At 69.3% G+C, this 56,530-nt stretch carries 53 protein-coding genes (1 of these 53 cut by a window edge); 33 read left to right on the forward strand and 20 right to left on the reverse strand.

The genetic code is table 11. The annotated features are described in order from the left end of the window. Positions 1-743: 743 nt before the first annotated feature. Positions 744-1,412, reverse strand: coding sequence for a response regulator (locus ACTWQA_RS43520; protein ID WP_443164742.1), 669 nt, complete (start codon positions 1,410-1,412; stop codon positions 744-746). Further along, complete coding sequence (locus ACTWQA_RS43525) at positions 1,409-2,581, reverse strand: sensor histidine kinase (RefSeq protein WP_443164743.1); 1,173 nt, start codon at positions 2,579-2,581, stop codon at positions 1,409-1,411. The genes ACTWQA_RS43520 and ACTWQA_RS43525 overlap by 4 nt, the downstream gene beginning before the upstream one ends. 111 nt (positions 2,582-2,692) lie before the next feature. Between ACTWQA_RS43525 and ACTWQA_RS43530 the strand changes: the two genes are divergently transcribed. Continuing rightward, positions 2,693-3,202 (forward strand): DUF3995 domain-containing protein, encoded by a 510-nt coding sequence (locus tag ACTWQA_RS43530; RefSeq protein ID WP_443164744.1) that lies wholly within the window; start codon positions 2,693-2,695, stop codon positions 3,200-3,202. Here ACTWQA_RS43530 and ACTWQA_RS43535 read toward each other — a convergent pair. After that, complete coding sequence (locus ACTWQA_RS43535) at positions 3,166-3,312, reverse strand: hypothetical protein (RefSeq protein WP_443164745.1); 147 nt, start codon at positions 3,310-3,312, stop codon at positions 3,166-3,168. The two genes, ACTWQA_RS43530 and ACTWQA_RS43535, sit on opposite strands and share 37 nt — an antisense overlap. A gap of 377 nt (positions 3,313-3,689) precedes the next feature. Between ACTWQA_RS43535 and ACTWQA_RS43540 the strand changes: the two genes are divergently transcribed. The 9 genes from ACTWQA_RS43540 to ACTWQA_RS43580 all read left to right on the forward strand — a co-directional run bounded on the left by ACTWQA_RS43540 (position 3,690) and on the right by ACTWQA_RS43580 (position 10,713). After that, entirely contained in the window at positions 3,690-4,031 is a 342-nt protein-coding gene (locus ACTWQA_RS43540; RefSeq protein WP_443164746.1) for an RNA polymerase sigma factor, read from the forward strand. Beyond that, entirely contained in the window at positions 3,965-4,657 is a 693-nt protein-coding gene (locus tag ACTWQA_RS43545; RefSeq protein WP_443164747.1) for an RNA polymerase sigma factor, read from the forward strand. The genes ACTWQA_RS43540 and ACTWQA_RS43545 overlap by 67 nt, the downstream gene beginning before the upstream one ends. 282 nt (positions 4,658-4,939) lie before the next feature. Continuing rightward, positions 4,940-5,533 carry a hypothetical protein gene (locus tag ACTWQA_RS43550; protein WP_443164748.1) on the forward strand — a complete coding sequence of 198 codons (594 nt, stop codon included), beginning with the start codon at positions 4,940-4,942 and terminating at the stop codon, positions 5,531-5,533. A gap of 184 nt (positions 5,534-5,717) precedes the next feature. Then, positions 5,718-6,812 carry an ABC transporter substrate-binding protein gene (locus ACTWQA_RS43555; RefSeq protein ID WP_443164749.1) on the forward strand — a complete coding sequence of 365 codons (1,095 nt, stop codon included), beginning with the start codon at positions 5,718-5,720 and terminating at the stop codon, positions 6,810-6,812. Beyond that, complete coding sequence (locus ACTWQA_RS43560; protein WP_443164750.1) at positions 6,805-7,890, forward strand: FecCD family ABC transporter permease; 1,086 nt, start codon at positions 6,805-6,807, stop codon at positions 7,888-7,890. Before ACTWQA_RS43555 ends, ACTWQA_RS43560 begins: the two co-directional genes overlap by 8 nt. Then, on the forward strand, positions 7,880-8,665 hold the full coding sequence (locus ACTWQA_RS43565; protein WP_443164751.1) for an ABC transporter ATP-binding protein: 786 nt from the start codon (positions 7,880-7,882) through the stop codon (positions 8,663-8,665). Before ACTWQA_RS43560 ends, ACTWQA_RS43565 begins: the two co-directional genes overlap by 11 nt. Before the next feature lie 4 nt (positions 8,666-8,669). Continuing rightward, positions 8,670-9,179, forward strand: coding sequence for a DoxX family protein (locus ACTWQA_RS43570; protein ID WP_443164752.1), 510 nt, complete (start codon positions 8,670-8,672; stop codon positions 9,177-9,179). Further along, entirely contained in the window at positions 9,179-9,937 is a 759-nt protein-coding gene (locus ACTWQA_RS43575; protein ID WP_443164753.1) for a DsbA family protein, read from the forward strand. The genes ACTWQA_RS43570 and ACTWQA_RS43575 overlap by 1 nt, the downstream gene beginning before the upstream one ends. A gap of 395 nt (positions 9,938-10,332) precedes the next feature. Further along, the gene (locus tag ACTWQA_RS43580) at positions 10,333-10,713 is read left to right on the forward strand and encodes a hypothetical protein (RefSeq protein WP_443164754.1); all 381 of its coding nucleotides are present in this window, start codon (positions 10,333-10,335) and stop codon (positions 10,711-10,713) included. A 485-nt stretch (positions 10,714-11,198) separates the two neighbouring features. Here ACTWQA_RS43580 and ACTWQA_RS43585 read toward each other — a convergent pair whose 3' ends face one another. Then, positions 11,199-11,846 carry a GntR family transcriptional regulator gene (locus tag ACTWQA_RS43585; RefSeq protein ID WP_443164755.1) on the reverse strand — a complete coding sequence of 216 codons (648 nt, stop codon included), beginning with the start codon at positions 11,844-11,846 and terminating at the stop codon, positions 11,199-11,201. Positions 11,847-11,951: 105 nt separating this feature from the next. On the opposite strand from ACTWQA_RS43585, the gene ACTWQA_RS43590 reads away from it, so the two are divergent. From ACTWQA_RS43590 to ACTWQA_RS43630, 9 genes are read left to right on the forward strand one after another with little or no spacing between them, the layout of a single operon-like run. Then, positions 11,952-13,922: a beta-galactosidase gene (locus ACTWQA_RS43590; protein WP_443164756.1), complete on the forward strand. Its 1,971-nt coding sequence runs from the start codon at positions 11,952-11,954 to the stop codon at positions 13,920-13,922. Continuing rightward, a complete protein-coding gene (gene gcvPA, locus ACTWQA_RS43595; RefSeq protein ID WP_443164757.1) occupies positions 13,919-15,244 on the forward strand; it encodes an aminomethyl-transferring glycine dehydrogenase subunit GcvPA in 1,326 nt (441 codons plus the stop codon). Before ACTWQA_RS43590 ends, gcvPA begins: the two co-directional genes overlap by 4 nt. After that, on the forward strand, positions 15,241-16,782 hold the full coding sequence (gene gcvPB, locus ACTWQA_RS43600; RefSeq protein ID WP_443164758.1) for an aminomethyl-transferring glycine dehydrogenase subunit GcvPB: 1,542 nt from the start codon (positions 15,241-15,243) through the stop codon (positions 16,780-16,782). The genes gcvPA and gcvPB overlap by 4 nt, the downstream gene beginning before the upstream one ends. After that, the gene (locus tag ACTWQA_RS43605) at positions 16,779-17,999 is read left to right on the forward strand and encodes an ATP-NAD kinase family protein (protein ID WP_443164759.1); all 1,221 of its coding nucleotides are present in this window, start codon (positions 16,779-16,781) and stop codon (positions 17,997-17,999) included. The genes gcvPB and ACTWQA_RS43605 overlap by 4 nt, the downstream gene beginning before the upstream one ends. Then, entirely contained in the window at positions 17,996-18,757 is a 762-nt protein-coding gene (locus ACTWQA_RS43610; RefSeq protein WP_443164760.1) for an SDR family NAD(P)-dependent oxidoreductase, read from the forward strand. The genes ACTWQA_RS43605 and ACTWQA_RS43610 overlap by 4 nt, the downstream gene beginning before the upstream one ends. A gap of 57 nt (positions 18,758-18,814) precedes the next feature. Beyond that, positions 18,815-20,095, forward strand: coding sequence for an ABC transporter substrate-binding protein (locus ACTWQA_RS43615; protein WP_443164761.1), 1,281 nt, complete (start codon positions 18,815-18,817; stop codon positions 20,093-20,095). Positions 20,096-20,097: 2 nt separating this feature from the next. Beyond that, on the forward strand, positions 20,098-21,024 hold the full coding sequence (locus ACTWQA_RS43620) for a carbohydrate ABC transporter permease (RefSeq protein ID WP_443164762.1): 927 nt from the start codon (positions 20,098-20,100) through the stop codon (positions 21,022-21,024). Positions 21,025-21,034: 10 nt separating this feature from the next. Beyond that, on the forward strand, positions 21,035-21,856 hold the full coding sequence (locus tag ACTWQA_RS43625; protein WP_443164763.1) for a carbohydrate ABC transporter permease: 822 nt from the start codon (positions 21,035-21,037) through the stop codon (positions 21,854-21,856). Beyond that, on the forward strand, positions 21,856-23,391 hold the full coding sequence (locus ACTWQA_RS43630) for an amylo-alpha-1,6-glucosidase (protein WP_443164764.1): 1,536 nt from the start codon (positions 21,856-21,858) through the stop codon (positions 23,389-23,391). The genes ACTWQA_RS43625 and ACTWQA_RS43630 overlap by 1 nt, the downstream gene beginning before the upstream one ends. A 466-nt stretch (positions 23,392-23,857) precedes the next feature. On the opposite strand, the gene serS is transcribed toward ACTWQA_RS43630, so the two are convergent. The 3 genes from serS to ACTWQA_RS43645 form a co-directional block, all read right to left on the reverse strand. Continuing rightward, the gene (serS, locus tag ACTWQA_RS43635) at positions 23,858-25,156 is read right to left on the reverse strand and encodes a serine--tRNA ligase (protein WP_443164765.1); all 1,299 of its coding nucleotides are present in this window, start codon (positions 25,154-25,156) and stop codon (positions 23,858-23,860) included. A 438-nt stretch (positions 25,157-25,594) separates the two neighbouring features. Next, positions 25,595-26,029 carry a GNAT family N-acetyltransferase gene (locus ACTWQA_RS43640; RefSeq protein WP_443164766.1) on the reverse strand — a complete coding sequence of 145 codons (435 nt, stop codon included), beginning with the start codon at positions 26,027-26,029 and terminating at the stop codon, positions 25,595-25,597. A 70-nt stretch (positions 26,030-26,099) separates the two neighbouring features. Continuing rightward, entirely contained in the window at positions 26,100-27,494 is a 1,395-nt protein-coding gene (locus ACTWQA_RS43645; protein WP_443164767.1) for an MFS transporter, read from the reverse strand. A gap of 88 nt (positions 27,495-27,582) precedes the next feature. Between ACTWQA_RS43645 and ACTWQA_RS43650 the strand changes: the two genes are divergently transcribed. Beyond that, positions 27,583-28,197 (forward strand): TetR/AcrR family transcriptional regulator, encoded by a 615-nt coding sequence (locus ACTWQA_RS43650; protein WP_443164768.1) that lies wholly within the window; start codon positions 27,583-27,585, stop codon positions 28,195-28,197. 161 nt (positions 28,198-28,358) lie between these two features. Continuing rightward, positions 28,359-29,576, forward strand: coding sequence for an MFS transporter (locus ACTWQA_RS43655; RefSeq protein ID WP_443164769.1), 1,218 nt, complete (start codon positions 28,359-28,361; stop codon positions 29,574-29,576). 71 nt (positions 29,577-29,647) lie between these two features. Here the strand turns inward: ACTWQA_RS43655 and ACTWQA_RS43660 are convergent, their stop codons facing one another. The 4 genes from ACTWQA_RS43660 to ACTWQA_RS43675 all read right to left on the reverse strand — a co-directional run bounded on the left by ACTWQA_RS43660 (position 29,648) and on the right by ACTWQA_RS43675 (position 37,244). Then, positions 29,648-31,996, reverse strand: coding sequence for an ExeM/NucH family extracellular endonuclease (locus ACTWQA_RS43660; protein ID WP_443164770.1), 2,349 nt, complete (start codon positions 31,994-31,996; stop codon positions 29,648-29,650). A 126-nt stretch (positions 31,997-32,122) separates the two neighbouring features. Continuing rightward, positions 32,123-32,293, reverse strand: a complete 171-nt coding sequence (locus tag ACTWQA_RS43665; protein WP_443164771.1) for a hypothetical protein — start codon at positions 32,291-32,293, stop codon at positions 32,123-32,125. A gap of 101 nt (positions 32,294-32,394) precedes the next feature. Further along, a complete protein-coding gene (locus ACTWQA_RS43670; protein WP_443164772.1) occupies positions 32,395-36,657 on the reverse strand; it encodes a rhamnogalacturonan lyase family protein in 4,263 nt (1,420 codons plus the stop codon). Between the two features lie 179 nt (positions 36,658-36,836). Beyond that, positions 36,837-37,244, reverse strand: coding sequence for a MerR family transcriptional regulator (locus tag ACTWQA_RS43675; protein ID WP_443164773.1), 408 nt, complete (start codon positions 37,242-37,244; stop codon positions 36,837-36,839). Between the two features lie 50 nt (positions 37,245-37,294). On the opposite strand from ACTWQA_RS43675, the gene ACTWQA_RS43680 reads away from it, so the two are divergent. The 4 genes from ACTWQA_RS43680 (at position 37,295) to ACTWQA_RS43695 (ending at position 39,781) form a co-directional block, all read left to right on the forward strand. Continuing rightward, positions 37,295-38,224 (forward strand): NAD(P)-dependent oxidoreductase, encoded by a 930-nt coding sequence (locus tag ACTWQA_RS43680; RefSeq protein ID WP_443164774.1) that lies wholly within the window; start codon positions 37,295-37,297, stop codon positions 38,222-38,224. After that, entirely contained in the window at positions 38,221-38,523 is a 303-nt protein-coding gene (locus tag ACTWQA_RS43685) for a pyridoxamine 5'-phosphate oxidase family protein (protein ID WP_443164775.1), read from the forward strand. Before ACTWQA_RS43680 ends, ACTWQA_RS43685 begins: the two co-directional genes overlap by 4 nt. 171 nt (positions 38,524-38,694) lie before the next feature. Beyond that, entirely contained in the window at positions 38,695-39,090 is a 396-nt protein-coding gene (locus ACTWQA_RS43690) for a hypothetical protein (RefSeq protein WP_443164776.1), read from the forward strand. A 58-nt stretch (positions 39,091-39,148) separates the two neighbouring features. Then, complete coding sequence (locus ACTWQA_RS43695) at positions 39,149-39,781, forward strand: GNAT family N-acetyltransferase (RefSeq protein ID WP_443164777.1); 633 nt, start codon at positions 39,149-39,151, stop codon at positions 39,779-39,781. A gap of 36 nt (positions 39,782-39,817) precedes the next feature. Here the strand turns inward: ACTWQA_RS43695 and ACTWQA_RS43700 are convergent, their stop codons facing one another. The 5 genes from ACTWQA_RS43700 to ACTWQA_RS43720 form a co-directional block, all read right to left on the reverse strand. Next, positions 39,818-40,291, reverse strand: coding sequence for a GNAT family N-acetyltransferase (locus ACTWQA_RS43700; protein WP_443164778.1), 474 nt, complete (start codon positions 40,289-40,291; stop codon positions 39,818-39,820). A gap of 156 nt (positions 40,292-40,447) precedes the next feature. Continuing rightward, complete coding sequence (locus tag ACTWQA_RS43705; protein WP_443164779.1) at positions 40,448-41,440, reverse strand: MFS transporter; 993 nt, start codon at positions 41,438-41,440, stop codon at positions 40,448-40,450. Continuing rightward, positions 41,395-41,838, reverse strand: coding sequence for an MFS transporter (locus ACTWQA_RS43710; protein WP_443164780.1), 444 nt, complete (start codon positions 41,836-41,838; stop codon positions 41,395-41,397). The genes ACTWQA_RS43705 and ACTWQA_RS43710 overlap by 46 nt, the downstream gene beginning before the upstream one ends. A 4-nt stretch (positions 41,839-41,842) precedes the next feature. Continuing rightward, positions 41,843-43,213 (reverse strand): DNA-3-methyladenine glycosylase 2 family protein, encoded by a 1,371-nt coding sequence (locus ACTWQA_RS43715; protein ID WP_443164781.1) that lies wholly within the window; start codon positions 43,211-43,213, stop codon positions 41,843-41,845. 72 nt (positions 43,214-43,285) lie between these two features. Continuing rightward, entirely contained in the window at positions 43,286-43,903 is a 618-nt protein-coding gene (locus ACTWQA_RS43720; protein WP_443164782.1) for an FMN-binding negative transcriptional regulator, read from the reverse strand. A 34-nt stretch (positions 43,904-43,937) separates the two neighbouring features. On the opposite strand from ACTWQA_RS43720, the gene ACTWQA_RS43725 reads away from it, so the two are divergent. Next, complete coding sequence (locus ACTWQA_RS43725; protein ID WP_443164783.1) at positions 43,938-45,266, forward strand: aminotransferase class I/II-fold pyridoxal phosphate-dependent enzyme; 1,329 nt, start codon at positions 43,938-43,940, stop codon at positions 45,264-45,266. Positions 45,267-45,269: 3 nt separating this feature from the next. Here the strand turns inward: ACTWQA_RS43725 and ACTWQA_RS43730 are convergent, their stop codons facing one another. Further along, the gene (locus ACTWQA_RS43730; protein ID WP_443164784.1) at positions 45,270-46,616 is read right to left on the reverse strand and encodes an MFS transporter; all 1,347 of its coding nucleotides are present in this window, start codon (positions 46,614-46,616) and stop codon (positions 45,270-45,272) included. 178 nt (positions 46,617-46,794) lie between these two features. On the opposite strand from ACTWQA_RS43730, the gene ACTWQA_RS43735 reads away from it, so the two are divergent. From ACTWQA_RS43735 to ACTWQA_RS43755, 5 genes are all read left to right on the forward strand, one after another. Then, on the forward strand, positions 46,795-47,517 hold the full coding sequence (locus ACTWQA_RS43735) for an ABC transporter ATP-binding protein (protein ID WP_443164785.1): 723 nt from the start codon (positions 46,795-46,797) through the stop codon (positions 47,515-47,517). Then, positions 47,514-48,239: an ABC transporter permease gene (locus ACTWQA_RS43740; protein ID WP_443164786.1), complete on the forward strand. Its 726-nt coding sequence runs from the start codon at positions 47,514-47,516 to the stop codon at positions 48,237-48,239. Before ACTWQA_RS43735 ends, ACTWQA_RS43740 begins: the two co-directional genes overlap by 4 nt. A gap of 14 nt (positions 48,240-48,253) precedes the next feature. Next, a complete protein-coding gene (locus tag ACTWQA_RS43745) occupies positions 48,254-49,477 on the forward strand; it encodes a sensor histidine kinase (protein WP_443164787.1) in 1,224 nt (407 codons plus the stop codon). 2 nt (positions 49,478-49,479) lie between these two features. Then, on the forward strand, positions 49,480-50,121 hold the full coding sequence (locus ACTWQA_RS43750; protein ID WP_443164788.1) for a response regulator: 642 nt from the start codon (positions 49,480-49,482) through the stop codon (positions 50,119-50,121). Positions 50,122-50,465: 344 nt separating this feature from the next. Next, positions 50,466-51,344: a hypothetical protein gene (locus ACTWQA_RS43755; RefSeq protein ID WP_443164789.1), complete on the forward strand. Its 879-nt coding sequence runs from the start codon at positions 50,466-50,468 to the stop codon at positions 51,342-51,344. A 292-nt stretch (positions 51,345-51,636) separates the two neighbouring features. Here ACTWQA_RS43755 and ACTWQA_RS43760 read toward each other — a convergent pair whose 3' ends face one another. Next, the gene (locus tag ACTWQA_RS43760) at positions 51,637-52,044 is read right to left on the reverse strand and encodes a hypothetical protein (protein WP_443164790.1); all 408 of its coding nucleotides are present in this window, start codon (positions 52,042-52,044) and stop codon (positions 51,637-51,639) included. A 367-nt stretch (positions 52,045-52,411) separates the two neighbouring features. Between ACTWQA_RS43760 and ACTWQA_RS43765 the strand changes: the two genes are divergently transcribed. Beyond that, entirely contained in the window at positions 52,412-53,473 is a 1,062-nt protein-coding gene (locus tag ACTWQA_RS43765; RefSeq protein WP_443164791.1) for a M23 family metallopeptidase, read from the forward strand. A 201-nt stretch (positions 53,474-53,674) separates the two neighbouring features. Here ACTWQA_RS43765 and ACTWQA_RS43770 read toward each other — a convergent pair whose 3' ends face one another. Next, positions 53,675-54,841, reverse strand: coding sequence for a hypothetical protein (locus ACTWQA_RS43770; protein ID WP_443164792.1), 1,167 nt, complete (start codon positions 54,839-54,841; stop codon positions 53,675-53,677). A gap of 598 nt (positions 54,842-55,439) precedes the next feature. Beyond that, positions 55,440-55,823, reverse strand: a complete 384-nt coding sequence (locus ACTWQA_RS43775) for an HNH endonuclease family protein (protein ID WP_443164793.1) — start codon at positions 55,821-55,823, stop codon at positions 55,440-55,442. A 409-nt stretch (positions 55,824-56,232) separates the two neighbouring features. Here ACTWQA_RS43775 and ACTWQA_RS43780 point away from each other — a divergent pair, with 409 nt between their 5' ends. Next, positions 56,233-56,530, forward strand: the beginning of a protein-coding gene (locus ACTWQA_RS43780; protein ID WP_443164794.1) for a methyltransferase. It continues 761 nt past the right edge of the window; the window shows 298 of its 1,059 coding nt (coding positions 1-298); the start codon lies at positions 56,233-56,235; its stop codon lies beyond the right edge, outside the window.

Below are 56,530 nucleotides of genomic sequence, written 5' to 3' on the forward strand. Positions count from 1 at the left end.
CCGCATCTCGTCGCGCTGGTCCGCGCTGGGGCGACGTTCGTCAACGGCAAACTCGTCGAACGCCCTGAGGGGCAGCCTTCATCGGCAGCCGCTTAAGAACTTGATCCACAGGTCTTGACGATTGCTCTCCTGGTAGCCCCACCCAGTCTGACCAGTAGAAACAGCCACTTTCCGATCTTCGGAGGGTGGCTCTTTTGCTGTCTGAGTGTCTATCTGCGTGCCTGTCGTCCTCGGCGGCGATGCCAACGACTACGTGTGCGGCCTAAACCACCTTGTCTACGAGACAGATATCCACAGGCTCTCTAGCGCTGTGGCGCCCAAGATGCCTGCTGAATGTTATGGGATGGCGGGACGTGTACGCCCAATCGGCCAGAACCCGGTCCGTGCGGGTCTGAGGCCGGTCCCCGGGTGCTGCGGCACCGCGATACCGTCGATCACCGGGTTGAACCGCGGGCTGTCCCGCGATGCCCGGTGGTCAGCATGCAACTGGGCCAAGGCGATCGATGACGGGCACGGGGCCTGTCGGGTCAGAATTCGACGGGTGCGGCAACCGCTGGCACGGCAGCGTCTCCGACCTCGGTGGTGTCGGAAGGTACGCCATCAATGTCACCTCGACGTCGAAATGCTCTGGCATGCTTAGCGTGGTCCACGCCTCCGACATAGTGGCCAACGCGACGGCGGGCCTGACCAACATCGCTGTCACGCCATAGGCGACAGCAAGCACCTGATAGAAGAGACACCGGTCATCTGGCTCGGCCGGTTTCCCAGGCCCAGGTGGCGATGCCCACGCGGTTGCGTACGGCGAGCTTGCGTTGCACGCTCGCGACGTGCGCCTTGGCGGTGCCGAGGGCGATGACGAGCTCGTCGGCGATCTCGGCGTTGGTCAGCCCGCGCGCTACGAGTACGGCGACCTCGGTCTCTCTGTCGGTGAGCGGCTCCACAGGTTCGGCGGGCGCGCGGCCCGCTGTACTGCGGCCGGCGTCAGGGGCCGCCAGATGCTTGAGGAGGCGGACAGTGACCGAGGGGCTGATGAGCGTATCGCCTACCACCGCCGACCGTACCGCTTCGGCCAGCAGTGTGGCGGCGGACTCCTTGAGCAGGAAACCGCTCGCGCCGAGACGCAGCGCGGCGTAGATGTACTCATCCAGGTCGAAGGTGGTGACAAGGACGACGCGGTAGGTCGGGACCAGCAGCCTGGTCACTTCCAGGCCGTCCAGGCGCGGCATCCTGATGTCGGTCACCACGACGTCGGGTTCGACCTTGCGGGCCATCTCCACCGCCTGGGCGCCGTCGGCGGCTTCGCCGACGACCTGCATGTCCGGCTGATCGTTGAGGAACAGGCGGAGTCCAGTACGCACCATTGCCTGGTCGTCGGCGACCACGACGCGGATCGGCCGGGTTCGGTCAGTCACGTCGTCTCCTTCACCGGAAGTCTCGCCTCAACCCGCCATCCTGTGGGCGATCGCGGGCCGCTCGTGAGCGTGCCGCCGGCGGCCGTCACCCGTTCCGTTAGACCGATCAGCCCGAAGCCGCCGCGCTGGCCGCGTACAGGAGGCGCGGGTCGCGGAGGCGCGTCGTCGGTCACGGTCACTGTCAACAGGCCCGCCTCCGCGGCTACACGGACCTCGACAGCTGTAGCACCGCGGGCGTGCTTGCGCACATTGGTCAATGCCTCGAGAACCACGCGGTATGCGGTGGTCGTGGTCTGCGGCGGAATGGAGTCGGGCCGCGTTCCGAGGTTCATGGTGAGCGTCGCGGAAGGAAAGCCGGCCACCAGATCGGGCAGGTCGTCGAGGGTGTGCCGGCGACCATGGCCGGACGTGCCGTCGAGGTCGCGAAGCATGCTCACGGTACGCCGCATCGACACCAGCGCCTGCGTGCCTGCGGCTTCGATCTCGTGCAGCGCCTGGGCCGCGGCCACGGGGTCACGATCGAAGAGCCGCTGGCCGAACTGCGCCTGCACCACGATCCCGCTGATGTGATGGGCCACGAAGTCGTGCAGGTCACGGGCGAGGTCCAGGCGCTCGGCCCGGCGTACCTCGCGCACCGCGCGACGCCTGCTCTGCTCCGACCCGCGAAGCCACAGGCCCAGACCGGACGCGCCAACAACGCCGAGCGCCCACAGCAGGGCGGCGCTGATGACTCCGTCCCCGCCGTCGGCGAGCGGCGTGAACCGCGCCACGACGAGGGCGGCAGCCAAGGCGATGGCTAGCACAGCGGGCACTGCCCAGCGGCTCGGCGCCGTCCATGCGGTGATCGCGGCCAGCGCGAGCAACGCGGCCGTCTCTGTGTACAACCAGGTGCCGTCGGCCGCAGCGTGCGGCAGGCCGCTGGCGATGGCAACGAGGCTTGCTGTCAGCGACACAGCGACGGCGGCGGTGACCGGCCCGGCCGCGCGCTGCCGGAGAGGCCATAGGACGATCACAACAACCACGGCGACCGCAGCCACGGCGGCGGGCGCGCCGTACAGATTGAGAACGCGCGTGGGGCCGACGCCGGAGTGGTCGAACACGCCCAAGATCGCCATGGCGGCGGTGGCCAGGACGGGCGGCCACCACGCGCCCTCGCCGATACCAACCACGGCATGTGAGCTTAAACCACCGCCTCCGGATAGGCCGAAGGACCTATGGAGCCGGATAAGGGAGGTCTTTCGGCAGATGGCAGCGGATCCACAGATCGGCAGTCTGAAGGCATGCGATCATCATTCTTTCCGCGCGCGGCCTGCACCTGGTCACTGATCTTCGCGACGTTCCATGTCTACTGGGCGCTCGGTGGATCATTCGGACTCGGTGACGGGCCCAACGTCGGCACGATGCACGAGAATCCCGCCTTCCTCGCCTACGACCTGGTCGTGGCCGTGATGTGCCTGACCGGTGCCGCGGTGGCGGTCGCGCTCGCTGGTGCCCGATTCACCTGGATCCCCCGTTGGGTGTTGCTCAGCGGGGCGTGGACCGCCACTGTGCTGCTCACCCTGCGCGGCGTGCCCGGTCTGGTGGAAGGCATCATGACGCAGACCGGCGTGTTGCCGAACGGGTTCTTCGGCATGTCGACCACCCAGGTGTACGGCGAACCCAACCCGTCTGCCTACACGATCTGGACCATGCGTGTCATCGACGTCTACTTCGCGCTGGGCGGCTTCCTCTTCGCCGCCGCGCTGCGCGGCTACTACCGGCGTCGCGCCACGCCTGCGGCCCCGGCGTAGCCGACGCGAGTGCTGGCCGCGGTGATGGAGTCGGGAAAGCGCTCGACCGCGACCGCGGTCGTCGCGCCGGTGGCCGGGTCGGCTTGGCCGAGGAAGGCCACGACGGACACGGGTGTCCTCCTGGGCAGGCGATGTGACACATAGTGTTGCCGAGTGGCCAGTGCGGCGGCGGATTGCCGAGTTGGGCGGACACGATCCGCTGCAGCCAGTGTGGCAGTTGATCGGCATGGGCTTCTCCACCCCCGCGGGCAAGGTTCTCGCGGTGAACGCGTGGTGCGCGTTCTGAACAATGCTGGTTTGGACGGCCGCCCCGGCCCCAGGAACACCTGCGCGATTCCGGCACTGGAGGCGTACGGGCATCCGTACGAGATCCTGAAGATCGCGGTGACGGACATGCGGGGAATCAAATTCGGTGGAAAAGGGGTGAAACAAGTCGGCGGGTCCGGACAGGTATGGAGTGTCGGGCCGTCGGACGAGAGAAGGCAGCGTGACCCTGCATGACCGCAAGCAGCGTTTTGAGGTGATCTACGTTGCCAACTATGCCGACATCCTCGCCTATGTCCGGCGGCGTATCGACTCCCACGACGACGCCGCCGACGCCCTTGCCGAGACGTTCACCACGGCCTGGCGCCGCCTCGACGACATCCCCGAGGGCCGGGAGGCGCGCCTGTGGCTGTTCGGCGTGGCCCGCCGCGTGTTAGCCAACGACCGCCGGGCCGAGTCGCGTCGCGTCTGCTGGAACGGCTCGGCCGGGAGCTCGCCGTGTGGGCGGAGTCGGCCCGGCCCGGCGGCGTACTCCCCGGCGTGCGCGAGGCGTTCGCGCAGCTGAGCCCCGACGATCGCGAGATCCCCGCGTTGGTCGGCTGGGAGGGATTGGGCTCCGACGAGATCGCCGCGGTCCTGGGCTGCTCGCGCGGCGCTGCCCGGCTGCGGCTGCACCGGGCCCGCAAACGCCTGGCCAGAGAGTTGGATGCGCGGATATCCCGTCATGCCCACCGATCGGATTTTCGTGTGCTCGTAGAAACTCCTGTGGCCCTGCCGTCGCAGGGCGGCCCCACCGGCCTCGCCGACCACCGCATCTTCGCCGTGCTGCTGGCCCTGGCCGCCGCACTGCGCGTGGTCACGCTGCTCGGCTATCGCCCGGGCACCCTCTACTGGTACGACTCCTTCACCTACCTCGAGACCGCCGTGCACCCCGCCCGTCGGCGACATTCCACCCGATCGGCTACCCGCTGCTGCTGCCGTTCTTGCTGCTCGAGGGTGAGTCTGCCCACGCCGTACACCATCATCGTGCAGGGGACCCAGCACCTGCGCCGCGCTCGGCTGGCCCCCCACCTCCAGCAGGTGCTGCAGGCGGCCGTCCTGTCCGAACCCGCCGCCCCGGTAGCCGTCCTACGACGTGGAATTCGCGCAGGTGTCCTTCTCCTACGACGGGCACACCCCCGTCCTGCATGAGGTGAGCGTGCGCTGCCCCGCCGGAACGCTCACCGCGCTGGTGGGCCCCCTCGGCGACCTCGAGCAGGGTCAGGCCGCGTTCGGCGGCGTATGCGGTGAGGGCCGCGACCCGGTCGAGCGCCTGCTCGGTGAGCCAGCCGTGCCGCCACGACAGCCTGCTGCCGGGCGGTGGCACATTGGTCGGGACGCACAAGTGTCGTGTGTGCGGCGAGAACTCTACAGACCGTAGTACATTCAGCGAGCGCATACCTCAATGGCAGCATTGTGGGAGGATCTGCCGGGATGGATCCATTTTCGGTGGTGCGGTGGTTGCGCGCGGCGAGCTTCGCCGTCGCGTGCGCCGGCCTGGCCACCCTTGGGCACCTGGCCGGCGGCGGTGAGTTCGATCCGGCGGCGGCGCTGGCCGGGCTGCTGCTGCTCCTGCCGCCCGCGCTGGCGCTGACCAAGCGCGAGCGCTCTTTGGGCCACATCCTGCCCGCGACGGCGTTGTCGCAGGTCGTTCTGCATGTCCTGCTCAGCCAGAGTGCCGTTGTCCATCAGGCGATGGGACATCAGGTCGTCGCCCAGAACGTGGGGCACCACGCTTCCTCGCCGGGCCTGGGCATGGTGCCCATGCATGCGCTCGGCGTGTTGCTGACCGCCGTGTGGTTGCGGTGGGTCGAGGAGGGCCTGTGCGCCCTGGTCCGGCAGCTTGCTGGGTGGGCGCTGCAGCCGCTGCTGGTCCTGCTGTTCGTGGTGGCCGACTGGAGTTCGGCCCGGGCGCGCACGATCGCGCCCAGAGGCGAGGACGAGACCTGCCGGGTCGCGCTCGTCCTGCGCTACGCCGTAGCGCGGCGGGGACCGCCTGCCGGGGCCGGGCCCGCAGTGTTCGTGTGATCCGATGATCGTGTGCCGGCTGGTAAAGCCCGCGACGGCAGTCCTGCTGCCGGCCTGCCCACGTACGCGCTGATCACCATCACCTGCGGGACGTCGATGACCTGCCGGACCCGCGCAGGCCACCTCGTGGCCGAGCGCCGTTCCCGGCTACCCCCAGACTCGTTCCGACAGGAAGCACCTACCGATGCGCCTTCGTCGTTCCCGTCGATCTCTGGCCGCCGCGCTGTGCGCGCTCGTGGCCCTGACTGCCGCCGGCTGCGGCGGCTCCACCAGCGGCGCCTCGAGCGAAACCGCCGCGTTCGCTTCGACGACCGCGTCCGCCGGCCGTACCAGCTATCCCCTGACCTTCGACAACTGCGGCATGAAGCTCACCTTCGCCAAGCCCCCCGAGCGGGTGCTGATCCTCAACGGCACCAGCGTGGGAGAGGTGGAGAGCTTCATCCTGCTCGGCCTGGACAAGACCATCCTGGCCAACGCGCAGAGCTACGGCGTCTCCGACGACCCGTCGATGATCGCCAAGATCAAGGCCCTGCCGACCGGCGGGCTGACCATGAACAAGAACTTTGACGTGCCTGCCGAGCAGGTGCTCAAGCTCAAGCCCGACCTGGTGGTGTCGACCTGGTCCGGGGGGTTCGACGCCAAGCAGGGCTTCGCCACCCGCGAGCAGCTCGCCGCGGCCGGCATCACCTCGCTGGTCAACCCAGTCAACTGTGCGATGGGTAAGCCCGAGGCGACCGAAGAGGAGAAGCGCGCCTACCGCAACCAGTCGATCAATTCCTCGCTGGAGTCCATCAGCCTGCTTGGCCGTGTCTTCGACGTGCAGCAACGTGCCTTCGACCTGATCGGCGAGCTGCGCTCGCGTATCGAGAAGGTGCAGACGCGCGTGGCTGAGCTGCCTGCCAAGAAGGTGCTCATCGCCTATCCGGGCATGTCCATGATGAACGCCAACGGGTTGCCCGCCGTGATGACCGGCGGCATCTACGACGACGTCATCAGGGCCTCCGGCGGCGTCAACGCCTTCGCCGGCCAGACCTCGGACGCCACCCGCACCCTCAACAAGGAGCAGCTCGCCACCGCCCAGGTCGACGTCCTGGTGGTCGGCCTGTTCACCCCGCAGGAGAAGGGCGATGAGGAGGCGGCCAAGCTGTTCGCCGCCTACCCGCAGTGGGCCGCGTCGAAGTCCAAGACCTACACGGTGGTCTCCGACGGCGTCTACCTCGGTCCGCTCAACGCCTGGGCGGTGGAGAAGATCTCCAAGGTGGTCCACCCCGGTGGCTGACACCGTGACCTGCGTACCGAGGGCATCCCGGCGCCCGCACCCGATCTCCGGGCCGACGACCGGGCTGCTGCTGGCCGCCCTGATCGTCGCGCTGGTCGCGGCCTTGGTGGTCGGCATCTCCATCGGCTCGGTCAGCCTTCCCCTCGATCAGGTCTGGGGTGTGGTCTGGGCCTACCTGACCGGCCGTGGCGCGCAGGCCGACCCGTTGCTCAGCCAGGTGGTGTGGGAGATCCGCACGCCGCGGGCGTTGCTGGCCGCGCTTGCCGGGGCCGGGCTTTCCGTGGCCGGGGTGGCGTTGCAGGCCCTGGTGCGTAATCCGCTTGCCGACCCGTACGTGCTCGGCGTGTCCTCGGCTGCCTCGCTCGGCGCGGTACTGGTCCCCGCCCTGGGCAGCACCGCCCTGGCGGGCACGTTCGGGGTCACCGGCGCCGCCTTCGCCGCCGCCGTTGGCTCCGCGCTGCTGGTGTACGTGCTGGCGCAGCGTGCCGGGCGGCTGCTGGACTCCTGGCTGGTGCTGACCGGCGTCGCGGTCGGCTATCTGTGCGCCGCGGCCACCACCTTCGTCCAACTCCAGCTCAATCCCACCGAACTGCAGGGCATGATGTTCTGGCTGATGGGCAGCGTCGCCGGCGCGACCTGGGCCGACCTGGGCGTGCCCGCCCTGCTCATCGTCTGCTGCCTGGCCTGGCTCGTGCTGCAGGCCCGGGCCCTGAACGCGCTGATGGCCGGGGAGGACGCCGCGACCGCCATGGGGGTGCCGGTGGCGGCTCTGCGGATCGGGCTGCTGGTGGCTGGATCCCTGCTGACGGCCACCGTGGTCAGCGTCGTGGGCGGCATCGGCTTCATCGGGCTGATGATCCCGCACATGGTGCGATTCGTCGTCGGCGCCGACCATCGCCGGGTTCTGCCCGTCGCGCTGCTGGCTGGGGCGCTGTTCCTGGTGCTGGTGGACCTGGCCGCGCGGACCGCCGACCGGCCCAACGAACTGCCGGTCGGCATCTTCACCACCGGGCTCGGCGTGCCGTTCTTCCTGTGGCTGCTGCGCCGCCGCGCGAAAGGAGGCTCCGATGTGGCTTGACCTCGCCGGTGTCAGCGCGTCCATCGACGCGCGTCCCATCGTCACGGACGTGCACCTGACGGCCGGGCCGGGCGAGTTCGTCGCGCTCATCGGCCCCAACGGCAGCGGCAAGTCGACGCTGCTGCGTACCGTGTACCGCTCGTTGCGGCCCTCGGCGGGGGTGATCCGGCTGGACGGCCTGGACCTGTGGGGGATGCGGCCGCGCCAGGCGGCGCGGCAGCGCGCGGTGCTGCCGCAGCACGGCCAGGGCGGCGAAGGCTTCTCCGTCGCCGAGGTCGTCGCCACCGGCCGCCACGCGCGCAAACGGCCGCTCGAACGTGACGGCGCCGCCGATCGCGCCGCGGTCGCCACGGCGCTGGACCGGGTGGGCATGGGCTGGGCGGCGGACCGGCTGATCACCACGCTGTCCGGCGGTGAGCGGCAACGCGTGCTGCTGGCCCGCGCGCTGGCGCAGGAGGCGCCGCTGCTGGTCCTCGATGAGCCGACGAACCATCTGGACGTGGGATCGCAGCTCCTGCTCCTGGACCTGATCCGGTCCCTCGGCCTGACGCTGCTGGCCGCGCTGCACGATCTCGACCACGCCGCCTCCTACGCCGACCACGTGGTCGTGCTACGCGACGGCCGGGTCGCCGGGCACGGCCCACCTCTGAAGGTGCTGACCCCCGCCTTTATCGAGGAGGTCTTCGGCGTACGCGCGCATGTCGGTCCGCATCCGATCACCGGCCGCCCGCACATCGCCGTGGCCTCACAGAATCCAGCGGAAAGGAACGGGTGAGACCATGCGAGCTCTCAAAGCGCTGCCATGGGTGACAACCGTCGCCCGGCTGGTTCTGGGCGGAGTGCTGATCGCGGCGGGCGCGCTCAAGATCGGCAACCCGGCCGACTCCGTCGTGGCGGTCAAGGCCTATCAGCTGCTGCCCGAGCCGGTCGCCGTCCCGGTGGGCTACGCCCTGCCGATCCTAGAGATCGTGGTCGGCGTACTGCTGGTCGCCGGCCTGCTGACCAGGGTAGCCGCAGTGATCGCCGGGCTGCTCATGTTCGCGTTCGTGTTCGGCATCGCCTGGGCCTGGGCGCACGGCCTGCGCATCGACTGCGGCTGTTTCGGCGGCGGCGGTCAGCTCGGGGTGGGGCAGGAGCCGACGTATGCGCTCGACATCCTGCGGGATTTCGGCCTCGTACTGCTCGGTGCCTGGATCGTCCGGTACTCGCCTGGCCGGTTCTCGCTTGATGGCGCCCTCGGCTTGGCGCGTGACGATGCATCTGACGCTGATGAAGAGGAGAACGAGTGATGACCGAGAACGAGCCGGCCAAGGCCCGATCCCGGCGCGAGAAGATCAAGGAGCAGCAGGCTGCCGCCCGTGCCCGGGACAGGCGCCGGCGCCTGGTGACGTACCTCACCGCAGGCACCGTTGCCGTGGCCGCGGTCGGCGTCGGTGTGTGGTACGCCGCCAGCACGTCCCGTTCGGAGGAGGCGACGGGCGGGCTCGCGCCGATCACCGTGCAGCCGGATGGGAGCGTGGTCATGGCCAGAGCGGGCGTCGCCGCTCCGGTCGTCGATGTCTATGAGGACTTCCAGTGCCCGGCCTGCGCGGAGGCCGAGCGGGTCAGCGGGCAGACCTTCAAGAACCTCGCCGCCGAGGGCAAGGCGAAGGTCGTCTACCACCCGATTACGATTTTTTCTCAGGAGCCGACCAAGTCCAACTCCGTGCGCGCGGGTAATGCCGCCCGCTGCATCGCCGATGGCAAGCAGTGGATGGCCTTCCACGACCTGCTCTTCGCCAACCAGCCCGCCGAAACCGTCGAGGGCTTCACCACCGACCAGCTCCTGCGCTGGGGCAAGGAGGCCGGGGTGAGCGCGGCGAGCTTCGAGCAGTGCGTCACCACGCAGCAGCACGCCCAGGCGCAGCTGACGTACAGCCAGAAGATCGGCGACGAGCAGAAGCTGACGCACACGCCGACCGTGAAGCTGAACGGCGCAGAGCTCGACAACGCGGTGGTGTTCAGCCCCTCACAGCTACGTGATGAGGTGACGCGGGCCACCCGATGAGATCGATCCGACGGTGATCCTCAAGGCGTTGCCTTCCCCTCGTGCATGCGAAGCACACGGTCGGCGTAGGAACGAAGCCGCCGTTCGTCGTGGCTCACCACGAGTACTGCGGCGCCTTCGTCCGCGAGCCGGCGAAGGAGGGCCGCGACGTTGGCCTCGGCCTCCGCATCGAGGCTCGCCGTCGGTTCATCCGCGCATCGCCCCACCGGTGTGCGTACTCGCCGTGACGGCCCGGGCGGGACGGGGCGGGGCCGGACGCGCCTCCGCGGCCACCGCCGCGGGCCGGCTGTTCGGCCAGGACCGGGAGGCGCCCCACGTCCTGGCCGCGGCATCGGATGCCGGGGCAAGCGTGCACGTGCTGGCGTATGGCGTACCGGCGGAGGCGTGCGGCGCCCTTGATCGACCGGACACGGCCGCGCCCCCGCGCCTGCGCTGGCACCGCGCGTCCAGCCCAGTGGGCGTGGACCGACGAGGCCCGGCGCCTCCTCGCCGCCGACCCTGTCGTCGGCCTGCTGCGCGAAGCCGTCCCCGCCGTCACGGCGAAGGACGTCCTTGACCTCTACGCCCTGCGCGCCAACTTCGGCGCGTTGCTCATCCGCCGCGTGGCCATGCTCGGCCACGAGCACCTCGGCCCCGCCGCAGCGGCCCTGGCGGAGGTCGGCGCCGCAGCCCGGGACAGCGACAACGCCGGCATCCGTGAAACCGACTTGCGGTTCCAGGACGCCAGGCCTGCGACACCATCGCAGGCGAGGACACCGCCGTCTACCACGCGTTGATCAACGCCGACGGAAACGAAGCGGCCCGCCTGTGGCGGGTCAAAATCGAACGCTGCGTCCGCTACTTGATCGCCCGACTCCCAGAGAACGACGTCGCCCCGCACCTGTGGACCACCCTCGCGGGCAGGCCGCGCCTACGCCGGGAGGGCCCACTGAGCGCCGCGCACTGACGCGGATCACCCACTCTCCCTGCTCCGCGGCAACGCGTCCAGGAGGGGGCCTCCAACTCCGCGTGCTCGAAAAGCCGCCCTTACCTGTACGACCCCGAGTTCGGTCGCCGCGTCCTTGACCGTGTCGCGTCCTGGCGACGAGTCGCCGAGGTCGCCCAACTCCTCGGGATTAGCCGCCCGCCGGTGGATCGCCGAGCTGGAGGCGGAGCGGGGCCATCCACCGGAGAGCGGTCGAGCCGCTCGCCAGATCACCTCGCCAAAGGCGCTTCGAGGCCATCGGTGTTATGGCCGGCGAGGTTCCAGTGGCCTGCTGGGCTAATCGGCCGAGGGGATGCGGGACATCATGCGCTCCATGCCGTTGACCCAATTGTCGCGCAGGGCCTGTGCGGCCTTGGGAAGGTCTCCGGCGATGAGCAGCTCGGCCACCCGGCGATGCTCGGTCGCCTCGCGCTCCAGCGGGGTGTCGTCGCCCGCCAGCAGGTGGGTGTAGCGCCGCATCCCCGCCTTGACGCTGGTGATGAGGTCGAGCAGCCGCTCGTTGCGGCAGCCGCTCAGCAGCAGGTCGTGCCACTCGTCGTCGTGACGCTCTATCTCCTGCTGTTCCGCGATCCGGTCGGGGAACTCCTGGGCCATCGTCAGCAGCCGGGGCGCGATGCGGCGCAGGTGGGCGGGGTCGGAGCAGTCGAGTGCGAGCGACTCCAGCGCCGCGACGATCTCGCACAGCTCCCGGAACTCCTTGCGGGTCACTGGCGCGAACCTGAAGCCGCGTCCCTGGTTGCTCTCCAGGACGCCCTCGCCCGCGAGGGTGATGAGCGCCTCGCGCAGGGGTGTGCGGCTGACGCCCAACTCCGCGGCCAGTGCGGCCTCGTTGATGTCGGTGCCCGCGGCGAAGTCGCCCCGGTCAAGCCTGCTCAGCAGCTCTTCCCTGATCTGTTCGCGCAGCGGTCGCCGCTCGATGGGCATGTCGCTCCTTCGCTGTTCAGCCGGGCCAAGCGTACCGCTTGACGCGATACAAAATACTGCACTATGAATTCTGAATACAAAATAACCGGCCAGAAGGGAGCAAGAGTGAGCCTGACCCGCGTGCCCGGGCTGCTGTTCGGCGGCGACTACAACCCCGAGCAGTGGCCCGAGGAGGTCTGGGCCGAGGACATGCGGCTCATGTCCGAGGCCGGGGTCACCATGGTCACCGTCGCGGTCTTCTCGTGGTCGCGGCTGGAGCCGCGGCCGGGCGCGTACGACTTCGGCTGGCTCGACCGCGTCCTCGACCTGCTGCACGAGCATGGCATCGCGGCCGACCTCGCCACCGCGACCGCGACCCCGCCGCCGTGGCTGGTCCGCGAGCACCCAGAGGTCATGCCGGTCGACGCGCAGGGGGTGCGACTGGAGTTCGGCTCGCGCCAGGGCTACTGCCCCAGTTCGCCGGTCTTCCGCGAGAACGCCGTGCGGCTGGCCACGGCCATGGCCGAGCGGTACGGCGGCCACCCTGCCCTGGCCATGTGGCACGTCGGCAACGAGTACGCCGACCATACGCTGGAGTGCTTCTGCCCGGAGTCGGCCCGGCACTTCCGCGCCTGGCTGGAGGCCCGCTACGGCACGATCGAGTCGCTGCACGCCGCCTGGGGCACGTCTTGCTGGGGCCAGCACTACAACGCGTTCGGCCAGATCGAGCCGCCGCGCAAGGCGCCAGGCCCGATCAACCCGGCCCAGCTCCTCGACTGGCGCCGCTTCTGCAGCGACGCGCTTCTGGAGCTGTTCTCGGCTGAGCGTGACGTGCTCCGCGTGATAACCCCGGACGTTCCCGTCACCACGAATTTCATGAGCATCCTGCACGGCCTCGACTACTGGGCGTGGGCCGCGGCCGAGGACCTGGTGAGCGACGACGCCTATCCCGACCCGGCCGACGGGGAGTCGCACGTGGCGGTCGCGCTCAGCTACGACCTGATGCGCTCGCTCAAGGGGCGCCCCTGGCTGCTGCTGGAGTCGGCGCCGTCGGCGGTGTCGTGGCGCGAGGTGAACGTCCCCAAACCGCCCGGCATGATTCGGCTGCACAGCCTTTCGGCAGTGGCGCACGGCGCCGACGGCGTGATGTTCTTCCAGTGGCGTCAGGCCAAGTACGGCCCCGAGAAGTTCCACTCGGCCCTCCTCCCGCACGGCGGCACGCGCACGCGCGGCTGGCAGGACACCCTTCGCCTCGGCTCCGACCTGCGGCGGCTCGCGGAGGTCGCGGGCACGGGCACGCACGCCGAGTTGGCACTCGTCCTTGGCTGGGACAGCTGGTGGGGCCTGGAGGCGCCGGAGTCGATGCCGTCCAACCGGCTCAAGCTCAAGGACCTGCTGCTCGCCTGGTACGCGCCGCTGCGCGCCCGCGGCATCACGGTCGATCTGGCGCCGCCGGACCGCGACCTGTCCGGCTACCGCGTGTTGATCGTCCCGAATCTCTACCTGTGCACACACGAGCAGGCCGGGAGGCTGGCGTCCGTCACCGGCCAGCTCGTGGTCGGCCCGTTCAGCGGCGTCGTGGACGCCGCCGACCGCGTCCACGACGGCGGCGCGCCCGGCCCGCTGCGCCACCTGCTCGGCGTCTCGATCGACGAGTTCTGGCCGCTCACCTACGGCGCCACCCAGCCGGTGCGGTACGCGGGCGGCGCCACCGGCGTGGCCAGGACCTGGACGGAGTGGGTGCGCCTCGACGGCGACGATCCCGCGGCGGTGCTCGCCACGTACGAGGGCGGCGACCTCGACGGCCTGCCCGCGATCACCCGCAAGGGCAACGCCACCTACGTCAGCTGCCTGCTCGACGACGTGACGCCCGTGCTCGACTTGGTGCTCGGCGGCGTCGCGGCCGTCGAGGTGCCTGCGGGCGTGGAGGCCGTCCGCCGCCGGAGCCACCTCTTCCTGCTCAACCACACGACCACCCGGCAGCGGGTCACGCTGCCGCACCCCGGCACAGACCTGCTCACCCAGACCCGCCTGCGCGGCGACATCGAACTCGCCCCGCGCGACGCCGTAGTGCTCAGGATCGAAGGAGACACGTGACGCACCCGTACATCCCGAACGCCGAGCCCGGCGTGCGGGCCCAGATGCTCGCCGCGATCGGCGCGTCGAGCGTCGAGGACTTTTACGCCGACATTCCCGCGGAGCTGCGCCTGGCCCGGCCGCTCGATCTGCCCGCGCCGCTCACGGCGGAACACGACCTGGTACGCCACATGAAGGGTCTGCTGGACCGCGTCACCGACACGGAGCAGGCGCTGAGCTTCCTCGGCCACGGCTGCTACCCGCACCACGTCCCGGCCGTGTGCGACGAGGTCAACGCGAGGAGCGAGTTCCTCACCGCGTACGCCGGCGAGCCGTACGAGGACCACGGCCGCTTCCAGGCCCTGTTCGAGTACGTCAGCATGATGGGCGAACTGCTGGAGATGGACGTCGTCAACGTCCCGACCTACGACGGCTTCCAGGCGGCCGGCACCGCCCTGCGCATGGCGTGCCGCTACACCGAGCGCTCGAAGGTCCTCCTCAGCGCCGCCGTCAGCGCCGACAAAATGAGCAAGCTACGCGACTTCCTCGCCCCCGACATCGAGATCGTCCTGGCCCCAGTGGGGGAGGGTGGCGAGATCACGGTCGAGGCGTTCGATGACTCCTACGCCGCGATCTACCTGGAGACCCCGAACGTCTACGGCGTCGTCGAGACGCGCGGCCGCGAGCTGGCCGACCTGGCGCACGCGCACAGCGCGCTACTCGTGGCCGGCGCCGACCCGATCTCCCTCGGCGTGCTCGCCCCGCCCGCCTCCTACGGCGCGGACATCGCCTGCGGCGACATCCAGTCGCTCGGCATGCACCAAAGCTACGGCGGCGGCCACGCCGGCTACATCGCCACCCAAGACCACGAGCCGCTGGTCGCGGAGTTCCCGTCCCGGCTGTTCGGCATCGCACCCACGAAGGTGCCCGGCGAGTACGGCTTCGGCGACGTCTACTACGACCGCACCTCCTTCGCGCACCGAGAGGAGGGCAAGGAGTGGGTCGGTACCGCCGCCGCCCTTTGGGGCATCACGGCCGGGGTCTATCTGGCGCTCATGGGCCCACAGGGCATGCGGGATCTGGGCGAAACGATCCTGGCCCGCACCCGCTACGCCATGGACGCCCTGGCCGCGTCGGTCACGGTGCTGCACCGCGACGCGATCCACTTCCGCGAGTTCGCCATCGAGGTGCCCTCCAGCGCCGCCCTGCTTGACGGGCTGCGCGAGCGCGGCATCTACGGCGGAGTCGCGCTCGACGACCGCACGGTCCTGGTCTGTGTGACCGAACGCCACTCCATCGCCGACATCGACCTGCTCGCCGCAGCCGTACAGGAGACGCTGTGAACACCACGGAGTCCTTCGCCGAGCTCCCCGTCACGCCGAAGCCGCCGCTGCGCCGCTTCCACCAGGCGCGCTGGGACGAGCCGATCATCTTCGAGCTGTCCGTGCCCGGCCGCCGCGGCATCGCCGTGCCCGAGCCCGGCGCGCCCCGCGTCGAGCTGCCCGACTCCGTGAGCCGCGCCCAGCCGCCGAAGCTGCCCGAGATGTCCCAGCTGCACGTGCTGCGACACTACCTGCGGCTGTCGCAGGAGAACCTGGGCGCCGACCTCAACATCGACGTCGGGCAGGGCACCTGCACGATGAAGTACAGCCCCAAGGTCAACGACAGGTTCGCCGCCGCCATCGCCGAGCTGCACCCACTCCAGCACGAGGACACCGTGCAAGGCGTGCTGGAGATCTACTGGCGGCTCGAACGCATGCTGGGGGAGATCTCCGGCATGGCGCGGGTCTCGCTCCAGCCGGGCTCCGGATCGGCGGCCATCTACGCCAACATCGCCATGATCCGTGCGTACCACGCTGCCCGCGGCAAGGCGCGCCGTGACCAGGTGATCACCACGATGTTCTCCCACCCGTCGAACGCGGCCTGCGCCAAGACCGCGGGCTACGAGGTCATCACCCTGATGCCGGACGCCGACGGCCTGCCCGACATCGAGGCGCTGCGCGCCGCCGTCGGCCCGCGCACCGCCGCACTGATGATCACCAACCCGGAGGACACGGGCATCTTCAACCCCCGGATCAGGGAGTTCGTGGACCTGGTGCATGAGGCGGGCGGCCTGGCCTGCTACGACCAGGCGAACGCCAACGGCATCCTCGGCATCACCCGCGCTCGCGACGCCGGATTCGACCTGTGCCACTTCAACCTGCACAAGACGTTCTCCACGCCGCACGCCTGCGGCGGCCCCGCGGCCGGGGCGTGCGGCGTCTCCGAGGACCTGGCGCCGTTCCTGCCCGGCCCGGTCGTCGCCTTCGACGGCGAGTCCTACCACCTGGAGACGCCGCCCGCCTCCATCGGCAAGGTGCGGCCGTTCCTCGGCGTCACCCCGAACATCGTGCGCGCCTACGCCTGGATCATGGCGCTCGGCGCCGAGGGCCTGCGGCAGGTCGCCGAGACGGCGGTGCTCAACAACAACTACCTGATGCACAAGATCCTGCAGATACCGGGCGCGTCCGCACCGTGGGACAGGCGCAGGGTCGAGCAGGTGCGCTACTCGTGGCAGGAGCTGTCGGAGCAGACCGGGGTGCACTCGGAGGAGATCGGCGTCAGAGCCGCCGACTTCGGGGTGCATTACTGGACCAGTCACCACCCGTACGTGGTGCCCGAGCCGTTCACGCTGGAGCCCACGGAGTCGTACTCGAAGGAGGACCTCGACGAGTACGCGCTCATCCTGGCGCACGTGGCCGAAGAGGCGCGGCGCGATCCCGAGTTCGTCAAGGGGGCCCCGTACAACCAGACCGTCCACAAGATCGACATGACGCCGCTCGACGACCCCAAGGAGTGGGCGCCCACCTGGCGCGCCTACGTCCGCAAGCACCTGTCATGACGGGCGCGGCGGTGGTCGGGCTGGTCGTCAACCCCGTGGCCGGTCTCGGCGGCGCGGCCGGGCTCAAAGGCAGCGACGGCGTGGAGGTGCAGCGCGCGGCCCTGGCCAGGGGTGCCACGCCTCGGGCCGGCGAGCGGGCGGCGCGTGCTGTCCGCACGCTGATGGCCCGCCGTCCCGGCATCCGTGTGCTCACGGTGCCGGGCCCGATGGGCGAGGACAGCGCGCGCGCCTCCGGGGTTCCGTGCGACCTGGTCCGGACGCCGTCCGCTGACAGATCTGCCGGAGCGGCTTCCGGCTGGTCCGCTGCCGGGACGAGCGCGGAGGACACGCGGCGCGCCGTGGCCGCGCTGGCCGGGGTGGACCTGCTGCTGTTCGCGGGCGGCGACGGGACGGCGCGCGACGTGCTCGACGCGGTCCGCGCGCTCGGTGGCCAGGCGCCGCCCGTGCTGGGCGTCCCGGCCGGGGTGAAGGTGTACTCCGGCTGCTTCGCCGTCAGCCCGGCCGCCGCCGGATTCGTCGCGGCGGAGTTCGACCCGGCGCGCACGGCCGAGGCCGAGGTGGTGGATCTCGACGAGGACGCCTACCGCCATGGCCTGGTCAGCCCCCGGCTGTACGGCAGCCTGCGCGTCCCCGCTGTCCGCGCCGCGCTGTCGGGGCGCAAGGCCGGGTCGTCCGGCGTGGCGCCCGCCACCGCCGAGGGCGTCGCACGGGAGGTCGTGGCCAGGATGCGGCCCGGCGTCCGTTACGTTCTTGGGCCGGGCGCCACCACGCGGGCCGTCGGCCGCGCGCTAGGCCTCGCCACCACGCTGCTCGGTGTGGACGTGGTCGAACGCACGCCCGAGGGCGGTCGCGGTGGCCGCCTGGTGGCGGCGGACGTCGCGGAGACCGAGCTGTTCGGCCTGGTCAGCGGCAAGGAGTCGGTGCTGGTTCTGTCGGTCGTCGGCGGGCAGGGGTTCGTGCTGGGGCGCGGGAACCAGCAGGTGTCGCCCCGGGTGCTCGACGCGGTGCTCAACGAGGGCCGCTCTGGACTGGGTGAGCGGCTGCTCGTCCTTGCCACCCAGCAGAAGCTCGCGGCGCTGAAGGGACGGCCGCTGCTGGCCGACAGCGGCGACGAGGACCTCGACAAGAGGCTCAGCGGGCACGTCCAGGTGATCACTGGATACCGCGAAAGCACGATTTATCGCATCTGTGCGGCAAGTGAGGAGTTCGAGAGATGAAGACGCTCGATGGCAAGGTCGCGATCGTCACGGGCGGTGCCTCGGGCATCGGGCGGGCCACCGCCCTGCTCTTCGCCAGAGAGGGCGCCCGGGTGGTGGTCGCCGACATCGATGCGGCCGGCGCGGACGCCACCGTGGCGCAGATCGTCGCGGAGGCGGGAGACGCGACCGCCGTGGCGGTGCGGGCCGACGTTTCCGACCCCGAGGACTGCCGACGCGTCGTCGGCGCCGCCGTCGAGACCTTCGGCGGCCTGCACGTCCTGTTCAACAACGCGGGCATCATCCGCCGCACCACCGCGCTCGACCTCGACGTCGACGAGTGGGACCGCGTCATGGCGGTCAACGTCCGTTCGGTCTTCCTGATGTGCAAGCACGCCATCCCGGCGATGACCCAGGGCGGCTCGATCGTGAACACGGGGTCGGGATGGGGCCTCAAGGGCGGCGGCAACGCCATCTCGTACTGCGCCTCCAAGGCCGCCGTGGTCAACATGAGCCGCGCGCTCGCCATCGACCACGCCAAGGCCGGCATCCGGGTCAACTCCGTCAACCCTGGAGACACCGACACGCCCATGCTGCGCGACGAGGCCCGCCAGCTAGGAGAGGACTGGGCCGCCTTCCAGTCCGACGCGGCAGACCGGCCGATGGGTCGCGCGGGCACCCCGGACGAGATCGCCCAGGCCGTGCTCTTCCTGGCCAGTGACGCGGCCAGTTACCTCACCGGGTCCGCCCTCGTCGTCGACGGCGGCGGGCTCGCCTGACACCTCGATCCACCCGCCTCACCCACACCCCCCACGCAACCCCCGAAGGAGCCGACCATGAACCGTGCCCTGGCAGTCCTGGGCATCCTCGCCGTCGCGACGACCGCGTGCAGCGGCAGCGGGAAGGCCCCAGGAGTGAGCAGCGGATCCGGCCCGGTCACCATCCGCTGGTCCACCTGGGGATCGGCCGAGGACATCAAGCTCTACGAGAAGTTCACTGAGGACTTCGAGCAGCGCCACCCCGACATCAAGCTCAAGCTGGAGCCGGTCGCCAAGTACGAGGACTACCACCCCAAACTGCTCGCCCAGCTCACCAGCAAGACCGCCCCCGACGTGTTCTTCGTGGGCGACGACAACATCGGCAAGTTCGTCTCCGCCGGGGTGCTGACCCCGCTCAACGACAAGCTGGCCGGCCCCTCCTCCAAGAGCAAGCCGGAGGACTTCTTCGAGGGCATCTACGGCGGCGCCAAGAAGGACGGCCAGATCTACGGCGTCCCCAACGACACCAACCCCGAGGTGCTCTGGTTCGACAAGAAGGCGCTCAAGGACGCCGGGATCACCGAGGACCCTGCCGCGCTCAACGAGGCCGGACGGTGGACCATGGCCACGTACCTCGACATGAACGCCAAGCTCAAGGCCGCCGGCAAGGCCGGGTCGATCTTCTGGAACTGGTACGGCTCCACGTACTCCATGATCAACGGCTTCGGCGGGAAGGTCTGGGACGGCGGCAAGTTCGTCGCCACCACCGACCCCAAGGCGCGCGCGGCCCTGCAGGCTCTGACCAAGGGCTACCAGGACAAGACCTTCCTCAGCGCCGACCTGCTGCCCGACAGCAACGGTCCGAGCACGCAGTTCCTCAAGCACAAGGCCGGCTTCTACGCCGGAGGCCGGTGGATGATCGACTCCCTGAAGAAGGGCGGCGAGCTGGACGACTACGACATCGTGCCGTTCCCATCGCAGACCGGCCAGCCGATGCCCGGCGCGGTGGCCGCCTCCTACCTGGCGCTCAACAGGGACACCAAGCTGCCCGAGCAGGCATTCACCTTCCTCACCGAGTTCGTCAGCAAGGAGGGCCAGCTCATCAGGCTCAAGGACGGCGGTGCCGTGCCGTCCGTGAAGGGCGCCGAGCAGACCGTCCTCGCCGGCGGCTACCCCGCCCACGCCCAGACCTTCCTTGACGTACGCGACACCGGCTTCGCGAATTACCCCGAGGAGGTCGCCGTGCCCGGCCTCACCGCCGACATCAACGAGCACCTGATGAAGGTGTGGACCGGCAAGGTCGGCTTCGACGAGGGCATGACGCAGCTCCAGAAGCTCGTCGACGGCAAGCTGGGCTAGCCGTGACCGTCCTCACCCAGGCCCGGCCCCGCGCGGTCCACCAGGCGCGGCCCGTGCGCAACCGCGACGGCTGGTGGGCCGCGTTCTTCCTCGCGCCGCAGGTCGCCGCGCTGCTGGTGTTCCTCGTCTTCCCGCTCGGCTTCGCCGTCGTGCTGGCGTTCATGCGCTGGGACGGGCTCGGGCAGAAGGAATGGGTCGGCTTCGACAACTTCGCCGCCCAGCTCTCCGATCCCGAGTTCGGGCTGGCGGTGTGGAACACGGTCAAGCTGGCGCTGCTGACCGTGCCCTTCGGGCTCGGCCTCGCGCTGTTCATCGCGGTCGCGCTGAACAACGTCAAGGGCGGCGGCTTCTACCGGGTGCTGTACTTCCTCCCGGTGGTCACCAGCTCGGTGGCCGTCGCGCTGATGTGGCAGATCATCCTGGCCGGCAACGACTACGGCGTGCTGAACGCGTCGCTGGAGCGCTGGTTCGGCATCGGCGCCCCCGACTGGCTCGGCGACCCCGGCTGGGTGATCGTGGCCATCGCGGTCGTGACGATCTGGTCGTCGCTCGGCCTCAACGTGGTGATCTTCTTGGCCGGGCTCCAGACGATCCCGCCGCAGATCGTCGAGGCTGCCCGCATGGACGGCGCGGACAGCCTGCGGATCTTCCGCTCGGTCACGCTGCCGCTGCTCTCGCCGACGATCTTCTTCTCCACTGTCGTCGCGGTGATCAGCTCGTTCCAGGCCTTCGACCAGATCTACGTTCTGGTGGACCCGGCGGACAACGAAGGCGCGAAGACGATCGTCTATCAGGTCTACGAGCTGGGCTTCAAGGACTTCCAGTTCGGCATGAGCAGCGCGGCCGCGCTGATCCTCCTGGTCCTGACGCTGCTCGTGACGCTCGTCCAGTTCGCGGCGCAAAAGCGCCTCGTCCACTACGACTCGTGAGGGGGCCGGGATGCGACCCAGGCAGGTAGCCCTGCACGCCGGGCTCACCCTCGGCGGGCTGGCGATGCTGTTCCCGTTCGTCTGGATGCTGCTGACGTCGTTCAAGGGCGTGCGGCAGATGCTGAACAACCCGCTCGACTGGCTGCCCAACCCGTGGCGCTGGGAGAACTACCCCGACGCACTCGGGGCGATGCCGTTCGGCACCGCGTACTGGAACAGCTTCTACATCGCCGCGCTGAACGTCACACTCACGCTGCTGACCTCGGCCATGGCCGCCTACGCCTTCGCCCGGATCAGGTTCCGCGGCTCCGGCGTGCTGTTCGTGGTGTTCCTGGCCACCCAAATGGTGCCCGCGCAGGTGACGGTCGTGCCGCTCTACCTGATGCTGGCCACGTTCGGCTGGATCGACTCGCACCTGTCGCTCATCGTGCCGAGCATCGCGAACCCGTTCGCGGTGTTCCTGCTGCGCCAGTTCATCAGGGCCGTGCCCGTGGAACTGGAGGAGGCCGCCAGGATCGACGGGGCGGGCCGCTGGCGCTGCTTCTGGAACGTCGTCCTGCCGAACATCCGCCCCGGCCTCGGCGCGCTCGGCATCATCGCCTTCCTCGCGTCCTGGAACGCCTTCTTCTTCCCCTTGATCTTCCTCAACTCGCCCGAGCTGGCCACGGTGCCGCTGCTGCTCAGCCAGTTCTCCGGCCAGCGCACGGCCGTGGACTACGGGCTCATCCTGGCCGCCTCCGCGATCGCCGTCGTGCCGACGCTCATCGCCTTCCTCATCGGCCAGCGGAAGATCATCAACTCGATGGCCGCTTCCGGCCTGGGAGGCCGCTGATGCCGGACCTGCGCGAACGCCCGTTCACCGACCGCGGCTCGCGGCTGCTGGTGATGGCGGCGGACGACGGCTCGCTCTGGATCGCCAGAGCCCTGTACGAGACCAGGCTCGCCGACGCGACGGTGCTCACCGGCCTGCGGATTCTTTCGGGGAGCGGCGAGCTGCCGGTGCTGCGGGTGCTGCCGGACCGCGTGGAGTTCGCGGCCGGCGTGGCCATGGCCTTCGCGGGACCGGACACGCTCGTCCTGACCGGTGCGGGCGCGCGGGCCGTGTGGGACGGCGGCGAGGCCGACATCGACGGTTGCGTCACCCTCGTGGGCCCGGATCGCGCGCCGCACGACGCGGCGGCGGTGCTGGGCGCGGCCGCCGCACGGTGGCGCGACTGGTTCGCCCGCATGCCCGCCGTGCCTGCGGACCTGCGCGAACGAGCGGAGGACGCATGGTGGACGCTGGCGGTGAACCTGGTGCGGATCCAGGACCGAGAGGCACTCGTCCCCTCCAAGAACGGCTACGTCGGCCTGTGGAACTGGGACTCCTACTTCCACGCCATCGCGCTCCGCCACGCCGACCCCGCGCTGGCCAGGGAGCAGATCCGCATCCTGCTCGACAACCAGCGCCCCGACGGCCTGATCCCCGATGTGGTCCACGACCACGGCGTGCTGGCCGAGACCACCGACCTGCCCCGTTCCGACCTGGTCAGGTTGGCCGCCCACGTGGGCGGCGAGCCGATCGGGGACGTCGTCCCCGTCACCAAGCCGCCGCTCACCGCCTGGGCGGTGTGGAAGATCCACGAGGCGAACCCCGACCCCGACTTTCTCGCCGAGGTCTACGAGCCGCTGGCCCGCTCCCAGGAGTGGTGGTTCAGTCACTCCGACCCGGACGGCGACGGCCTGGCCGAGTACCTGCACCCGTACTCGTCCGGCCTGGACGACAGCCCCATCTGGGATGCCGGCCCCCGCGCCGAGCCGCCCGACCTGAATGCCTACCTCGCTCTCCAGTACGACCGCCTGGGCGATATCGCGCAGGCGCTCGGCAAGGATGCCGCACCGTGGCGGGCCAGGGCGCAGGCGCTGGTGGACCGCGTGATCGCGCGCCGGTGGAACGGCACGAGGTTCGTCACCGTGGTCGGCGGGCGCGAGGCGGGCGTGCGCACCCCGCTGGAGTTGATGCCGCTCTTCACCGGGAGGCTCCCCGCCGGGATCGCGGACCGGCTCGTCGCCGACCTACGCTCGCCCAGCTTCTGGGCCGAGCACCCGGTGCCGACCGTCGCCTTCGACGACCCGAGATTCGACCCCGAGGCCATGTGGCGCGGACCGGTCTGGCTGAACGTCAACTACCTGCTCATCGACGGCCTGCGCCGCTCGGGGCATCAGGGGACGGCCGCCGAATTACGCGAGCGCACGCTGGCCATGGTCCGCGACGGTGGCGGTCTCCACGAGTACTGGAACCCGCTGACCGGCCGCCGCGCGGGCCGCGCGACGACCGCTTTCGGCTGGTCGGCCGCCCTCTTCCTGGACCTCGCCCAGGAGGGCTGACCGGCACCAGACGGCGGAACGCGGGCGAACCAGACTGCGGCGATGACCGTGTACCGGATCCTCGCCGTCGATGACCTTGGCGGTGCACGCGCTCACGGTGCGTCAGCTCGCCGGACGTGCTGTAGCCGAGCCTGCGCGGATGCCCTGGAACACTTCCTCTGGCGGGCACACCTTGAGCAGATGGCCGATGGCTCCGGCGTCGATCGCCTCAGATGTCTGAGGTCACCACGATGCCCCCGTGCCCCAGCATGCCTGCACTACCGCAGATCCGAGGCTGCGGCCAGGGCGAGGGTCGGGCTACTACCACTCTGCGCCTGCCGAAAACACCGTCCACGCAGTTCAAGCCGCATGTGAGTATTCGTAGAGGATCCCGCCGAGCCGGTCTCGTCGGAACCTGGGAGGGCGCGGCTAAGGACGTCACATGTACAGCGTGCCGCCGCCGTCGCCGCGACGGCGGCCGCCGATCTCAACTGCCCGCGACCGGTTTCCCTTCGGGAGAGATACGGCGAAATCCCAGGTAGGGGTGAAGCGCCTCCGGTAGGAGGACGGAGCCGTCCTGCTGCTGGCCCTGCTCCAGCAGGGCGGCGACGGTCCGGCCGATGGGCAGCCCGGAACCGTTGATGGTCGCCACGGGTCTGCGGCGACCTTCGCTGTCGCGGGTGCGGATGTTGGCTCGGCGGCTCTGGAAGGTGCCGCAGTCGGAGACCGAGGAGATCTCGCGGTAGCGGTGCTGGCTGGGCAGCCAGACCTCGATGTCGTAGGTGAACTGCGCGGCGAACCCCAGATCTCCGGCGGCGAGCTTGACCACCCGGTAGACCAGCCCCAGCTCCTTGAGGCAGGCTTCCGCGTGCGTGAGCATCGCTTCCATCTCGCCGACGGACTGGTCCACCTCGCAGATGCGTACCAGCTCGACCTTGCTGAACTGGTGCAGCCGGATGAGCCCTCGCGTGTCCCGGCCGTACGACCCGGCTTCTGACCGGAAGCACGGCGTGTGCGCCGTCAAGGCCAGCGGCAGCTCGCCGGCAGGGACGATCTCGTCGGCGTACAGGTTGGTGAGGGGAACCTCGGCGGTGGGGATGAGGAAGAGTTCCCGGTGGGCGACGGCGGTGGCAAACAGGTCGTCGGCGAACTTCGGCAGTTGCCCCGTACCCGTCATCGTCCTGCGGTTGACGAGGAAGGGGACCGAGAACTCGACATACCCGTGCCGGGTGGTGTGAAGGCAGAGGAACAGCGACGCGAGGGCGCGCTCCAGGGCGGCGCCCACACCGCGGGCCACGACGAAGCGGGGACCGGAGAGCTTGACGCCCCGGGAGATGTCCAGGATTCCCAGTTCCTCGCCCAGGGTGACATGGTCTTTCGGTTCGAAGGAGAAGGTCTGGGGAGTACCGACCCGGCGTACCTCCACGGCGAACTCCCCGGAGTCGCCGTCGGGCGAGGTGTCGAGCGGGAGATTGGGAATGGAGAAGAGGAGCTCTCGCAGTTCATCCCGAACCTGGTCGCGCTCGGTCTCGAGGCGGCGGATCTCGTCCTTCACCTGGCGGGCTCGGAGCTTCGCCTCGGTGACGTCCTCGCCCGCCCCGGCGGCCCGCCGTACCTCGTCGGCGAGCTGCTTGGCCGTGACTCTCAGCTCGTCGGCCGCGCCCGTCCTCTTGAGCGCCAGAGCCTGAAGCGACTCCACCCTGGTGAGGTCCAACGAGTAACCACGACGGGCGAGCCGCCGGATCGCTTGTGTGCGTGCGTCGATCAGGGTCCGCGCATCATGCATGAAGGATCGCTCCTGAGCAGGGTCCGTCCGCCCTGCGGGTAGCAGATATGAACGTTCCATAGATATCAGCCCGGAACCTGGACCACAGGGAGGGTGAGAGAGGCCGGGATTCGCCGTTCGAATGGCGTCGGACTCGCATATCAACTGCTCAAGGCCCACATCATGGCTGGAGCGCACCCCTTTGTTGCGCCCGCTGACAGGATCACGATCTTGACGCGTCTTCGGGAGCGTCCTCCAATTTTGTTGAACGTTCTAATTGATCACGATGGGAGATGTCATGCGGCATGTCGTCAACGTGGCTGACAACAGCGAGATGACCATCGAGACGGGCGCGCACCCCGCCGCTCCGATCGATCACACGCCTGGGCCGGTCATCTTGGGGCTCGGCCCAGGCCCGGGTCGGCACGAGCAGGTGGCGGGGGCCGCGGTTCGTGCGGGCTACTTGGGTTGCCAGCGGCCGATCTTCTTGGTGACGAGGGTGGCGCCGATCCGCGTGTAGAAGCGTTGCGCGGCGACGTTGGCCTCGGCGACCTCCCAGCGGATCAGCTTGCCCTCGGCGGCTTCGGCGGCGGCACGCATGAGTTGTTCTCCCACGCCGCGACCGCGTTCCGTGCCGGCCACGTACAGATCGTCCAGCGCGAGGTAGTCCTCACCGGACCAGAAGCTGACGCGTTGCAGCCAGGAGACGTAGCCGATGGCCTGCCCGTCCTGCTCGGCGATGAGGTAGGTGACCTCGGGACGGGTGAGTAGCTGCTTCAGGTCGCTGACGCTCACGGTGATGGCCCAGGCTTGGTCCTGGCTCTCGGCCAGTCCACGGATGAGGTCGTGCACGGTGGAGGCGTCATCGGGCGTGGCACGGCGGATTTCTATCATGGTGGACCTTCCAGGTAAGGGTCAAAGGGCTGGGGTGCCGGGCGGGCTGGACGCGTCCGCTTGGCATCAATCATGAAGATGAGGAAGCGACCTGGTCGGCTGGTCTCGGCCGGCCGGGTGTCACCAGGGCAGCGATGACGATGCCGGCCGCCGCTGCGATGGCGGCCACGGTGAACCCGCTGGCGAAGCCGCTCAGTGTGTTCCCAACCAGGCTCGCGGCGGCGACGCTCGAGACGACCGCGGCGCCGAGAGAGGCGCCGAACTCGTGGAAGGTGCTCACGATGCCGGAGGCGACTCCCGCCTCATGGGGTGCCACCTGGCCGAGCGCGGTCGCCGAGGCGACGACGAACATCGCGCCGGTGCCGGCGGCCGCGACGGACACACCGATCACGACGCTGACGGGATGCATCGACAGGGCCGGTACGGCCATGCCGACCGCGGCAACCGCAAGGCCCGCGACGGCCAGGCCGCGTCCACCCCACCGGCCGATCAGGCGGCCGGTCAGGTTGGCCCCCAGCATCGTGGCCACCGCCACCGGCAGGAACAGCAGGCCTGTCTGCAACGCGTCGTATCCCTGAGCCTGCTGGAAGTAGAAGGTGCCCAGGAAGAACACCGCGATCATCAGGGCCGTCGCCATCAGGATGAGGAACGCGCCCGTCGCTACGGGCCGCCGTACCAGCAGCCGGACGTCCATCAGAGGCGAGCGCGCCCGCCTCTGCCACACGACGAACAGCACGTACCCGACGGCGGCGGCCAGGACGAGCCAGCCCGTGAGCCGGGTGAGCCACCCGCGCTCGCCGGCGGCGATGAGAGCGTAGGTCAGTGACGCGGTCGCAGACGTCACGAGGATCGCGCCGAGAACGTCGAGCCGCGGCCGCTGGGCGGACCATGGTTGCTGCTTCGGCACCAGTACGGCGAGCGCCACGGCGATCACCAGCCCGATGGGCACGTTGACGTAGAAGACCCATGACCACCCGGGTCCCGCGGTGAGCAGGCCGCCGAGCAGGACCCCGAGGGCGGCTCCACCTCCGCCGAGCGCGGACCAGACGCCCAGCGCCCGGTTCCGCTCCTCTCCGTCGAACAGGGCCACCACCAGGGACAGCGCCGCGGGGGACAGCAGGGCGGCGCCGACTCCTTGCGCGATGCGGCCGCCCACCAGCATGGCCGCGGATTCCGCTAAGCCTGTGGTCAGCGATGCCGCGGTGAAGAGCAGGAGCCCGGTCAGCATGACCTGCTTGGCACCTACCAGATCGGCGATCCGGCCACCGAGCAGCATCAGCCCGCCGAAGGTGAGCGTGTAGGCGCTGACCGTCCAGGTCAGCGCCTCGCGGCTGAGCCCGAGTTCCGTCTCGATGTGGGGCAGCGCGATGGCGACGACGGTGACGTCGAGGATCAGCATGAGTTGCGCCACCCCCAGAAGGCCGAGGATGCGCCACCGCGCCGGGTGAATCGCTGGTTGGTTCATGATGTCTCCTTCCTCTAACTCGTATGTCCATATACGAGCTTTGCCGTCACTATAACTCGTATACGCGCATACGCGTTAGGGTGGTGACATGGTTGAGCCCTCCGCGCGTCCCAAGCGCCGCGCCGATGCCGAGCGCAGCATCGCCCGCATCGTGGCCGCGGCTCGCAAGCTGCTGAGTTCGGACCCGAACGCGAAGACGGACGACATCGCGAAGGCTGCGGGCGTGGGGCGGATGACCCTGTATGGGCACTTCGCCACCCGAGCCGAGCTCATCGATGCAGCGCTCGTGGAGGCGCTGAGGGTCGGCGACGCGATCCTGTCGTCGGTCGATCTGTCCGGAAACGCCCGTGAGGCCATGAGCCGCCTGCTGGCGTCGAGCTGGCAGGTCGTGGCCGAGTCCGCGGCGCTGCTGTCGGCGGCCGAGGAAGTCCTTCCCGCGGGACGGGTCCGTGATCTGCACGAGGAGCCCGTCCGGCGCATGACCGAGCTCATCCGCCGCGGCCAGGAGCAAGGTGTGTTCCGGACCGACCTGCCCACAACGTGGCTGGTCAACCTCGTCCACTACATCCTGCATGGAGCGGCTTCCGAGGTGCGCGCGGGGCGCTTGGACCCGGAGGAGGCCGCAGACGTGGTGACCAGATCCGTGCAATCAGTGTTGAGCATCCCCCGCAGCGAACATCCGGCCGTCAACGTCGGGGTCTGAGCAGAGCGGCGAGCTCGGTGTCGACGGCGCCGAGGCGTTCATCGGGGTCGCGCTGCTGCTCGTAGGGGCGGCGACGGGCCTGTGGCGGGCCCGCCGACGAGACGCAAAAACGCGTTGCCGTAGATGTTCTCGAACCGTATGGTTTTGCGCTCGTGGTCACAATGGTGGAGCGAGTCCTGCCTGCCCGGCTGGGGACAGGATTCCGGTGGTTGCTGGCCTCGAGCTGGCTGACAAATCTCGGTGACGGGGTCGCGGCCGCCGCGGGCCCACTGTTGATCGCGACGTTGACTCGCGACCCGCTGATGATTTCGCTGTCGGCCCTGGTGGGCTGGGCGCCGCCGCTGCTGTTCGGACTGTATGCGGGCGTGCTGTCGGATCGGTACAACCGGCGCAGGATCGTGCTCGTCGCGAACGCGGTGCGGGCCGTGGTGCTGGCGGCGCTCGTCGCGCTCGTGGTGACCGGCACCGTGACCGTGGCGACGGCGCTGCTGGCGCTCACGCTCCGGTCCGTCGCCGAGGTGTTCGCCGACAACGCGACGGCCACGCTGACTCCCATGATGGTCAGCAAGGACGATCTCGTCATCGCCAACGCCCGCTTGGGCACGGGGTTCATCACGCTCAATCAGCTCGCCGGGCCGCCGATCGGCGCGGCACTGTTCGGCCTGGGCTTGACCTGGCCGTTCGCGGGTCAGCTGCTCCTGGTGGTGGCGGGGATCGTCCTGGTCTCCCGGATCACGTTGCCGCCGCACGGCCGACAGCCCGACGATCTCAGGCCTAATACCGTACGGGAACTGATCGCCGGGTTCAGCTGGACCATCCGGCACGCGGCGGTCCGCACGCTGGCGCTCACTATCCTGATCTTCAACTTCACGTTCGGCGCGGCCTGGTCGGTTCTCGTCCTCTACACTCAGGAGCAGCTCGGCCTCGGCGCCCTGGGCTTCGGCCTGATGACCACCATCGGCGGGATCGGCGGCTTGATCGGCACCGGCCTGTACGGGGCCATCACCCGCAGGGTGAGCCTCGGCGCCCTGATGCGGATCGGACTCATCATCGAAACGCTCACTCACCTGGGCTTGGCCCTGACCCATTCGCCATGGGTGGCCGGGGGCATCTTCCTGGCCTTCGGCGCGCACGCGTTCATCTGGGGCACGACCTCGGTCACCGTCCGCCAGCGCGCGGTTCCGCGCGAACTCCAGGGTCGGGTGGGCAGCGTCAACACCGTCTGCGTCTACGCCGGTCTGGTGGTCGGCTCGTTGATCGGCGGTGTCCTGGCCACCCGCTTCGGTGTCGCGGCGCCCTTCTGGTTTGCCTTCGCCGGCTCCGCGGTGTTCGTGGTGCTGCTGTGGCGGCAGCTCATGCTCATCGCCCACGACGACTGAGATGTTCGGTCCCTGGCGGGTCGCCGGCTGCCGTGGCCGCGGCAGGGGTGCCGCCGCGGCCACGTGCGGGTTCAGAGCTTCAGGCCCACCAGCAGCGGGTCGTGGTCGGAGGAGCGGAAGGGGTCGGGCGCGTACAGGTAGGGCGGGTTGTACTCGGTGTTGTAATCCATGAACCTGCCCTCGTCGGCGTTGACGTGCCAGATGGTGGCGCCGGTCACCAGCTTGCGCGCGCCCTTGTCGGCCAGCGCATGGTCGAGCTCACCGGACAGGGCGTCGAAGACGTAGCTGTAGCGGTCGTCCTTCTTGATGTACTTCTTGCTCAGGCTGGTCAGCCCGGCGTCCTCGAAGGCGTGGATCGGGTCCTCCTCGCCGTAGGCGTTGATGTCGCCGAGGACGAGCGCGTTCTTCAACCGGAGGTGGTCGATCAGGGCCAGCACCGCCTTGGCCTGCTTGACGCGCTTGGCGTTGTAGCAGCTCTGTCCGTCGCCCTGGTCGGCGTCGTCACCGGAGGCCGGGCCATCGACGTCGGTGCAGCCCTTGGACTTGAAGTGGTTCACCAGCACCGTGAACGTCTCGCCCGTCCCGTCGGCCTTGCCGAAGGCCTGCACCAGCGGCGGCCGGTTGAAGAGGGGATCGGACGACGACCGCGCCGGGCCGATCGGGGTGACCTTGCCCGGCTGATAGATCAGCGCGGTCTGGATGAGGTCGGTGCCCGGGTTGGGGTGCGTGATCGCCTTGTACGTGCCGGTGCTGGCCTTGGCGTTGAGTGCGTCGACCAGGGCGTTGAGCGCCACGTCGTTGTTGCGTTCGACCTCCATCAACCCGGCCACGGCGGGGTTGAGGGTCGTGACGGTGGCGACCAGCTTGGCGAGCTGGCGGTCCCGCTCGGCGGCGGTGGTGGCGCCGCGGGAGCCGAGCGTGGTGAACCAGTTGAGGGTGTTGAGGCTGGCCACCTGGACATTGCCGCCGACCTTCGCAGGCCTGGTGGGACGGGGGTTGTCCGCGGTGAAGACCACAGGCTCGGTCGGCTGGACGCGGTAGACGTCGAAGCCGTAGGTGAGGATGCCGGTCAGGTCCTCCACCTCGTCGCCGAGCCGGACGGTGTTCGAGCCCTTCGTCTGGTACGGCAGCGTGGGCGGGTTCTGCACGCTGGAGCCGTCATCGAGCAGGATCGTGCGCCGGGCGTCCTTGTCGGTGTTCACGCCCTTGCGGTCGGTCGGCTGCCACAGCCGGCTGCCCGCGGCGAGGGTGATCTCGCCGTACCGGGCCAGGTTGTAGGTCTCGGAGACGGCGAGGTCGGTGCGGAAGGTCACGAGCATGCTCTCGTAGCGCTCGAAGCCGACGCCGTTCTCGAGTGGCAGCTTCACCTTGGTCGGCCTGGCCGGGCCGGTGCCGCAGACGTTCACCGCGGTGGCCGGCGAGATCTCGGTGAGACCGTTGTACTCGATCGTCTTGCCGGAGACGAGCACCCGGTCGCCGGTCTTGACCGGCGTGGAGGAGTACACGAACAGGCCTTCGGAGGTCGCCGGGTCGGCGTCCGGCGTGAGGGCCTGGACGTAGAAGCCGCCGAGCCTGCCCGAGCCCTGGAAGGAGCCGGTGACGATGCCCTCGACCCGAACGTTCTGGCCCTGGACCGGGCTGGTCTCGCCGCTGCCCTGCACTTGTGAGATCTGGTGCGTGGGCGGGGTGTCGCAGCTCTCAGTGGGCGTGGGGGTCGGTGTCACGGTCGGTGTGGCCGTCGGGGACGGGTCGCCGCCGCCGCACGGGGCCGCGGTGGTGGCGCTGTTGCGTGGTGCGGGGGCAGCGGTCTCGAAGTCGGCGCCGTTGTCGTCGGTGTCGGCGCAGCCGACGCTCTTGCGGAACGCGCCGGTGGTGTTGGTGAGTGCGGGAGCAGGGGAGCCCTCGAAGAAGTTCGCGCCGCCGTACCCGACCAGGTCCGCGACGAGCGCGAGCTGTTCGTCGGAGCAGGGGGCGGAGGAGCCGTTGCAGGCCAGGCCGTCGGCCGAGTGGACGAGTGCCACCTTGCCCGCGGTGCCGCTCATGTTGATGGAGCCGACGCTGTCGGGCTGGGGGAGCGCGCCGCTGGGGTTGGTGCCCGCCGCGAGCTGTACGAGGTGGTACTGGCCGGGAGCGACGGTGCCGGAGAGGTTGGTCTTGTTGGCGGCGAAGTTCCCGGTGCCGCCGGCGCTGGTGTACTGCACGGACCAGCCGTCCAGCGACACGGGGGCGCCGCTTCGGTTGAACAGCTCGACGTAGTCGTTCGATAACGGGGCGCCGGAGTTGCCGCCTCCGCCGTACACCTGACTGATGACCACGGTTCCGGGAACCGCGGCCACGGAGGGTGAGGAAAGGGCGGCGATCGAGCCGACGAGGACGCCGGCCGTCACGAGGATCGCCTGGATCCGGGACCTAGCATGCATGCCGGGCAGCGTAAACCGACAAAAGCTGAATGCACTGTATTAAGCGTGGACAGGTCATGAAATTTCAGACCATAAACCTGGCCTTGAGGGCACGCCGCAGGTGGTGCGGCCGCAGAGTCCGGGCTGTCAGTGGAGCGGGCGCGGGAGGCGGATGGTGACGATCCGGCTGGACACGCCGCTACTCATCAATCGGCCGTCTGCGCCGAACGCGCCGACCCCGAAGTCGTTGTCGTTGGCGACGACGAGCGTGCGCGGGTCGAGCAGGGCGATGCCCTCGACCTTGCCGGGCCCCTTCAAGGGCAACCCCCGCTGGTCGCCGGCCGGAGAAGAGCCCGTGCCCGATACCTGTGGTGCCGGACCTGGGTCCGGCACCACAGCGGAGATCCTCCGGGTACGGGCTAGCGCGCCCGCGTGTAAGAGATGCGCGGTGCCTCCGGGGCGGTCATGCCGTTCCCGATGAAGAAGCCCGCCTGCGGCGGCTGGTTGTAGCCGACGTTCTGCCACGCCACCGAGAGCCGGTAGACCGGGTCGTGCATTAGCGTGGGGATTCTGAGGTCGGTCACGTCGACGGTCGTGTAGAGGCGCAGCTTGGTGCTGTCCTGGGACCGCCAGATGATCTCCTCTCGCCAGTCGCCGACCAGGTCGGCCTGGAGCGTCGGCGTCCCCTTGGTGGAGTTGTTCGAGTAGGTGCCCTCCGCGCGGAGGATCTCCTTGCTCGTCGTGCCGTCCCACTTGGAGATCGTGCCCACGCCGACGCCCTTGGCCTGGTCGTAGGTGTGGTCGACGATCTCGCGCAGCGGGTCGCCGTCCCACCAGGCGAGGAAGTTCGCCGCCGGGATCGACTGCCCGAGCAGCTCACCGGAGGCGGAGCGCAGCTCACCCTGCCTGGAGTTCCATTCGCCCGTCGCGGTGACCGCCCATGCCTCGGCGCCCGGATGCTTGGCGTCGATGTCGGCGGAAGCGGCGCGGCCGGTGTCCTTCGTGGCGGGCATCGACCACAGCACCTCGCCGGTGTCGGCGTCCCTGAAGGTGGCGCCGCGGTTGCCGCTGGAGCCCATGTCCTCGTGGGCCGCGAACACCTCGTAGCCGGGCCGGCTCGGGTCCAGGTCCGTGACGTGCAGCGCGTCGCCGTGACCCAGGCGGGTGCTGTACAGGCCCTCGCCGTCGTCGTCGACGGCCATCGAGCCGAAGACGATCTCGTCCTTCTGGTCGCCGTCGAGGTCCAGGACGGACAGGTTGTGGTTGCCCTGGCCCGCGTACGCACTGTTGCCGGGAGTGTTCGAGTCGAACACCCACCGCTGCTTCAGGTCCTTGCCGTCGAAGTCATAGGCGGCCAGGACGGTACGCGTGTAGTAACCGCGGCTGAAGACCACCGACGGGTGCTCGCCGTCGAGGTAGGCGACGGCCGCGAGGAACCGGTCCACGCGGTTGCCGTACGCGTCGCCCCACGCCGCCACGTCGCCGCGCGGCGGGGTGTAGTCGACGGTGTCGATCGCCTTGCCGGTGTTCCCTTCGAAGACCGTCAGGTACTCGGGACCCGACAGCACGTACCCGCTGGAGTTGCGGTAGTCCCTGCTGGGGTTGCCCAGGACGGTGCCCGCGGCGTCGACGGTGCCGTCGGCGGTCTTCATGACCACCTCCGACCTGCCGTCGCCGTCGAGGTCGTAGACCATCAGCTGGGTGTAGTGGGCTCCTGCGCGGATGTTCCTGCCGAGCGAGATCCGCCACTTCCGCTTGCCGGCCATCGTGTACGCGTCCACGTAGACGAGCCCGGTGTAGCCGGCCTGGGAGTTGTCCTTGGCGTTGCTCGGGTTCCAGATGAGGACCAGGTCGAGCTCGCCGTCGCCGTCCAGGTCGCCGACCGAGGCGTCGCCCGCGCTGTAGGTGTGGGGCTGGCCGTCCTTGGTGTAGTCGTCGGTCGGCTTGTCCAGCGGGATCTCCGTGTACGGCTGACTCCACACCCCGAACTCGGCCGTCGGGTCGCCGCCCACGGGGACCACCCGATAGACGGATTGTGTCGTCCCGTCAGGGTCGAGGTGGTTCGTGGCGCCCGTGACCTCCTTGATCTTCTTTCCGTCGCGCCAGATCTCGAACGCCTGGCCGGGGTCGTCCAGCCCGAGGAGCCGCCACCCGAGGTAGACGCCCGAGCCGGTGGAGACGGCGACCGGCGCCCGGTTCAGACGCTCCATCTGCCGCTTCAGCTTGGCGGCCGCCCGCGAGGCGGTCGACGGCGAGGGCTCGGAGGCGCCGCCCCTGTTGACGGCCACGATCCGGTAGTGGAAGGGGACCGTCGTGAGCACCTCGTCGTCGGTGAACGACGGCTCCTGCGTGCTCCCGATCAGCTTGTACGGACCCTCCGCCTGCTCGGCCCGCTGGACCCGGTACAGCAGTGCGCCCTCGACTCCGCTCCAGCGCAGCTCCACGCTGTTCTTCTCCACCTGGCCGAGGCGGGGTGCCTCCGGCACGGTCGGCGGCGTCACCGAGGAGTCCACGGTGGCGACCTTGACCGCGGCCGAGGGCACCGACTCGTCTCCGGCGGGGTCGAGTGCGGTCACCGTGTAGTCGTAGCGGGAGCCGATCTGGGCGGTCTTGTCGGTGTAGGAGGTTTCGGTCACCTTGCCGAGCAGGGTGGGCTTCACGTCGCCCTCCTCGGCCCGGAAGATCCGGTAGCCCGCCGCTCCGTCCGTCGCGGTCCAGCTCAGCGGCACGCTGGCGATGATCCCGTCGAAGGCGACCGTTCCGGCGGCCAGGCCCTCGGGGGCGGTCAGGATCGGGGTGATCTCCAGGCCGTTGAGGTGGGCGGTGGTGCCCGACACGACGACGTTCAGCTGCCCGTCGGTGACCTTGATCCCGGAGATGGCGGTCGTGCCGACGCTCCTGCTGCCGGAGACGGCGACGGCGGTGCCGCCCTCGGCGGAGATGTTCGTCCGCGCGGTGCCCAGCAGGTCGCCCACGTACGCCTTCAGGCCGTATAGACCGTTCGGCACGTCCACCTTGAACTCGTAGGAGCCGCCGAAGTAGGCCACGAAGTCCCTGCCGAGGTCGTCCAGCGCGCTGCCGCGGTCCCGGTCGATCATGTTCGCGGAGTTGGTGATCCCGAAGCCCTTCTCAGGCGTGTAGATCGTCGCCCGCGTGACCTGGGTGTACCCGGCGGCGACCGGCCCGGTGGCGGGCCCGAAGTCGTACTTGTACAGGGCACGCTTGGTGGTGATCGTCACGGGGTCGGACGGCTCGGAGTCGCCACGCCCGTTCACCGCCACCACGCGGAACTCGTACGTCTTGCCCTCCGCCAGGCCCGAGACCGAGGCCTGCGGGATCGCCGAGGTGGTGGCCAGGGCGCCGTCGCGGAGCACCTTGTAGACGTCGGCGGACTCGGCGGCATCCCACTTCAGGACGGCGCCCGCGTTCGAGATGCCGCCCGCGACCAGGCCGGTGGGCTTGGCGGGGACGGCGGCGGGCGGCTCGATCTCCCGCACCTGTCCCGACAGCGGCAGGCCCAGCGCCTTCACGCCGCCCGCGACCAGGCGTGCCATCTGGATGGCGCCATACTCCTGGAAGTGGGTGTTGTCCGTGGCGCCGTTCGGCCAGGCGCCGTAGACGCCCGCGGGGACGTGCAGGAACACCGACTTGGCCGCCTCGGGACCGATGCCGTCCAGGTATTCCCTGCTCAGGGTGGACAGGTCGACCAGCGCGACGTTCTCCTCCTGGGCCAGCTCTTTCATCTTCGCCACGTACTCAGGGAAGGAGACGTTGAACTTTCCGGTCGTGGCGTTGTAGTCCAGGCGGGAGACGGGCGTGACGAGGATCGGGGTCGCGCCGCGCTGCTTGGCGCCGTTGACGTAGACCTTCAGGTATTCCTTGTAGTCCGCGGGGGAGGCGTACCGGTCGGGGACGCTGACCGTCGCGTCGTTGTGTCCGAACTGGACGAAGAAGTAGTCGCCGGGCCTGATGGCCCGCAGGACCGTGTCGAGGCGGCCCTGGGTGATGAAGTTCTTGGAGCTGCGGCCGCCGATGGCGTGGTTGTCGAAGGCGACGCCGGTGCTGAAGAACTGCTCGATCATCTGACCCCACCCGGCCTCGGGCGCCCAGTAAGGGTCATAGGTCTGGACGGTCGAGTCGCCCGCGATGTAGGCGGTCGGGATCGTTCCGGGGGTGCGGTCGGCCTGCCGCGTGATCACCAGCGAGTTGATCTTCGGGGCGGTCCCGGAGAAGGTGAAGTCCAGCTTCCCGTCCACCAGGGCGATGCCGAAGGACATCTCCAGGTACTGGCCGGCCGCCTTGGCGGTCTGCTGCACCTTGGTCATCGACTCGACCGTGATGGCGAGGTCTGTCGCCTCGGTGGCGTCACCGGCGATGAGTGCGACGGTGTAGTCGCCGTTGGGCAGGTCGACGCTGAAGGTGGCGCCGCCGGTGGCGACGAAGTCGGATCGGAGCGCGTCGCCGGTGGCTCTGTCGGCCGAGGTCACACCTGAGGTGTCGGCGAAGCCGTATCCCTGGGTGGAGCTGTAGGCGGTGGTCTCGATGACGCGGGTGTAGCCGTCCTGAAGAGCGCTGTCGGAAGTGCCGAAGTCGAAGGCACGGTCAGCGTCGCCGGCGTGGGCCTGGGTCGGCGTTAGCGTTAACAAGCCCAGGACGAGGGCAATGGCCGCAGTCTTGCGCATGGGGCGTCCATTCGGGTGGTGCTTGGGGGATGTGGGGGTTTCGGCGCTATTGAATCGTTTTAATTGAAGGTCCGAAACTAGTGTGATCGGAAACTCACACGGATGTCAACGGGGAGGTGATCACACCCCTGGGGTCCGCCCAGTCACGCGGCTTGCGACACTCTCCGCCCGGGGCGGGATCACGCTGGTGCCGACTCCAGCGTGGTGGGGGCGCTTCCCTGATAGTGCCGTGACACGCTCTGCTCGGTGGCGTCGATGTAGTCGTGGAGGGCCTGGCGGGAGTGGATGAGCGTGTCGATGTGCTCGTCCAGGCCGTGCAGGCGTGCACGCAGGGTGTCCAGGAGCTCGGGGCAGGGCTCCAGCTCGGGGGCCGCGCCGGTGGCGCAGGGCAGTATGAACCCGATTTCCTGGGTCGACAGTCCGGCTTCGAGGAGCTTCCTGATCTGAGTCACGGTCAGGACGGCATCGTCGCCGTATTCGCGGTAGCCGTTGGTGCCGCGCCCGGGCTCGAGCAGGCCTTGAGCCTCGTAGTAACGCAGCTGATGCGCATGGACTCCGGTCAACCGGCTGAGCTCCCCGATCAGCATGCTCACTCCTCCTTGACCTTAATACCGGTATGAACGTTGAAGATTCTGCCATGACCACCAACCCACCAGAGGGGCACATGATGCAGAGTCGCGATGCCGGCAGCACTCCCGTGACGGTGATCGGCCTGGGGCTGATGGGCCAGGCCCTGGCCGGAGCGTTCCTGCGCGAAGGGCACCCCACGACCGTGTGGAACCGCACGGCAGCCAAGGCCGAACACCTTGTCGCCCAGGGCGCGAGACTCGCCGGGTCGGTCGGCGAGGCCGTCTCGGCAAGCCCGCTCGTGGTCGTCTGCGTCTCGGACTACGACACCGTGCACGAGCTCCTCGATCCGCTGGGCGAGGTCCTCGACGGCCGGGTCCTGGTGAACCTGACCTCGGGCACGTCGCAGGTCGCTCGTGAGCGCGCCGAGCGGACGGCGCGGCGGGGCGGCGCCTACCTCGACGGTGCGATCATGGCGGTCCCTCAGGGCATCGGCACGGCGGACGCCGTCATCGTCTACAGCGGGTCGCAGCCGGCCTTCGACCGGTACGAGCCGGTCCTGAGGAGCCTGGGTGCGGGAACGACGTACCTCGGTGGCGATCCCGGCCTGGCGTCGCTGCACGAGGTGGCCGTGCTGAGCCTGATGTGGAACATTCTGAACGGCTTCCTGCAGGGTGCCGCCTTGCTGGGCGCGGCGGGTGTGGACGCCGCGACGTTCGCCCCGATCGCGAAGGCGGGGATCGGGACCGTGGCCGACTGGCTGCCCGGCTACGCGCAGCAGATCGACGACGGCACGTACCCGGCCCTTGATTCCACCATCGACACTCACCTGGCCGCCATGGAGCACGTCATCCACGAGAGCGAGGTCCTCGGTGTCAATGCCGAGCTTCCGAGGTTCGTCAAGGCCCTGACCGACCGGGCGGTAGCCGATGGGCATGGCGGGAACGGCTACGCGGCGATGATCGAGCTGTTCCGCAAGCCTTCAGGGGTGCGCTCGTGATCGCCACACCGTTCAACCCGCACACGCTGCTCGTGGAAAGCCGGCTCGGTGTCCTGGCCACGATCAAGTCGGACGGCCGCCCGCAGCTTTCTCCCGTCATGCCCTTCTACGACCAGGACGCCGGTGTCATCTACGTGTCGATGAACGATGAAGCAGCCAAGACGGCGAATCTGCGCCGGGACCCGCGAGCCGCGGGGGAGCACCCGGATTGGGACGAGTACCGGTCGGTGATGGTGTCCGACCGCAGGGTGCTGATGGTGATGAGGGTCGAGCACGTGTACGGCGCCAAGATCCGCTGACCGCGCTCCAAAGAGGTGAGGCCGGCGGGCCCTTTCGTCTGACGGCTCGTTCCGGATGTGTGGGACTGATCACCTTCGATGTGTGGACTCCTGCACAGAGACTCGCGCGGGATCTCCGTAATGTCCCTGCTGCCGGACCGACCGGCACACATCGAACGGGGAGAACCCACCATGCGTAAGACCCTCGCCGCCGTCACGCTCGCCGGCTCCATGGCCGTCACCGCGCTCGCGCTGGCCCCGGCCGCCCAGGCCGCGACCCAGAGCGGCACCACCACCGTCAGCTGGGGCAAGTTCTTCTCCAGCGACCACAAGGCCTACACCTTCGGCAAGACGTTCCAGCACGGCGGCGCCGTGCACACCACCTGGTACGGCGTCGACAAGGTCGGCGGGAAGAAGGGCTGGGTGTGGTTCGAGTACTACAAGAACGGCTCCTGGCACCGCTTCAACCACTCCTGGGACGGCAAGGCCAGCGGCAGCTGGAAGGGCCACGGGATCAAGAAGATCTACACCTTCACCTGCTGGGCCGGCAAGTTCGACAACTGCGGCCGCAAGTACCGCATCTACTAGACCCGGCCGTGATGATCGCCCGGCGTGCAGCGCCGGCTGCCTGTCATACCGTCGGTGGGTGATCAGTTTGCACGACATTCTCGCCGATGCGGCCAGCGGGCATATGCCCCAGCCGGGGGCGGGCCCCACCATCGTTCCGCAGCCCTCCCGGCGTGACGCGGGAGTGATCGCTTTCACCGCTCACCACGTCATCTTCGCCGACCTCGACCAGGCGTGGATCAGATCCCGGCTTCCCGCCGGGGACCTTTCGGCCCCGCTCAACCCACCGTTCCTCAGGGAACTGGAAGCGCGCATGGAGCGCAGGGTCAACAACATCGACATGCTGGCCCTGGCCGGGCCCTGCGCCGGCCGGCCGCTGATCGATCTGGTCGAGGTCATGGATGATGCTCATCCCCGTGTCCAGCGTGCCCGCCGGTATCGCGACGACGTGCGGGTCTGGACCTGCCCGGGAGGGGTTCTGATCATCGGGCGTGGCGTCGCCGGTCGGTGGGAGGTCGCGATCGAAGTAGACCCGGCCGGCCAGGGACGCGGTCTGGGCCGAGCCCTTGCCCGCGCGGCGAGGCATCTCACCGGGCATCCGCTCTGGGCTCAGATCGCCCCAGGCAACGCGGCGAGCGTCCGGGCGTTTCTCGCGGCCGGGTACGTCCCGATGGGCGCAGAAGCACTTCTGGTCGCGGATTCCCCACGATGATCTACCGTCGGGCGGGTGGCGCGGCCTCTATAGGTTTCAAACGGTCCTTTCCCATCGGACCTCGCCGTCGTGCCATCGCTCAGTAGGACGCAGGCCGGCTGAGGTGGCGACGGCAGCCGAGGCCGCGTGGTCGGGGTGGATGTGCGCGATGATCGTGCGGATCCCCTGCTTCATGAGCCACTCGACCAGGGCCTTGGCGGACGCGGTGGCCAGGCCGCGGCCCTGCCACGGCGTCCCGATCACCCAGGCGATTTCGGCGGTGCCTTCGTCGATCGTGGCCTGCACATATCCGACGAGCGACTCTTCCTCGCGGGACCAGACCACCCAGTTGCACCAGCCGGGAGGTCCGGCGGCCAACCGCTCGTAGCGGGCGCGCAGCTCCGGCGCCGTGAGCGGGGCGCCGCCGGTGAACGTGTGGAGCTCGGGGTCGGACAGGACGACGGCCATCTCGTCGGCGTACTCGGGACGCAGTGGGAGAAGGCTGAGGATCGGGGTCTCGATGGTGTCCATGAGGGCTCCGGATACTTGCTCGTGTGACGCATTGAAGAGCCCCGTTCTCTGCGCGGCGCCGGCGCATCGGGTACGCGGGGCTCTCGACATTATCCGCACCGCGGTGGGCACGACCGCCGCCCCGGTCGTCCACAGGTTGTGCATAGCCGGCCTCGTTCAGCTGGAAGCCGGGTCTGCCTCCCCGAGGGGCCTCTCCCGCGGTGCCTCTGTCGCGTTGTGAGTCCCGGCGGGGCCGGGGTTGTGCTGCGTGGACGCCTTCGTGATGCCCGGTGCGGGAACAGCGGCCGGGTGCCCGGCCGGCGCTGTGGACGGGGTGGCGGGTGACGGCTTTATCCACAGAGGCCGGGGGTTATCCACAGGTGTGGATTCCGTGGGATTCTCACGCAGGAGCAGCAGGACGAAGGCCGGTACGGCCGCCAGAGCCGTCATCAGGATCACGGCCGCCGGCAGGTTGCCCGCCACCAGCAGCGGGGTGACCAGGGCGGCGCCGATGGGCGGCGTGGCCTGCATCATCGTGCGGAAGACGCTGAAGATCCGGCCGCGTTGCGCTGGGGGGACACGCTCCATGCGCAGCGACTGGGCCCACACCGTCATGGGGGCGCTGAACGTACCCATGATCAGGAAGGCTGCGGTCACCATCATCCAGTCGGGGCTGCCCAGGAGGGCGAGGATGCCGGCGGCCGCGACCAGCTCGACGAGGGCGATCGCGGTCAGCCTGCCGATTCTGGGCCGCCACGCGCCTGCCGCGAAGCCGCCCAGCAGTTCCCCCGCCGACAGGGCGGCCATCAGGAGGGACAGGGTGGCGCCGTCGCCCGGCAGGTGCTCCTTGGCCAGCCAGGGTGCCACTACCATGGTCATCGCGCCTTCGGCGATGTTGAACGCCATGAAGGCGACGGTCGTGGCGATGAGGACCTTGTCGCGGAACACGGGGGCCTTCGGGGAAGGCGTGGTCTTCCGAGGGCGCAGGGGAGTACGGATCCGGGTCAGCGCGATGGTGAAGCAGACGTAGGTGGCGGCGTCCAGGGCCAGCATGTTGGCCGGGCCGACCGTGGCGAGGAGGGGTGCGGCCAGGGTGAAGCCGATGATGCCCGACAAGGAGTAGCTCACGGACTCCAAGGCGTTGGCGGCGTCGCGCTGCCCCTCGGCCACGAGGTCGGGGATGGTCGCGGGACGGCGGCCATGGGGACCATCTTGAGGAGGCCGTACACCGCCGCGACCAGGAACGGCAGCCATTCCGGCACGCCGCCGACGGCCGCGGCGATCGGGATCGACGCCACCGTGGCGCCGCGCAGGACGTTGTCGACGATCAGGACCGTCCGCTTGTCGAAGCGGTCGAGCACGAAGCCCGCCGCCAGGCCGCCGATCAGCACGGGAGCGGTGTAGCAGACGGCCAGTACGCCGAGCTTCGCGGTGCCGTCCCGCTGGGCGAGCACGAGCCAGGACAGGGCGATGTAGGTCATGCTGTCGCCCATCACGGAGACGGACGCGCCCAACCACAGGCGGCGGAAATCCGGCCTGCTCCTGAGGAGCGGCAGATAGGTGGACACGTCCTCAGCTCCGCTCGCGGAGATGCTGCATCGCGTACGAACGCCACGGGCGCCACCGTTGTACGTGCTGCTCCGCCGCCGGTCCGAGGCGACGCAGGCCGCACTGAACGGCAGGGTCTCCGGGCAGGAACACGTCCGGGTCGCCGAGGGCCCGCAGGCGGATCCGCCCCACCGCGTCCGCCGTCACGCCGGGCAGGGCGAGGAGCTCGCGTGCGACCTGGTCGCGGCCGGCCTCGAGGTGTACGGCTCCGGCGGTCAACGCCCGGGCGAGGGCGGCAACCGGGGGCGGCACGTCCGCGGCGTTCGCCAGGACCTCCATGGACGGGAAGACAGAGCGGACGGCCGCATCGGAGCGCAGGGGAGTGCCGTGGCGCTGGACGAGGTCGGTAAGTAGGGCCCGGCCCTCGCTGGTCTCCTCGTTCACGATCGCACGAACCGCCATCTCGGCCGCGTCGACGTGGCCTGGCACCCGCCTGCCGGGTGCGACCGCGATCAAGGGAGCCAGGAGCGGGTCGGCGCCGAGGTGGTCGTTGATGTCTCGGGGGTCGGCGTCCAGGTCCAGGAGTAGGCGGCAGCGCCGTACCGCGGCAGGCAGGTCGCGCAGGGCGTCGAGGCGCAGCTCGCAGGACACGGATGCCTCGCCCGGCCGCAGCGTGACGATGCCGAGGCCGTGCGGGAGGGTGAGCGCTCGGCGGTAGAAGTCGTCGCCGGCCTCCTCCAGACCGGGGATCGCGCGGTCGGCCAGGTACCGGAACAGGCCGGCCAGGTCCAGGGGCGGGCGGTAGGCGAGGCGCAGGTGGATCGTCCCGCGCGCCCGCAGGGTGGAGGGGCGCAGCGCGGTGGGGGTGGTGCCGTAGACCTTGCGGATCGTGTCGTTGAACTGGCGGATCGTGGAGAAGCCCGCCACGAAGGCGATCTCGCCGGCCGGCAGGTTCGTGGATTCCAGGAGCGTTCTGGCGTTGGCCGCGCGTTGGGCCCTGGCGAGCGCCTGCGGGCCCGCCCCCAGGTCGGCGACGAGCTGACGGCGGAGCTGGCGCTCGCTGTAGCCGAGCCGGGCGGCGAGTCCGGTGACGCCTTCCCGGTCCACGAGCCCGTCGGCGATCAGCTGCATGGCGCGGCCGGTGACGTCGGCGCGGACGTTCCACTCGGGGGAGCCGGGAGCGGTGTCGGGGCGGCAGCGTCTGCACGCGCGGAAGCCGGCCTCCTGGGCGGCCGCGGCGGAGGGGTAGAAACGCACGTTTTCCGGCTTGGGCAGGGCCGCCGGGCAACTGGGGCGGCAGTAGATGCCGGTGGTCACGACGGCGACGAAGAAACGGCCGTCGAAGCGGCCGTCCCGGCTCCTGAGCACGGCGTACGCGTCTTCGTCTGCGAGCATGCGCCCTACTTTCCCCGCTCGCCGGCCGCCGCCTCTAGTGACGATCGGACATCAAGCGCCGGCCCAGGACCATTAACCCATCCGCCTGAGCTGCTGCTCCCGCGCCCCCGCATCCCCGGGCAGGTTCCGTCCGGCCAGCTCTCCCGCGATCCGCTCGCGGAACTCGACCGGCCGATGGTCGTCGTACTTGAACTTGGCCCGCACTCCCACGACCTCCAGCCGCAGCCCGCGGATCGCCGACAACATCTTGCGGTACGGCCCCTCCTCGGCGGCCACGACCCCATGCCCGCCGTCCGGCTGGTGATGGGCCAGCTGGCGGCGCAGGATCTCCGCCTTCCCCTCCTTGTCGTCCACGATCTTCGCCGTGCAGGTGAGCTGAACGGAGGTGTAATAGCTGGTCGGCACGCCGTTGTCGGGGGAGTCCGAGCGCCACATCGACGGGATGTAGGCGTAGTCGTCGTGCACGCTCACCAGCACCGTCGGGTTCGCCTCCAGCGCGACCCAGATCGGATTGGGCCTGGCCAGATGGAGCACGACCTCGCCGTCGCCGTCGAACAGGAAGTGCGTCGGCACCACCACCGGCGGGCCGCCGTCGGTGCCGTTCGCCGCCAGTTGCCCGAAGTCGCGCGTGCGCAGCCAGCTCCGCCACTCGTTTCCGTCGCGGGCCGCGTCCCATGGATGAATGAGCACCGGAACCCCTTTGTATTGGTACATAATAGATTTTGTGCTAGAAACATATCGTGTCACCGGTGGGACGGCCAACGAGATAGCGGCCGGCGTCGAGGCCGCCGTGTCGGATGGGCGGCTGGCGCCGGGCGCGCCGCTTCCCCCGGTCCGCGAGTTGGCCACGCAGGCCCAGGTCAGTCCCAACACGGCGGCGGCCGCCTATCGGCTGCTGCGTGAGCGCGGGATCGTGGAGACCGCCGGGCGGCGGGGCACCAGGATCAGGCCGAGGCCCGCCAGCACGGCACGCGAGGACATCCGCATCGAGGTGCCGCCGGGCGTCCGGGACCTGTCCAAGGGCAACCCCGACCCCACCCTGCTGCCGCCGCTGCACGAGGCGCTCGCCGCCGCCGCCCGCGCACACCAGGACCGGCCCGCCATGTACGGCACGGGCGACGACGAGGAACTCCTCGCCCTGGCCGGGGCCCGCCTGCGTGGAGACGGCGTGCCGGCCGCGCCGCTGGCGATCAGCTCGGGCACCCTTGACGCGGTCGAACGGGTGCTGAACACCTGCCTGCGTCCCGGCGACGCGGTCGCGGTGGAGGACCCCGGCTGGTCGGCCCTGCTGGACCTGGTGGCCGCGCTCGGCCTGCGTCCCGTGCCGATGCGGCTCGACGACGACGGCCCGCTGCCCGAGGAGCTCGGCAAGGCGCTGCGGGGCGGGGCCCGGGCCGCGGTGATCACCGCCCGCGCGCAGAACCCGACCGGCGCCGCCGTCACCGCGGCACGTGCCGCGGCCCTGCGAGCCGAACTGGCCGCGCACCCAGGGGTGCTGCTCGTCGAGGACGACCACGGCGACGGCTTCGTGGACGTTCCCCTGCATCCGCTGGCCGGCGCCACGGCCCGCTGGATACTCGTCCGCTCCACGGCCAAGGCGTTCGGCCCTGACCTGCGGCTCGCGCTCATCACTGGCGACCCGGTCACGCTGGACCGGCTGCGGGGGCGGCAGCGGCTGGCCGCGGGCTGGGTCAGCCACCTGCTGCAGACGGCCGTGGCCCACCTGTGGCGCACGAGGGCGGTGGACACCGCCGCGGTGGCGGCCTCGTACGCCGAGCGGCGCGACGGCCTAGTCGCGGCGCTGGCCGCGCGTGGCGTCGCCGCACACGGCCGTACCGGGCTCAACGTATGGGTGCCCGTCCCGGACGAGGCCGCCGCGATCACCGGCCTGCTGGCCCGCGGCTGGGCCGCCGCGCCGGGCGCGCGCAACCGGGTCGCCACGCCGCCCGCGCTCCGCCTCACCGTCTCGCCGCTGCGGCCGGAGGACATCGCGCCGCTGGCCGACGACGTCGCCGCCGCCGTACACCCGCCGTCACGCGGCCGGTACGGCTGAGCATCACTGGTGCTGATTCACGTGAATCATGGGCTTCGACGGCATCAGACAGTGGGCCAGCACGCCGAGGGCTCCCATCACCAGCACCGCCAGCCCCGCCAGAGTCGCGGCCACCCATCCGCCGTCCAGCGTGCCGAAGAACGCCGCGCCGGTCACCGTGCCGCCGAGCACGCCCCCGGCCTCCTGCACGGTTCCGAGCACCCCGGCCGCGGCGCCGGCGCGCTCTCGCCGTACCCGGGACAGGACGGAGGAGATCAGCGGCGACATCAACAGCCCCATCCCGCCCCCGGTCACGAATAACGCCCCCGCCACCTGGTACGGCCCCGCCCCGCCTCCCACGACGTATCCCAGCAGCCCCAGCCCCACGACCACCATCAGCGCGGCCACCGCCGGCGGCACCCGTCCGGCCCGGAGCGACGTGAGGAAGAAGCCGGCGTTCAACGCGGTGCACACGGCACCGGCCGCCAGCGGACTCAGCCCGAGACCTTCCTGCAGGTACAGGGCGAGCACGAACGACAACCCTGCCGACGTGCCGAACAGCAGCGCCACCGCCACCAGTCCGCCCGCGAACCCCTTCTCCGCGAACACCGCCAGGTCGAGCAGCGGCGCCCGGCCGGAGGCCGACAGCCGCCGTTGCCGTCGTACGAAGCCGGCCAGAAGCGGCGCCGCGGCCGCCAGGCACCACCACGTCCACCCCTGCTCCCGCCCCTCGACCAACGGCAGCACCACGGCCACGAGCCCCGCCGCGACCAGCGCCGCCCCGGCCAGGTCGAGATCACGCCGATCGCCGGAGCCCGGGGTGCGGGGGAGCACCCGGGTGGTCAACGCCAGGGCCGCCACCCCGATCGGCACGTTGACCAGGAAACAGGCCCGCCAGCCCAGCCCCAGGGGATCGGCCGCCACCAGCAGCCCGCCGATCGCCTGACCGCTCACGCCGGCCACGCCGACGGCGGTGCCGTACCAGCCGAACGCCCTGGCCCGGGCCGCGCCCTCGAGCAGCACGCCGAGCAGCGTGAGCGCCTGCGGCGCGAGCAGCGCTGCCGCGACACCCTGCGCGACCCTGGCCAGCACCAGCGACCCGGCGTCGGGGGAGAGCCCGCAGGCCGCCGACGCCACCGTGAACAGCGCCAGCCCGGCGGCGAACACGCGGCGCCGGCCGTACAGGTCGCCGAGCCGCCCGGAGACGATCAGGCCGGCGGCGTAGGCGAGCCCGTACCCGGCGATCACGAACTGCACGGCGGTGTCGCCCGCGCCCAGACCGGTCCGGATCGACGGTACGGCCAGGTTGGCGATGAAGAAGTCGAGGGTGGTCATGTACACGGCGACGAGCACGACAGGCAGCGCGATCATGGGACTCCAGGGGAAACGTCGGGCCATAGGAGAACACCGGCGGACGCCGAACGGTTGACCCTCACTCTGGAGCCGGCGGGTTTCGATCCCGTGCTGATCCGCTTCGGACGCGGCGTGCGCCCACCCATCCACCGATCGGTGGATATCGCCGACCGCGCTCACGGGCGAATCTCAGATCATGACAGCGATCATCGAGATCAACGAACTACGCAAGAGCTACAAATCGGGCGCGGCTATCGACGGCGTCACCCTGCGGGTGGAGCGAGGCGAGATCTTCGGCCTCGCCGGCCCCAACGGCGCGGGGAAGACCACGCTCGTCGAGTGCGTGTCGGGGCTGCGGCGGGCGGACGGCGGCACGCTACGCGTGCTCGGCCTGGACCCGCACACCGACCGGCGCGTGCTCCTCCAGCGCATCGGCGCCCAGCTGCAGGAGGCGGCCCTGCCCGATGCCATCAAGGTTGGCGAGGCGTTGCGGATGTACGCCTCCTTCTACGACAGGCCAGCCGATTGGCGGGCGGTCATGGACGAATGGGGACTGGCGGACAGGAAGAGCGTCCGGTTCGCGAACCTGTCCGGCGGCTGGAAACAGCGGCTGTTCATCGCTCTCGCCCTGGTCGGCAATCCGGAGCTGGTCCTGCTCGACGAACTCACCACCGGCCTCGATCCGGCCGCCCGCCGTACCACGTGGGGTCTGATCCGCGCCATGCGCGAGCGCGGGGTCACGGTCGTACTCGTCACCCACTTCATGGACGAGGCCGAGGCCCTGTGCGACCGCCTCGCCGTCATCGACCGGGGCCACGTCATCGCCGAGGGCACGCCTCGGGACCTGATCGCGAAGGCGGGGTCCGACTCGCTGGAGAACGCGTACTTCACCCTGACCGAAAGGACCGAAGCGGCATGAAAGGCATCACGCAGGTCGTCACCGTCGAGCTGAAGCTCATCGTCCGGGATCCGATGTCGGCGTTCTTCGCGCTCGTCTTCCCCGCGATCATGCTCTGGGTCAAGTTGCGCGGTGGCAACAAGCCGCTGCCCGGCGGCACGCCGCTGATCGACGCCACGGTACCGATGCTGATCATCTTCGTCATCGGCCTGGCCGCGCTGGTCGTCCTGCCTGCCACGCTGGCCCAATATCGGGAGCGCCGGGTGCTGAAACGGCTCCGCGTCACTCCTGCTTCGCCGACGATGTTGTTCGGGGCGCAGTGGGCCGCGCACATGCTGCTGGCCGTGCTGGGGTCGTGGCTGCTGATCGCCATCGGCGCGGTCGCGTACGGGCTGAGCGCACCCGCTCAGCTCCTGGGCGTCCTGGTGGCGTGGCTGCTGAGCGCGCTGAGCCTGGGCGCCATCGGTCTCCTCCTCGGCGCTCTTGCCCCCTCCGGGCGGGCCGCGACCGTGATCGGATTGAGCCTCTTCTTCCCGATGGTCTTCCTCGCGGGCGTCGTGATCCCCCGCGAGAGCATGTCCGGCTCCATGCGCGCCATCGGCGATCTCATGCCCATGGCGCCCGCGGTCGAGGCGATCCGCGATGGCTGGGCCGGTGGCGCGGCGTCGCCGATTACGCTGGGCGTCATGGTCGCGATCTCGGTCGTCGCGGGTGGCGCCGCCCTGAGGGCGTTCCGGTGGTAAGGGCCGGCGCCGGCGTGGAGGTCACGCGCTGGGATCGTGTGCAGCCGGCGCTGCCGTACCTGTTCATCCTCCTGCCTGCGATCTTCGCCCTGCTGCGGGAGTGGCGGTGGGAAGTGCTGGCACTGGCGGCATTCGCGGCCGCTTGGCACTGGTTGATGGTGACCAGGTGGGCAGCGCGCCCGTTGCCGCTGATCGCCTACTTCGGGGTGCTGCTCGCCGTGGTGGCCGTCCTGGTCAGGATCGACTCGGTGTTCACGGTGACCGGCGTGGGGGTGTTCGTCCAGTGCTTCGCCCTGCTGCCCGGGTGGTGGGCGTACGGAGGGGTGGCCGTCACGGTCGGCGTGCTGGTCGCCGCCCGTCTCCAGCCCGGCAGACCCCCGGCCGAACTGCTCTCCTCCTTCGTCGTCGGAGTGCTGATCGCCTCCGCGACCGGCCTGATCATCCGAACGATCGTCGACCAGAACGACCAGCACAAGGCGGCGATCGCGGAGCTGAAGGACAAGAGCGCCAAGCTGGCGGCGCTCGCCGAGGACAACGCGAACCTCCACGCGCAGCTTTTGAGCCGCGCCCGCGAGTCCGGCGTGCTGGAGGAACGGCAGCGCATGGCCAGAGAGATCCACGACACCATCGCCCAAGGGCTGACCGCCATCCTCACCCAGGTCGAGGCCGCCGAAGCGGCGGTCGGGGAGGACATGCCCGCGGCTCGCGCGCGCCTGGATACGGTGCGGACCGTGGCCAGGGAGAGCCTGACCGAAGCGCGCCGCTCCGTTCAGGCGCTGCGGCCGGGGCCGCTGCAGCATGATGCCGAGCTGGCGACCGTGATCCGCGAATTCACGGAGAAGTGGTCGCTGAGCACGGGCGTGGCCGCGTCCGTGCAGGTCACCGGCGATCCCCGGCCGCTGCATGGGGAAGTGGAGACGTCCCTGCTCCGGGTGGCGCAGGAGGCCCTGAACAACGTCGCCAAGCACGCCGCCGCCGATCGGGTCGGGGTCACCTTGTCGTACATGGAGGATGTGGTGGCGCTGGACGTACGCGACAACGGTCGTGGGTTCAGCCCGGATGGGACGGATGGGGGAGGCTTCGGCCTCATGGCGATGCGCCAGAGAGTGACCCGTTTAGCAGGAAATTTCGTGATCGAGGCGGCTCCTGGCATGGGTACGGGAGTCTGCACAACTGTCCCGGCCATCCCCGCGGAGCCGAAGTCCGATCCCCACCCCGACTCCCATGTGGGAACGTGACCATGCCGCCGATACGTTTGATCATCGTGGACGACCACCCGATCGTCCGTGACGGCCTACGCGGCATCTTCGCCGCCGACGAGGCCTTCGAGATCGTCGGCGAGGCCGCCGACGGCCCTGAGGCCCTTGCGGTGGCCCTAAGCACCAAGCCCGACGTCGTGCTCCTGGACCTCCGCATGCCGAAGATGACCGGCTCGGAAGTCATCCGCCGCCTCCGTGAGCAGACCCCCGGCATCCATGTCCTGGTGCTGACGACTTTCGACGACGACGCCGACGTCCTGCCGGCGATCGAGCAGGGCGCCACCGGTTACCTCCTCAAGGACACACCCCGCGCAGAACTCCGTCGTGCCGTGCAGGCGGCGGCCCGCGGCGAAACCGTGCTGTCCCCGGCCGTGGCCGGCGTCCTGCGGCACAAGGCCCAGGAGCCGGAACCGCGGACGCTCAGCCCGCGTGAGCTTGAGGTGCTCAGGCTCATCGCCCGCGGGGCGACCAACCGAGAGATCGCCGGCCGGTTGTTCATCACTGAGGCGACGGTGAAGACGCATTTGCTGCATGTCTTCGCCAAGCTCGAGGTGAAGGACCGGGCGGCCGCGGTGGCGGCGGCGTACGAGACCGGTCTGCTCAAGCCGGCGGCCGGCGACTGAGCCGACTCCACAAGTCATCTTGACAGACCTCCACATCCCACCATGCGCGAAACGACCCTAATCACCTGCGGCAAACCTCCGGGTGACCAGGGGATTCGAGCAGGATGAACGGGGAGTGACGGCGGAGCGACATCCCTCCGCCGAGTCGCTGCGGACGGCTGCCGCGCCCATTGACCTGGCAAAACATGAGCATCCCTCTGAGGGTGTCCGTCTTGCCCCGAAACCTGAGGATTTCTGACACAGGAATGTTTCGATCACGGTGACGGTTGGTCAACTTGCCCTCATTCTCTGTTATGGTCCCTTCTTGTCCAAAAATTGGGACAACCTATACCTATAGGAGGATCATGAGGCTCACACAGAGGATGGTCGCCCTTACCGCGGCGCTGGCAATGGCCACCGCTCCGCTGCTGGCCATTGCCTCACCGGCGGCCGCCGCGCCCACCAAGACCACCGCCACTCAGACGGCCCAGAACCTGCCGCTGGACCTCATCAGCCTCGACGCGCTCACCGGCACCCAGCTGACGCAGCGTGTCAAGCAGCTGCTGGGCAAGGGCTACGTTCCCGAGGCATTGAGCGTGTCGAACGCGGCGAACCCGCAGTACACGTCCGTGTGGATCAAGGACACCACCCGCAAGGTGAACGTCCTGCAGGGTCTGTCGGCCACCAACCTGCAGAAGACCATCAGCGACCAGGTGAAGGCCGGCCTCCAGCCCGCCATGATCACCGGTACTGGCGTGGGCGCGGAAGCCGTCTTCGCGGCGGTCTTCGAGAAGACCACGGCGCAGGTCAAGTCCCAGCTGAGCCTGACCGCGGAGGCCTTCGCCAAGGTCAGCGCTGAGATGAGCGCCTCCGGCTACGCCATCAGCTCGCTGGACGTGTACGGCACGGCCGAGAGGCCGCTGTACGCGGCCGTCTGGGTCGCCGGCGCCGCCACGGGCAGTGTCCAGGTGACCCTGGGCCAGACCGTGGAGCAGCGCGGGCAGGAGCTCCTGGCGAAGGCGAAGCAGGGTCTGCAGCCCGTTGCCATGGCCGTCGAGCCCGGCAAGCTCTACACCACCGTGTGGAGCAAGGGCAACGCGACCGGGCTGAAGGAATACCTGAACCTGTCCCGTCTGACCTACAAGCTCCAGGCCACGAAGATGGAGGTGCTGGGATACGTGCCGACTAGCCTGGACACCGAGGGTGGCGTCTTCGCGTCGATCTGGGCCAAGGCCAAGAGCTAAGACCCGTCGGTCGCCCGATGATCGATATCAGCGGCGTCAGGCCGACGATCGTGGGCTGAGTCCGGCACAGGAAGAGTGTGCCGGACTCAGCACCACGATAGTGCAGGTCAGCGACGACTGCGGCCGCCAGAGCCCTGGGGTGCCGCGCTGGTGGGCATGGAGCGCGTTTTGTACGCGGAATCCTGGCCGTCAGGCTGCTACTTCGTGTGGCCATCGTCGTAGATTCGAGGCGTGCGTAGGGGCGAGACCACCGCACTCCCGCGCAGGGATCTCGCCCCTTGGCGAAGCTAGCTCAGCAGCTCTTGACCCGGGTCACGGAGTACGGCTTGTAGACGGCGGCGTAGAACTTCTTCTTGCCCTTGGTCTTGGCGTTGACCGTCATGCAGCGGTACTTGGAGGCCTTGTCGCCGACCGAGCCCTTCCGGACGAACATGATCTTGACGCTGACCCTGTGGCTGCAGTGGTTATTGAAGTAGATGGTCGCAGTCGTATTGCCTTCGCCCCAGGAGTAGTTGGCCCACTGGCCACTGGGCTTGGTGCACCTGACACTGTCGCGCTCGACCGCGGCTCCGGCTGATGCCGTTGCGGCGCCGGCCTTTGCGGTGCCTGCCTGTGCGGAGGCGGCCGTGGTCGGGGTCAGCAGCAGGCCCGCCGCGGCGGCGGAGCTGAGGAGAACGGGTGCGAGCTTCTTGCGGTTCATGCTTCAACCTCATGCAGGTGAATAGATCTTGACTAGATCACCATACAGACCATCCCAAATCTGAGTAAAGGTCTGGCCATATCGCTCCCTTGAGCGACTGGACACCCGGTGCCGTCCGGGATACGGGGATGTGGGGGGCGTCTATGAAGGATGTCGCACGATCTTCGGCCACTCCACTGTGAGGGGCGGGAGGCGCAGGACGAGCCGCCCGCGGGCCGCGCCGTCCATCTGCTCTTCCGTCCTTGTGGGAGACCTGGCCGAAATAAGGCCGAATTTCTGATTACGGGCGTACATAAAGACATGGCTGGAGGAGCCGCAAAATTTCATCCTGCAGAGATTGATGAAAAGAACTTTCAGGGTTATGTTCATGATCGACCCGCCCTTCCCTATGGGCGGCGAGATGTCGAAATGTTCCCTGGCGGCTGACCTTTCTCCAGCCCCGTCTGTTCGTCGCCACGGGCTCATCGACATCAAAGGAACTGGGCGCCTAACCGTATCCCCCCATACGCACCTGTCCAGAGAGGTGAGCATGCCCACGACCGGCAGGCCGACCTGGCCGAAGACCCTCAGATCCGCGATCATCGCCCTGTTAGTCATCCTCGCGTCAGCGCTGATTCCCCAGGCCGCCTCAGCACAGGCCATCAGCGTCCTGGCTGTCTCTCACAAGAGCCCCTTCAACTGCGGGAAGACCTTCTACGCCAACAACTGGACCCCTAACCACAACCCGTCGGGCTCCATCGACTGGCAGGACTATGGGGGCGATGACATCAACGGTGAAACGGTGCGTGCCACCGCTTCGGGCACCGCGTACTTCTACGACGCGGGAAGCACCAGCTACGGCAAGTGGATCGAGGTCCGTCACAGTGACGGCAGCAGAACCCGCTATGCCCACCTCGCGACCATGGTGAGGTCGGCCGGTGGCTCGATGAGCGTCAGTCAGGGCACCACGATCGGGACTGTCGGCTCGACGGGCGGCTCCAACGCTCCGCACCTGCACTACGAACAGCGGACCTCCACCGGTGCGATGGACACCAGCCCGACCGTAGACGGCGTGACCGTGTCCTTGGGCGAGAAGAAGGCCATCAAGAGCACCAACGCCTGCAGCGGCAACCCCTACACCCCGGAGGAGGTCTGCGGCAGCGGTTATGCGGTCGTCGACTCCGCCGGCCTCGCTGGCGGCAGCACCTACCTGCTCTACAACTCGGGCAACGGCTACAACTGCGTCGTGACGCTGAAGACGACGAACCTCGGCTCTCCGTCATCGATGTCGGCCTTCCTGGAGCCGCAAGGGGAAAGCAGGACGACCGACTCGGGCAGCTACAGCTACTATGCGGGGCCGGTGAAGCGCAGCGCTCCCGGACAATGCGTCAAGTGGGGCGGCTCCATCGGCAGCAGCGCCTACACCAGCCCCTTCGAACACTGCAGTTAAGAATCTCAGCCGCACAAGAGGTCAAACGCCACTTCCCGATCATCATGGGAAGTGGCCTTTGACCTTCGACATCGGAGCTCAGCCCGCGAGCTGTCCAGAAGGAAACCGAACACCGGAAAGGCGAGAACCGGCGCGAGAGCGATCCAGCCGCGCCCCGTCACGAATCCCACAGAGAAGAACCATGGGATGCGGCGCGGTCGGTCATTTCAGGTCGGCGAGGAAGGCCTTGGCCAGCTTCGCCACGGCCTGTTGCGCGACGGATGACTCGAAGACCGGCTTCTGGTAGTCCCCGGCACCGACGACGCCGCCCCCGGTCGTCGTACCTCTGAAGGTGAACTCGACCGTCCGATCGCCGACCAGTGCCTTGATCAGAACTTCCTGCATGGGATCCTCGTCCGGCCGACCCGGCCTGGTGGTGGAGGAGACCACGGCGAACGCCTTCTCGCCGAGCCCGGAGAGCTCCTGGCGTGGCTCGTAGACAGTGTGGGTGTTGTCGTCGCCGATGCCGCCCTTGGCGTGGTAGCGGTCGTACTTCTTGGCATCTCGCTCGAATTGGAACGTCGATCCCAGGTCGCCGCCGCCCCAGTCGACCACGTGGATGCGAAGCTGGCCGCCGCGAGCGGTGAACTCCTGCCCGGGCTCATGCTCGACCGCCTCACTTAGGCGCCAGGTGCAGGTGGTCTGCTGGATCCGGCCGTCATTACCGCCAACTGATGGTCCTTGAACGGTGGGGAAGAATGCCGACTCTATTTCTTTGGCGGTGAGGATCGCGCACGGCCCGGCAAGCTTCACCTTGCCGGCGTCCTTGGCCATTTCCGCGGTGACGCGCTCGGCGACCTTGCCGGCCCCGGCTCGCACTTCGTCGCCGGAGGGGTACTTGTCGCCTGTCCGGTTGCTGCCGCCGTATTCGGCCTTGATCAGCCAGGGCCCCTGCCGGATGAACACGGTGGTCTTGAGGCCGCTGTGTCCGATCCAGGTCTGGCTGTACGACGCGTCGCCGTACTTCAGCTCCTTGAGCTCGCCGAATGCCGAGCCGGAGGTCTTTCCGTCGGTTCGCTTGCCGTCCCGGACGTTGATCCGCCGCTCGTGCCCTTCTTTGTCTCGCTCGAACCGATCCTTGGCGTACTCGACCGCGCTCTGGCTTTCCGTGCTCCGCGCTTCCACTGAGATGCTCAGCGTGCGATGGCCGATGACGCCGTTGCCGACGTCCATCTTGTTGTTGTGCCACGCGCAGGCCGCCCGCTTCTCGTTTTCGGTGGCGGCCCCTGTGGACGAATCCTTCCCGCCGTACCGGCCATCGGTGACCAGGCTCTTACGGAGGCCGTCCGGAATGGCGGTGCAGAGCTGGTCGCCGGTGATCGGCCGCAATTTCACCCTCTCGGCCGCCGGCGACCGGACTGGATTACCCCGGTCGTAGGTGAAGCTCGAGGATGGTCCGGGTTCGCCGCCGCCTCTGCGGCTAAGAAGCATCCAACCTCCGGCCACTCCGGCGATCAGGAGGACGCAGAGCACGGCGACGACGGCGATCAACAGCCCCTTCCCGCCGCCGCCGCTGCGCGGGGGAGGCGGCCACTGCCCTACGGGACCGCCCGGTGCTCCAGCATGGCGTGGTGCTCCGGGCAGACCGGGGCCCTGCGGCTGCCGGCCGGGTGGGAATGGTGTGGACATCGGCGACCTCTCGGAACGGACCAGCGATGGTGCGGCGGAACCCGGGTGCACGCGGGCCCGTTCTCCCAGCTAGACCGTGTCTCATGTCCTCCGTATCGCGTCCCGGAACGAATGGGCAGCTGCTGTCCCCCGCTCGATCGGCAGCTACCCGGGCGGCAAGGCATGCTTCGCCTCCTGCGCCTGCACCGCGGCTGGTTGCGAGCCTACGGACGGTGGGAATGTGGGCGTGTCAGGTGAATACCTGACAATGAGGTCACGGTTCGACTGCGCTTCGCCGCAGTCCTGGTCAGCGCGCGCATTACCCGCGACAGGTGCGGAGCATGTTGAGCAAGGCCACCTTCTCCTTCCGCGTCACGAAGAGCCGGTAATGATGCTTCACGGTGATCCATGAGGTCGCGTAGCGGCACCAATAACCGCGGCGCGGCGGACGCCAACTCTGCGGCCCTTGGCCGCCCTTGGCGATGTTGGCGGAATGGCTGACCACTATGAGCTCCGGGCGGGTGAGGTCGTTGGCGAACGCGCGCCGCCGCGCCTGGCTCCATTTGCTGGCGCCAGAGCGCCAGGCGTACGCCAGCGGCACGACATGGTCGACGTCGACCTGCTTCTCGCTCTTCAGTCGCTTGCCGTCGTACGGGCTGTGCCAGATGCCCCTAACAGGGTGGCAGTTCGCGTTCTTGCGCACGCGTCGCCCGTCGCGCGCCAGGACCGTCTCTCGTGCGTCGCACCTGCCTCTGTGATGTGCCCATCGAGGCAGGAACCGCCGGTGGCTGTAACCACGGATTGATAAGGGCTGGGCTACTTTCAGCTGGTCCAGCATGCGGCGGGCCAACGCCGCCGCCTGTGGCTGCTTGCTCGTGTCGGCTGCCGCCCGCGGGACAGCGATGATCGGGATGACCAGAGGAGTGAGTACGGCGACTTGGACCGCCCACCTCAAGAAGATCATGCTTCTAGCCATACCCGGCAACTCCCCGTCGATGGCAGCGATACTCCGGGCACGACAAGGTAAGGGCGACCGTCACCGACCAAGCGGATGGTCGCATGGTAGCTTCCGGCAAAGCAGCCTTGAGATTCCGCGCGAGGAGTGTCGTGGCATGACTGCCGCTGAGGACGATCACGACGAGCAGCACGGCCGGCCATCGGAATGGGAAGCGGCATGGGACGTACTGGGACCTGTAACGGACCTGGTCACGCCGATGGCGGTGCGGGTCGCGGCCTCGCTGGGGCTGGCCGACCTGATGGCCGACGACGCGGTGCCCGTCGAGGAGCTGGCACGCCGGTCTGACACCAACGCCGACGCACTGGGCCGGCTGCTGCGTCACTTGGTCTGCCGGGGTGTCTTCACCGAACGGGAGCCGGGCAGGTTCGCCGTCAACGAGCCCGCCGCGCTGC

Source organism: Nonomuraea sp. 10N515B, from assembly GCF_052245915.1.
In the GTDB taxonomy this organism is placed as follows: domain Bacteria; phylum Actinomycetota; class Actinomycetes; order Streptosporangiales; family Streptosporangiaceae; genus Nonomuraea.

Excerpts from the sequence above, each read along its gene's own strand:
- ACTWQA_RS43530 (WP_443164744.1), top strand. The coding sequence starts at position 2,693 with ATGCGATCATCATTCTTTCCGCGCGCGGCCTGCACCTGGTCACTGATC.
- ACTWQA_RS43550 (WP_443164748.1), top strand. The coding sequence starts at position 4,940 with ATGGATCCATTTTCGGTGGTGCGGTGGTTGCGCGCGGCGAGCTTCGCC.
- ACTWQA_RS43555 (WP_443164749.1), top strand. The coding sequence starts at position 5,718 with ATGCGCCTTCGTCGTTCCCGTCGATCTCTGGCCGCCGCGCTGTGCGCG.
- ACTWQA_RS43565 (WP_443164751.1), top strand. The coding sequence starts at position 7,880 with ATGTGGCTTGACCTCGCCGGTGTCAGCGCGTCCATCGACGCGCGTCCC.
- ACTWQA_RS43570 (WP_443164752.1), top strand. The coding sequence starts at position 8,670 with ATGCGAGCTCTCAAAGCGCTGCCATGGGTGACAACCGTCGCCCGGCTG.
- ACTWQA_RS43575 (WP_443164753.1), top strand. The coding sequence starts at position 9,179 with ATGACCGAGAACGAGCCGGCCAAGGCCCGATCCCGGCGCGAGAAGATC.
- ACTWQA_RS43585 (WP_443164755.1), bottom strand. The coding sequence starts at position 11,846 with ATGCCCATCGAGCGGCGACCGCTGCGCGAACAGATCAGGGAAGAGCTG.
- ACTWQA_RS43605 (WP_443164759.1), top strand. The coding sequence starts at position 16,779 with ATGACGGGCGCGGCGGTGGTCGGGCTGGTCGTCAACCCCGTGGCCGGT.
- ACTWQA_RS43610 (WP_443164760.1), top strand. The coding sequence starts at position 17,996 with ATGAAGACGCTCGATGGCAAGGTCGCGATCGTCACGGGCGGTGCCTCG.
- ACTWQA_RS43615 (WP_443164761.1), top strand. The coding sequence starts at position 18,815 with ATGAACCGTGCCCTGGCAGTCCTGGGCATCCTCGCCGTCGCGACGACC.
- ACTWQA_RS43625 (WP_443164763.1), top strand. The coding sequence starts at position 21,035 with ATGCGACCCAGGCAGGTAGCCCTGCACGCCGGGCTCACCCTCGGCGGG.
- ACTWQA_RS43630 (WP_443164764.1), top strand. The coding sequence starts at position 21,856 with ATGCCGGACCTGCGCGAACGCCCGTTCACCGACCGCGGCTCGCGGCTG.
- serS (WP_443164765.1), bottom strand. The coding sequence starts at position 25,156 with ATGCATGATGCGCGGACCCTGATCGACGCACGCACACAAGCGATCCGG.
- ACTWQA_RS43640 (WP_443164766.1), bottom strand. The coding sequence starts at position 26,029 with ATGATAGAAATCCGCCGTGCCACGCCCGATGACGCCTCCACCGTGCAC.
- ACTWQA_RS43645 (WP_443164767.1), bottom strand. The coding sequence starts at position 27,494 with ATGAACCAACCAGCGATTCACCCGGCGCGGTGGCGCATCCTCGGCCTT.
- ACTWQA_RS43650 (WP_443164768.1), top strand. The coding sequence starts at position 27,583 with ATGGTTGAGCCCTCCGCGCGTCCCAAGCGCCGCGCCGATGCCGAGCGC.
- ACTWQA_RS43655 (WP_443164769.1), top strand. The coding sequence starts at position 28,359 with ATGGTGGAGCGAGTCCTGCCTGCCCGGCTGGGGACAGGATTCCGGTGG.
- ACTWQA_RS43660 (WP_443164770.1), bottom strand. The coding sequence starts at position 31,996 with ATGCATGCTAGGTCCCGGATCCAGGCGATCCTCGTGACGGCCGGCGTC.
- ACTWQA_RS43670 (WP_443164772.1), bottom strand. The coding sequence starts at position 36,657 with ATGCGCAAGACTGCGGCCATTGCCCTCGTCCTGGGCTTGTTAACGCTA.
- ACTWQA_RS43675 (WP_443164773.1), bottom strand. The coding sequence starts at position 37,244 with ATGCTGATCGGGGAGCTCAGCCGGTTGACCGGAGTCCATGCGCATCAG.
- ACTWQA_RS43680 (WP_443164774.1), top strand. The coding sequence starts at position 37,295 with ATGACCACCAACCCACCAGAGGGGCACATGATGCAGAGTCGCGATGCC.
- ACTWQA_RS43690 (WP_443164776.1), top strand. The coding sequence starts at position 38,695 with ATGCGTAAGACCCTCGCCGCCGTCACGCTCGCCGGCTCCATGGCCGTC.
- ACTWQA_RS43700 (WP_443164778.1), bottom strand. The coding sequence starts at position 40,291 with ATGGACACCATCGAGACCCCGATCCTCAGCCTTCTCCCACTGCGTCCC.
- ACTWQA_RS43715 (WP_443164781.1), bottom strand. The coding sequence starts at position 43,213 with ATGCTCGCAGACGAAGACGCGTACGCCGTGCTCAGGAGCCGGGACGGC.
- ACTWQA_RS43730 (WP_443164784.1), bottom strand. The coding sequence starts at position 46,616 with ATGATCGCGCTGCCTGTCGTGCTCGTCGCCGTGTACATGACCACCCTC.
- ACTWQA_RS43735 (WP_443164785.1), top strand. The coding sequence starts at position 46,795 with ATGACAGCGATCATCGAGATCAACGAACTACGCAAGAGCTACAAATCG.
- ACTWQA_RS43740 (WP_443164786.1), top strand. The coding sequence starts at position 47,514 with ATGAAAGGCATCACGCAGGTCGTCACCGTCGAGCTGAAGCTCATCGTC.
- ACTWQA_RS43750 (WP_443164788.1), top strand. The coding sequence starts at position 49,480 with ATGCCGCCGATACGTTTGATCATCGTGGACGACCACCCGATCGTCCGT.
- ACTWQA_RS43755 (WP_443164789.1), top strand. The coding sequence starts at position 50,466 with ATGAGGCTCACACAGAGGATGGTCGCCCTTACCGCGGCGCTGGCAATG.
- ACTWQA_RS43760 (WP_443164790.1), bottom strand. The coding sequence starts at position 52,044 with ATGAACCGCAAGAAGCTCGCACCCGTTCTCCTCAGCTCCGCCGCCGCG.
- ACTWQA_RS43765 (WP_443164791.1), top strand. The coding sequence starts at position 52,412 with ATGATCGACCCGCCCTTCCCTATGGGCGGCGAGATGTCGAAATGTTCC.